We start from the raw sequence: 56,013 nt of genomic DNA on the forward strand, positions 1-56,013 counted from the left end.
CAGTTCAAGGTCGCGGGCCAGTCGGTAATGCTGCAGGCCGTCATCGGAGAGGATCAGGTCAAGTGGCTCGCTGGCCAGCAGCGCTTTTACCGCGCGGCTACGGTCTGGATCAATCATCAGTGGCACGCCGCTGCGCTGCACGATCAACAAGGGTTCATCGCCAGCCACTTCAGGGCTGTGGCTGGCCTCGACCCGCCATGGCAACTGCGGCGGCTTGGCCCCATAGCCACGACTGACAACCCCGACGCGCAAGCCACTGCGCCGACAGTGATCGATCAGCCACAGGATCAACGGCGTCTTGCCCGTCCCGCCCACCGTGATATTGCCGACCACCACCACCGGCACCGGTGACTGGTAGATCTCGCCCTCGCCTGCCAGGAAGCGCGCGCGCTTGCGTTGCACCACCCGACGATACAACGACTCCAGCGGCCGCAGCAGCGTCAGTGCCGGATGCCCTTCGTACCACGCCTTGAGCAAACGATCAGACAGGGCCATCAGGGTTGCGCCGCCGCCTCAACGGTGGTCATGCGCAGATGGGTGAAGCCGAGCTTGCCGGCGGCATCCATCGCGGTGATCACCGCTTGATGTTGGGTTTTGCCATCAGCACTGATGGAAAGAGGCATTTTGGTATCACCGCCGGATTCTTTCTGCAGGGCGTCCATCAGGCTGGTGAGGTCGTTCTTCTCCAGCAATTGGTTATTCACCGAAAACACCCCGTCGGCGCTGATGGCGATGTCCAGTTGCTTGACTTCCTGGTCCTCGGCCGGCGAGCCGCTCACCGCTTCCGGCAAGTCGACACGCAGCTGGGTTTCCCGGGTAAAGGTGGTGGTGACGACAAAGAACAGCAGCAGGATAAACACCACGTCGATCAGCGACGCGAGGTTGATATCAACATTTTCCCGTTGCTTACGGCGAAATTTCACACTCGGCCCTCGACGAAATCGACATCGCGATCGCCCTGCACCACTTCCACCAGCTTGATGGCTTCCTGCTCCATGCCGACCACCAGTTCATCGATGCGGCGCTGCAGGAACCGGTGGAAAAATACCGAGGGAATGCCGACCATCAAGCCCGCAGCCGTGGTGATCAAGGCCTTGGAGATACCGCCGGCCAACACGGCGGCGTTAGTGATCATGCCCGAGCCCATGAACGAGCTGAAAATATCGATCATGCCCAGCACCGTACCCAACAGGCCAAGCAACGGCGCCATGGCGGCGATGGTGCCGAGCGCATTGATGTAGCGCTCCATTTCATGGATGACCCGTGCGGCCGCCTCTTCAATGCACTCTTTCATGATCTCGCGACCATGCTTGGAGTTGGCGAGGCCCGCGGCGAGGATTTCACCCAGGGGCGAATTGGCGCGCAGTTCCTTGAGCTTGTCTTTGTCCAGTTGCTTGTTCTTGATCCAGCCCCAGACCTGGCCCAGCAGATGCTCAGGCGTGATGCGACTGGCGCGCAGGGTCCACAGGCGTTCGGCGATGATGCCGAGTGCGGCGATGGAGCTCATGATGATCGGCAACATCATCCAGCCGCCGGATTTGACCAATTCCCACACAGTGAATGTCCCCTCGAAAAAGTGCGCCACTTTACCATATAGGTTCGCCGGCGGGGCTCGTCAGCCATAGACCCGCCCGGCGCGGGCCTCGGCCACTGGTAACGCCGAGTCACGGTAACGCTTCACGCCAGAAACGGCGTTGACCGCGCGCAACAACAGGTGATTGAAATGCGCCCAGTTGCAGACGTACGGCACCTTGCTCGGCGCTGTCGTACACCCGGCTGCTGAGTGCCTGATAACGCTGCATCACCTGCGGATGGGGATGACCGAATGCGTTGCCACGGCCACGGGAAATCAGCACCGACTTAGGCGCAAGCCGCGCCAGGAAGGGCTCGGACGAAGAGCTGCGACTGCCATGGTGCGGCGCTTGCAGCCAATCGGTCGGTACGGCCAAGGGAGATGCGAGAAAAGCCTGTTCGGCGGCGCGGTCAATATCGCCGGTCAGCAGCAGTCGTTCACCGTTAGCCTGTACCCGCAACACACAGGATTTCGGGTTGCTACTAGTGGCGCCAGGCCACTGCCACAGCTCAAATGACACGCCATCCCACTCCCACTGCTCACCGCTGATACAGCGCTGTGTGGCAAGCAATGCCGGCAACCCTTCGGTTTCGCCACCGACGACGCGCTTTACCGAAAGCGCAAGGGCAACCGCGGCCGCGCCGCCGGCATGATCAGCGTGAGCATGGCTGATCACCATCATGTCCAACGCCCCTACTCCGAGCGTTCTGAGCGCAGGCAGTACCACGCGCTCACCCAGGTCAAATGCCCCCGAGCGCGGCCCTACGTCGTAAAGCAGCGTGTGGTGGCGTGTGCGCAGGATCAGCGCTTGCCCCTGGCCAACATCCAACTGCGTCACTTCTACTTGCCCATGAGGCACCAGTTGCCTGGGCGGGAAGACCGCCAGCAATAGCATCGGCCAGCCCAGCAGCCGAAACGGCACGCCTTTGGGCAACAGCAGCAGTACCGCGCCCGCCAGGCTCACTAACCAATAACCCAAGGGCACCTCGGCCGGTATCCAGGCCGGGCGCTGCCCTGCCAGCAGTGCCAAGCCCCTGAACAGCCCATCCAACGCCCCGCCGGCCAGCCACAACAAGCCCTCGCTCACAAACGGTACCGCCAGCAGCACAGCCCCGACCAGCGCCAAGGGCAACACCACGAGGCTGATCCACGGCACGGCAAACACGTTAGCCACGGGCGCACTGAGGCTGATGGGCAAGCCGAGCACCAGCAACACTGGAAACAAGCCGATGGCGATCATCCACTGCGCACGCGTCCATGCTTGCCACCAGTTCCATGGCCCCAGGCGCCCGCTGAAGGCCAGCACCAGCACCCCAACGGCGGCAAACGACAGCCAGAATCCTGGCTGCAAACTGGCCAATGGTTCCAATATCAGCACGCCATTGAGCGCCAGCAACAACGGCCACCAGACGCCCAAATGCCGAAAGCGCAAACGCCAGAGCAGGACCAACCCGACCATCACACATGCCCGCTGCACCGGCACGCCAAACCCCGCCAGCAAGCCGTACCCCAGCGCGGCGGCAAACGCTAGGCCGCACGCCCACGGCAGCCACGGCATGGCTCGGGGCCAGCAACCGTAGCGCGCCAGCCCGGCCACCAAGCCGTAGATCAGCCCCGCCAACAAACCGATGTGTTGGCCGGAAATCACCAGCAGGTGTACGGTTCCGGTGTCCTGCAGCACCCGCCAATCTTCAGCGGCCAGCCCTGAGCCGTCGCCCAGCACCAGTGCCGCCAGGCCAGCCTCGCGGCCCTGGGCATCCACGGCTTTCAGGCGCTGGCGGAGGCTGTCGCGCCAGGCGTTGCGAGCCGGCGCCAAGCGCTGGCCGTCTTTTACCGAGGCGGTTGCGCCGATGCGCTGGGCCAGCAGCCAGGCCTCGTAGTCAAAGCCATGAAAATTGAGCAACCCCGATGGCCGCTTCAACGTCACCGCCAAGCGCCAATACTCGCCGCTGTTGACCCGCGGGCCACCGTGCCAGGACACCCGGATGCGCTTGGGCACTCGCGCAGTGCGCGACCGGCTGTCGGCCAGTTCGAAGCGCACGCCGGTGCTGGTCTGCTGCGGCAACCCGATCACACGCCCCTGCACCCAGCGCGTTTGCCCATCCAGCGCTGGCTTGAGGCGATCATCCAGCGCCCACTGCGCGCTGATACAGGCCCAGCACAAGCCCACGAGGAAGAACGCCAGCGGGTGGGTGCGAAAAGGCAACAGCATCAAGGCCACCGCCAACATCGCCAGTAGCCATCCGGCCGGCGGTAGAGACGGGAAAAATCGCAGTGAAAGCAGTCCAAGTCCGAGCGCAAACATCCCTGTTCTCATGAATCATCCTTTTCCTGTGGTCCACTCAGTCTTAGTCGGGTACCCAGCACCGACTATGATGTTTTGTCACAAAGTCTGAATTTTCTGTTTATAGAATGCGGGCATACTTGCCCCTCGAACTGACCTGGACCCCTTATGCCCCGGCGCTTATTCAAACGGTACATGCCCGATCCCACGAGTATCAGGGAACACAAGTCCTTACGATTTCTCGGCACGCTGCTGCATGACCCCAACCTCTGGCACCTGAACCGGCACTCGGTGGCGCGCGCCATGGCGGTGGGTTTGTTCGCGGCATTTATCCCGATTCCCTTGCAGATGTTGTTGGCGGCGTTCCTGGCGATTGCGGTGCGCGGCAATATGCCCATCGCCGTCAGCCTGGTATGGCTGACCAACCCGATCACCATGCCGGTAGTGTTTATTTGCACCTACATGACCGGCGCCTGGCTGATGAATGTGCCGCCGCGCAGCCTGCCCGACCACCTGACCTGGGAATGGATCAGCAGCCAGTTGAGCACGCTGTGGCAGCCGTTTCTGCTGGGCTCGGTGGTGCTGGGGGTGGTGCTGGGCGCACTGGCTTATTGCCTGACCATGGGCTATTGGCGTTGGTGGGTTGCGCACCAGTGGAAGAAACGCAAACAGCGCCGTGCTTGAAGATTATCGGGCCAGCAGGCGCAGATGCACCCGCAAACCTTGCCCGGTATTTTCCGCCCACAAGCGGCCACCCTGGCGCTGCACGGCGTTGCGCGCGATGCTCAGGCCCAGCCCAAAACCGCCATCACCGGGCCGTGAGCCGTCCAAACGGGTAAAGGGCGCGAAGATACGTTCCAGGTCTTGCTCATCAATGCCGCCGCCCTGATCCTCCAGCCAGATGTGCCAATAATCACCTTCTCGGCACCCGTCCAGCGTGACCAGCCCGTGCGCGGGAGAATGCCGAATGGCGTTGCGCAGGATATTTTCCACGGCCTGGGCCAGTGCATTCAGGTTGCCGCGCACCCAGCAGTCGCCCGCCAACAGGCAAGGCAAGCGCGAGGCTGGCCAGCCACTTTCAAAACAGGCGTTTTCCCGGAGCATGTCCCACAACGCCTGGAGCTGAATCTCTTCATTGGGCAGCGGGGTTCTTTCGCTGTCCAGCCAGGCCAGTTGCAGGCTGTCTTCCACCAGCCGTTGCATGGCGTCGACTTCGCGCCCCAGCCGCTCGCGCAACTGCGCCAGATCCTGCTCGCTGTCACAGGCCACGCGCAAACGGCTCAGCGGCGTACGCAGTTCATGGGACATGTCCCGCAACAGCTGTTGCTGCAACACCACCGTGCCCTGCAACCGCTCGGACATGTGATCAAAGGCGCGGCCCAGCTCGCCCAACTCATCCTGGCGACTGGTGGCCTCGCGAGACATGCGCGTGTGCAATTGATCAGCGCGCCAGGCATTGGCCTGCTCGCGCAGTTGGTTAAGGGGCATGATCAGCAGGCGATAGAGGCCCACGCACAGCAACAAGGTAAACAGGCCGGGGATCACGCCATTGGTTACCACCCGCCAGAACAGTTGATAGCGCCCAGGCTTGAAGCGTTGCGGCAATTCAATCACCAGCGAGCCGACGCCCGGGTCCACTGGAAACGGGATTTTCAACCACGGCAGGCCTTTGACATGCCGGCTGACCGGCCACTCCAGCCCGCGCAAGAAGGTCAAACGCTGGCTTTCCTTGTTACTCAACGGTGTGCTGCTTAACGATTGCAAGTCATTGCCGATCACACCGATCCACGTGGTTTCGCGCGTGGCCATCAGTTGCAGCCAGGCATCGACGCCCGCACTGCCCTGGGTGCTCCACGCCAGCTCGGCACCGGCCGCATAGCTGCGCAGAATCTCGCGCGACTCGTCGGCCAGGTAGGCATTTTGCTGTTCCATGTACCGGCCCCAGGACCAACTGAGCCAGATCATCAGCAAACAGAAGGCAATCAACAGGCAGGCGAGCTTCCAGAATAACGAATGCTTACCGGGCAACTGTTTGAGCAGCCGCTCAAAGCGCTTCATCATGACCGCTCAGCACATAGCCCTTGCCCCACACCGTGCGCACTTCTTGCTCGACGTAGCCGATGGCCTTGAGCTTGCGACGAATCTGGCTGATATGCATGTCGAGGCTACGGTCGTGGGCTGCGTAACCACGCTGCAATACGTGCTGATAGAGGAAGGCTTTGCTGAGGACTTCGTCGGCATTACGGTGCAGGGTTTCCAGCAGGCGATATTCGCTGCGAGTCAGCCCGGCAAAGTGGCCCTGATAAAAGACGTCGCACAATTGATCGTCAAAGCGCAGCGTGCGGGTGTCGTCGCGTGGCGGCGAGAGGCTCGGCAACGAACGGCGGTCGAGGGCCACGCGGCGCAGGATGGCTTCGATGCGCACCCGCAGTTCGATCATGCTGAACGGCTTGGGCAGGTAGTCGTCGGCGCCGAGGCGAAAACCGCTGACGCGATCGGCTTCCGCGCCTAGGGCCGACATCAGGATCACCGGGGTCGCATGGCTCTGGCGCAGGTGCGTGAGGATCGACAACCCGTCCAACCCAGGCAGCAGGATATCCATCAACACTACGTCAAACGCCTGATCGCGGGCCATTTGCAGGCCCTGCTGGCCGTCCTGGCACCAGGTAACCTGGAAGCCACAGCGACCCAGGTGCTCATGGACGTAGGCGCCAAGCACAGGGTCATCTTCGATTGTCAGGATACTGGGTAAGCCAACTGCGGGATTCATTAGCGTCTGCAAGTCATTCTCAATGGCCGATTATTCAAGATTAAACGGCCACAGGCAATCGCCACCCGGCCCCCAATGGCCCGAAGATTGCGCTCTGTGATTAATTTGCGAGATTCCAGACTGCGCAAATGGCTACACTGCGCAGGTGGCGTGGGCCGGATGCCCGCGTGGATAATTGAAAACCATGTGGTAGCAGGAGAGTGGCGTGCTTAGAAGAATGGGGATAAAAGGCCGCGTACTGTTGCTGACCTTGTTACCGACCAGCCTGATGGCCCTGTTGTTGGGGGGCTATTTCACCTGGATGCAGCTCTCGGAGTTGCAAACCCAGTTGCTGCAACGCGGCGAAATGATCGCCGAACAACTGGCGCCGCTGGTGGCCCCGGCCCTGAGCAGTAAAAACACGGACTTGCTGGAACGCATCGCCACCCAATCCCTGGAACAACCGGACGTGCGCGCCGTGTCGTTCCTGGCGCCGGACCGCTCGCCCCTGGCCCACGCCGGCCCGACCATGCTCAACCAGCCGCCCATCGGCAACAGTTCCCACCTGCTGCAGCGCACCGGCAATGACGCTACGCGCTACCTGCTACCGGTGTTTGGCCGCCATCGCAACCTCGCGGGCGAGTTGATTCCCGATGAAGCCGACCGCCTGCTGGGTTGGGTCGAGGTGGAACTGTCGCACAATGGCATGCTGCTGCGTGGCTATCGCAGCCTGTTCGCCAGCCTGCTATTGATCGCCATCGGCCTGATCTGCACCGCGGCGCTGGCAATGCGCATCAGCCGCACGATCAACTCACCGATCGGCCAGATCAAACAGGCCGTGGCTCAACTCAAGGACGGCAACCTGGAAACCCGCTTGCCGCCGTTGGGCAGCCAGGAATTGGACCAGCTCGCTTCGGGTATCAACCGCATGGCCGAGACCCTGCAAAATGCCCAGGAAGAACTGCAACACAGCATCGACCAGGCCACTGAAGACGTGCGCCAGAACCTGGAAACCATCGAAATCCAGAACATCGAACTGGACCTGGCACGCAAGGAAGCCCTGGAAGCCAGCCGTATCAAGTCGGAGTTCCTGGCCAACATGAGCCATGAAATCCGCACGCCGCTCAACGGCATCCTCGGTTTTACTCACTTGTTGCAAAAAAGCGAACTGTCGCCGCGCCAATTGGATTACCTGGGCACCATCGAAAAGTCCGCCGACAACCTGCTGGGCATCATCAACGAAATCCTTGATTTCTCAAAAATCGAAGCCGGCAAGCTGGTCCTCGACAGCGTGCCGTTCAACCTGCGCGACTTGCTGCAAGACACCCTGACCATCCTCGCACCCGCGGCACATGCCAAGCAGCTCGAACTGGTCAGCCTGGTGTACCGCGACACCCCGCTGGCGCTGGTCGGCGACCCGTTGCGCCTCAAGCAGATCCTCACCAACCTGATCAGCAATGCGATCAAGTTCACCCGCGAAGGCACCATCGTGGCCCGGGCGATGATCGAGGACGAACAGGAAGACAGCGTGCAACTGCGCATCAGCGTGCAGGACACCGGCATTGGCCTGTCGAACCAAGATGTACGCGCGTTGTTCCAAGCCTTCAGCCAGGCCGACAATTCGCTGTCGCGCCAACCGGGCGGCACCGGCCTGGGCCTGGTGATTTCCAAGCGGTTGATTGAGCAGATGGGCGGCGAAATCGGCGTCGACAGCACACCGGGCGAAGGCTCGGAATTCTGGATCAGCCTTAACCTGCCCAAGACCCGCGACGACGTCGACGATCTGCCCTCCCCGCCGCTGCTCGGCCGCCGCGTGGCCGTGCTGGAAAACCACGAACTGGCACGCCAGGCGCTGCAACATCAGCTGGAAGACTGCGGCCTGGAAGTCACGCCATTCAACACCCTGGAAAGCCTGACCAACGGCATCACCAGCGCGCATCAAACTGAACAGGCGATTGACCTGGCGGTACTCGGCGTGACCGCCAATGACATTCCGCCCGAGCGCCTCAACCAGCACCTGTGGGACCTTGAGCACCTGGGCTGCAAAGTGCTGGTGCTGTGCCCGACCACCGAACAGATGTTGTTCAACGAATCGGTGCCCAACCCCAACAGCCAATTGCAGGCCAAGCCTGCGTGCACACGCAAGCTGCGTCGCGCCCTCGCCGACCTGATCAGCCCACGCCCTACGCGCAACGAACCCGGCGAGCCACTGTCCAGCCGTGCGCCACGCGTACTTTGCGTGGACGACAACCCTGCCAACCTGCTGCTGGTGCAAACCCTGCTCGAAGATATGGGCGCCAAGGTCCAGGCGGTGGAAAGCGGTTATGCCGCTGTCGACGCCGTGAAGCAGGAAACGTTCGACTTGGTATTGATGGACGTACAAATGCCCGGCATGGACGGCCGCCAAAGCACCGAGGCAATCCGCCAGTGGGAAAGCGAGCGCCACGGCACGCCGTTGCCGGTAGTCGCCCTCACCGCCCACGCCATGGCCAACGAAAAACGCGCCCTGTTGCAAAGCGGCATGGACGATTACCTGACCAAACCCATCAGCGAACGCCAACTAGCCCAAGTGGTGTTGAAATGGACCGGCCTGGCCCTACGCAACCAAGGCCCGGATCGCGCGGCCGACGGCCTGGGCGCCAGCACAAAACTGCTGGTGCTGGACCATGAGGAAGGCCTGCGCCTGGCTGCCAACAAGGCCGACCTGGCCGCCGATATGCTCGCCATGTTGCTGGCGTCTCTGGAAGCCGACCGCCTGGCGATTACCGTTGCGCGCGAAGCCAATGACAACAACGCTCTGATTGAACGTGTCCACCGCCTGCACGGCGCCACGCGCTACTGCGGCGTGCCGCAATTGCGCGCCGCCTGCCAACGCGCAGAAACCTTGCTCAAGCAAGACGATGCCAAGGCCATGGCCGCCTTGGATGAGCTGGACATGGCGATTGCCCGGTTGGCCAGTGAGGCGCGCGTCAGCGTCTAAAGCTTCTCTGTGGGAGCGGGCTTGCCCGTAATAGCGGTGCGTCAGTCAACTCCCCATGCGACTGAGGCGCCGCCATCGCGGGCAAGCCCGCTCCCACAAAGGTTATGTATTTATTCAGTGAGAGCAGGAAGCTTTTTTCATGCGCGTCATTCTTTTCAGCAGCCAGACCTACGACCGCGACAGTTTTCTCGGCGAGCCGCTGCCGGCAGGCATTGAGCTGCAATTTCAGCCCGCCCGGCTCAACCTCGACACCGTGGCCCTGGCCGAACACCACGAAGTGGTCTGCGCCTTTATCAACGATGACCTCAGCGCCCCGGTGCTGGAGCACTTGGCCAAAGGCGGCACCCGCCTGATTGCCCTGCGCTCGGCCGGTTACAACCATGTCGACCTGCCCGCCGCCCAGCGCCTAGGCCTGACCATCGTGCGCGTGCCGGCCTACTCGCCCCACGCGGTGGCCGAACATGCCGTGGCCCTGATCCTCGCTCTCAACCGCCGCCTGCACCGCGCCTACAACCGCACCCGCGATGGCGATTTCAGCCTGCACGGGCTGACCGGTTTCGACTTGGTGGGTAAAACGGTCGGCGTGGTCGGCACCGGGCAGATCGGCGCCACCTTCGCCAAGATCATGGCCGGGTTCGGCTGCCAATTGCTGGCCTACGACCCCTTCCCCAACCCGCAGGTCCAGGCCCTCGGCGCCCACTACGTAAGCCTGCCCGAGCTGCTGGCGCAAGCACAGATCATCAGCCTGCACTGCCCGCTGACCGCCGACAGCAAACACCTGATCAACGCCGGTTCCCTGGCACAGATGCAACGTGGTGCGATGCTGATCAACACCGGTCGCGGCGGCCTGGTGGACACCCCGGCCTTGATCGAAGCGCTCAAGGACGGCCAGCTCGGCTACCTGGGGTTAGATGTATACGAGGAGGAAGCCCAGCTGTTTTTCGAGGACCGTTCCGACCTGCCGCTGCAGGACGACGTACTCGCGCGCCTGCTGACCTTCCCCAACGTAATCATCACCGCGCACCAGGCGTTCCTTACCCGCGAGGCCCTGGCGGCGATTGCCGGCACCACGTTGAGCAACATTGCCGCATGGGCCTTGGGCCAGCCGCAAAATCGAGTCGAAGGTTGATCAGCGGTCACATACCAGGCTCATGATGGGCCGGCACCCGTGATAGGATGCCGCGCCTATTTGGAGGATCCATGGCCGAACACGATTTCCGCTTCAGCTTGCTGAGCCCGCAACACACCCTGATCGAATGCCGCGCCCTGGTGCCGGGCCGTTATCAAGTCACTGGCAACGGTGGCTCGATCAAGCACGGCGACGTGCTGATCGTCACCCTACGCGGCAGTAAAACCCTGTCGATGCGCCTGACCGTCGAAGGTGACGCGCGCTACTCCATCCGCCCGGCGGGCCAATGGGTCGCCATGGCCCACGGGCCGAAGTTCGGCGAGCTGGAGATTCACACCTGGAAGGTCAATTGCGACAGCTGCGAGAGCGTGCTGGAGTTTGAATTCGCGGTGGAAACCAAGCTGACCAAAGAGCCGCTGCAGCCGGCTGCCAACGCGCGCATCAAGGAACTGGGCTGGGCCAGCGAAGGCGACAAGCACCGCTGCCCGAAATGCCAGCAGGCCGCGCAATGAAAGGCCTGCTTCTACTCGCGGCCGTCGGGGTTGGCCTAACCGGCTGCGCCGGCGATGCGGTGAAGCTCAAGCAGGACCACAGCTACGTGGTGGAATGGATTGGCGAACGGCCGCTGATGGATTACGCGCACCTGACCGTCACCCTCGGCGCCGATGGTCGCGCCTACGGCAATGGCGGCTGCAACCACTGGTTTGCACCGTACACCGTCGAGGGTAAAAAGCTGAACTTCGGCAAGATCGGCAGCACCCGCAAACTCTGCGCCGAGGCCTTGATGGAGCAGGAGCACCGCTTCTTCCAGGCCCTGCAAGGCGTGCAGCGTTGGGATATCTCGCCGATTGAACAGACGCGCTTCTGGCCGGCTGAAGGCAAGCCTATTCGGTTGTGGCTTGAAGAAGGCTGATCGCCTTAATTGCAAACTGGCTTTCTGTGGGAGCTGGCTTGCCTGCGATAGCATCGACTCGGTATCACAGACGTACCGGGTCGCCCGCATCGCAGGCAAGCCCACTCCAACACTTTTAACCGCGTAAGGCTTTAAGTTTGGCGAGCACCCCTTCCGCCGTCTGCTCACCCATCAACTGTTCCCGCACCTTGCCCTTGTCATCAATGATGTAGGTCACCGGCAATGCCTCGCTGCGCGGAATATCAAAAATCGCTTCAGGGTTCTGGGCCAGCACGGTGAACTTGATTCCCAGCTTCTCGCTGGCGGCCTTGAGCTCTTCACCCTGCACATTGTCGAAGTTAACCCCGAACACGCCGACGTTTTGCCCTTTCAACTGCTCGGCCAGGGCATTGAGTTCCGGAATTTCCGTGCGGCACGGGCCACACCATTCGGCCCAGTAGTTGACCACCGCCCATTGCTTGTCCAAGCGTTCGGACGCGACTTTCTTGCCGTACTGGTCAACGCCGTAGTCGTTACCGCAGCCGCTTAGCAGCAGGGTTGTGATGATCGCCAATGCACCGATCAGTCGCCTTGTCATGGGGTAATCCTTCGCAAAAAATGAACGTTGGCTGCGACCTATCGCCTCTTACGGTTTAAGGACGGGACGCTGCGCAGGTAGAATACCCGCCACCTTACGCAAGATGCGACCCGCACATGACCGATCTGACGCTTTATCACAACCCGCGCTGTTCGAAATCCCGCGGTGCGCTCGAACTGCTGGAAGCCCGCGGCCTGAATCCCACCGTCGTACGCTACCTGGAAACGCCGCTGAATGCCGCGCAAATAAAGGCCCTGCTGACCAAACTGGGCATCAGCGCGCGCCAACTGCTGCGCACCGGCGAAGACGAATACAAAACCCTCAACCTGGCCGACGCCAGCCTCAGTGAAACGCAACTGATTGTTGCCATCGCCGAACATCCCAAGCTGATGGAACGCCCGATCCTGGAAACCGCCGATAAAGCCGTCATTGGCCGCCCGCCGGAAAACGTGCTGGAGCTGCTGCCGTGACCGCGCCGTATGTGCTGGTGTTGTATTACAGCCGCAATGGCTCGGTGAGCGAAATGGCCCGGCAGATTGCCCGGGGCATCGAGCAGGGCGGGATGGAAGCGCGACTGCGTACCGTGCCGGCGATTTCTACCGAGTGCGAAGCCGTGGCGCCAAGCATTCCGGACGAAGGCGCGCTGTATGCAAGCCTCGATGATCTGAAAAACTGCTCGGCCCTGGCCCTTGGCAGCCCGACGCGTTTTGGCAACATGGCCGCGCCGCTCAAGTATTTCCTCGACGGCACCAGCAACCTGTGGCTGACCGGCGCCCTCGTCGGCAAGCCGGCCGGCGTGTTCACCTCCACCGCCAGCTTGCACGGCGGCCAGGAAACCACGCTGATGTCGATGCTGTTGCCGTTGCTGCACCACGGCATGCTGATCACTGGCCTGCCTTACAGCGAACAAGCGCTGCTCGACACCCAGGGCGGCGGCACGCCGTATGGCGCCAGCCACCACGCCGGGCCCGACGGCAAGCGCCTGCTCGACCCGCACGAAATCACCCTGTGCCGCGCCCTCGGCCTGCGCCTGGCCAACACCGCCACACTGCTGGAGAACGGCCGTGGCCAGAAAGCCTAAGGTCCTACCGCCCCAGGCGTGGCTGGAACCCCGGGTCAAGGTCGCACGCGCGCTGAGCCTGCTGGCGTTTCTTGGGCTGGTGGGGTTGCTGTGCGGGTATTACCTGTTCATCGCCGACCTGCACGGCGCGCGCCCGTGGGTGATCCTGCTGATCGAACTGGTGCCGCTGCTGGTGCTGGCGCCGGGGATGCTGCTGGGCAGCGCACGCGGGCATTCGTGGATGTGCTTTGCGGTGAATTTGTATTTCATCAAGGGCGCGCTGGCCGCGTATGACCCGAACCGACAGTGGTTCGGGGTGCTGGAAATGCTCGCGAGCCTGGCGGTGTTTTGCACCGCGTTGTTGTATGTGCGGTGGCGGCATCAGTTGAATCGGCGGTTGGCTGAGGCCTGATAGAGATTCGGCGCCTGATAGTCAGTCTTCGCGAGCAAGCCCGCTCCCACATTTGTCCGCGTACATCCTTTGGAATGCGGTCGAATGTGGGAGCGGGCTTGCTCGCGAAGGCATCACCTCGGTCTCAATGGTTGACGGTGTAAGCCAACATCATCGACAACTGGCACATCGGCCGCCCACTCTCGGCATGCCACTGGTTAAACGCGCCCTGCACCGCGGCCAAATCCCGCAGGCTGGTTGGCGCCTTGTCGACAATCTTCTGCGCATTCAACGCCGCCACCACGTCATAGCTCGGCACAAACGTGTCTTTGCCCACCATGCGCAAGAAACGCGGCGCCGACAGCCCGCCCAACTGGTGGCCGTGCTTGCTCAGGTATTTCCATAACCCGACGATATCGGTCACCGGCCACTCGGCGATAAACGCGCCGAAGCTGCCCTTTTCCTGCTCGATGTCGAGGATCATCTGCGCATTGCGCGGTACGCTCTTGAGCTTGCCCAGGTGACGGATGATGCGCGTGTCCTGCATCAGCCGCTCCAGGTGCTCGGCGCCCATCAGCACGACCTTTTCCGGGTCGAAGCCGAAGAAAACCTGCTCGAACGCCGGCCACTTGCCGTCCACCACGCTGTGCTTCAAGCCTGCACGGAATACGCGCAGCGCCAGGGTCGAGAGGTAGCGATCATCACTGATCTTGCGCAATTGCGCCGGGGTCTTGGGTACAGGCAGGTGGGCTTCCAGCTCGGCCGCTGAACCGAAGCGGTTCAGACAATATTCGTGCAGCCACTTGTAATCGCGCATGCCCTCTCCTGGCAATTGAATTGAAAACGGCGCCCGTGAGCGCCGTCTTTCAGAGCGTTGAAACGTCTTAGAGGTTCACAACATTGACGAAACGCGAGGCGGCAGTCTCGTCGATTTTAAGGCGGGTGAAGTCGAACAGGTTGCGGTCAGCCAACTGCGACGGCTGCACATTCTGTAGGCTGCGGAAGATGCTTTCGGTACGGCCCGGGGTCTTGCGCTCCCAGTCCACCAGCATGTCCTTGACCACCTGGCGCTGCAGGTTCTCCTGGGAGCCGCACAGGTTGCACGGGATGATCGGGAATTGCTTGAGGTCGGAGTAGGCCTGGATGTCCTTCTCGTTGCAATACGCCAGCGGGCGGATCACCACGTTGCGCCCGTCATCGGCGCGCAGCTTGGGCGGCATAGCCTTGAGCGAGCCGTTGAAGAACATATTGAGAAAGAAGGTTTCGACGATGTCATCGCGGTGGTGACCGAGCGCCATCTTGGTCGCGCCGATCTCATCGGCAAAGGTGTACAGCGTGCCACGGCGCAGGCGCGAGCACAGCGAGCAGGTGGTCTTGCCTTCCGGGATCAGCTCCTTGACCACCGAGTAGGTGTCTTTTTCGACGATGTGGTACTCGATGCCCAATGCTTTCAGATAGGCCGGTAGCACGTGCTCGGGAAAGCCTGGTTGTTTCTGGTCCATGTTGACGGCGACGATCTCGAACTTGATCGGTGCGACCTTTTGCAGGTGCAGCAGTACGTCAAGCAGGGTGTAGCTGTCTTTGCCGCCGGAGAGGCAGACCATGATCTTGTCGCCCTCCTCGATCATGTTGAAATCGGCGACCGCTTCACCGGCCAGGCGACGCAGGCGTTTTTGCAGTTTGTTCTGGTTGACCGTAAGAGTGCCCATGGCGCTTGGATCCGCTAAAGGTGTGTGACGAAAAGCCGGTTATTTTACCTTCATGACTGACCGAGTTCCAATGTGGGGGCAGGCAAGCCAGCGCCCACAGTCGACCGAGTCATTACTGACAGACCTCAGCGCGATTAGCGCCACTGTTTACAGCGCAATTTGCTCTAAAGCCCTACAGTTTTTCCGGTCATCACTTCCTATACTGCGACTTAAGGTCGCATATAACTATCCAGGACCTTTGAGGCCATTTGGCCCGTGGGCGCTCCGATGGGGGGCGATGGTAATAACGACAGGAGTGACTGGCATGATCCATCACGTCGTGGGGCTGTTTACCCATCCCGACCAGGAATGGCGGGAAATTCGTGGCGATAAAGAAGAAAGTATCGGCCACATGTACCTCACTCACACCCTGATTCTGGCGGCGATCCCCGCCGTTTCCGCGTTTATCGGCACCACACAGGTCGGCTGGGTCATCGGCAACCGTGCCCCGGTCATGTTGACCCAGGAAAGTGCGTTGTGGATGACGATCATGTCGTACGCAGCCATGCTCGGCGGCGTGGCGGTGATGGGCGCGTTCATTCACTGGATGGCCCGTACCTACGACGCCAGCCCCAGCATGGCGCGCTGTGTGGCGTTTGCCACCTACACCGCGACACCGCTGTTTATCGGCGGGCTGTCAGCGCTCTATCCGCATATGTGGCTGGGGATGGTCGTGGGCACAGCGGCTATCTGTTACACGGTGTACCTGCTCTATGTCGGGCTGCCAACGTTCATGAGCATCGACCCCGACGAGGGCTTCCTGTTTTCCAGTTCAGTGCTCGCTGTAGGTTTGGTGGTGCTGGTGGCAATCATGGCGTTTACCGTGATTGTCTGGGGCTTGGGCGTTGGTCCGATTTACACCAACTAGGCGGATAAAACCGTAGGCAAAGCCACCGCAAGGTGGCTTTGTGCGTTATGCATGACCATTCGGCGCCTGACAGATTCGGAAACACCGGCTTTTGCGGCATACTGGACGCCTCTGGAGAGATGGTCAGCATGCCCGAGCAACTCAATACCCGCGTCGAAGATTGTTTCCTGCAAGCCGAATCCTTTTTTAAACGAAGCTTCAAACGCCCCCAGGTCAGCCTCAAGCTGCGGGGCCAGAAGGCCGGTGTCGCGCATTTGCACGAGAACCTGCTGCGCTTCAACCCACAGTTGTACCGCGAAAACAGTCAACATTTCCTTAAACAGACCGTGGCCCACGAAGTGGCGCACCTGATCGCCCACCAATTGTTTGGCGAGCGCATTCAGCCCCATGGTGAGGAATGGCAATTGATCATGCGTGGGGTTTACGAACTGCCGCCGGATCGCTGCCACACCTATGAAATCAAACGTCGGCAAGTGACCCGGTATATCTACCGCTGCCCGTGTGCCGACAGTGATTTCCCGTTTTCGGCCCAGCGCCATGGGTTGGTAAACCAGGGGCGACGGTATTTGTGTCGGCGCTGCCGGCATACCTTGGCGTACACCGGGGAAACTCGGGTGGAGTGATTGCTGGTGTCTGTGATGGCCCCATCGCAGCATCGGTATCCTTTTTGTGTCGTGCTAGGCCGATGACGAGTTTTTAGGTAGATATGAGTACATATCCGTTGCTGCGGTAACGGCGACTTAGGTTCCGCCCTTACGGCGGGTCACTTTTGGAAAAGAGCCCCAAAAGTAACCAAAGGGCTCTTGCCCACCACTCGGTGCCTCGCCTGGGCTCGGCATGCCCTCACTCCGGTTTGAATCCGTGGGCCGCCGCCATGGGCCATCCTTGGCCCATCGCGGCTAACCCGGCGTCCTGCCGGGTTACCCACGGATTCAAACCTGCGTTCGGCCATCGTGGTTTAACGGGGCGCCTCAGATCAAGATCAAAAGCAGATCAAAAGCAAGAGCACGGCGGCCTGGTAGCCGACCTGAGTGGTAGAAGCAAAAGCAGGGCAAAAGCACAGCAAAAGCACGGCAGTACACTCTCTGTCTGATGTACTGAGATCCCAATGTGGGAGCGGGCTTGCTCGCGAATGCGGTGGGTCAGCCAGCTCATGTGTAACTGCCCCACCGCATTCGCGAGCAAGCCCGCTCCCACAATTTTGACCGAGTTCGGCTGCCAGACCGCGGTGCTCTACTTTTCTGTGGGAGCTGGCTTGTCGGATCGCCGCACCGCTGCGATGCAGGCACCTCGGTTCATCAAGTACACCGAGTTGATGCCATCGCAGGCAAACCAGCTCCCACATTAGATTGAGTTCAGTTTCACATATCAGGTCGGCTGTCAGGCCGCCTCGGCAGTGCTTTTGATCTAACCACTCAGGTCGGCTACTAGGCCGCCGTGCTCTTGCTTTTGATCTTGATCTTAGGCGCCCCGTTAAACCACGCTGGCCGAACGCAGGCTTTGAGCGGGGGTAAACCGGCAGGACGCCGGTTTAGCCGCGATGGGCCAAGGATGGCCCATGGCGGCGGCCCACGGTCCAAAGCCGGAGTGAGGGCACACCGAGCCTAGGCGAGGTGCCGAGTGGTGGGGCAAGAGCCCTTTGGTTACTTTTGGGGCTTTTTCCAAAGTGACCCGCCGTAAGGGCGGAACCCATAGCAGCCGTTACCCAAATAACGGATATGTACCCCGCGCCCCCGCGACAACCCAAGAATTCACCCCATAAAAAGTTGCGTAGATACCCATGCCCATCGCACACACGTTAGCTCCCACATTTTGACCGCGCCGCCTATCAATGTGGGAGCTAGCTTGCCTGCGATAGCGCTCGCCCAGGCCCTACCCAACCACCCTGGCACGACGCAACTCGGCTATCCGCTGAGCATCTATCCCCAGCTCAGCCAACACTTCATCCGTATGCGCCCCCACCGCCGCACCAATATGCCGAGGCTCTGGCAACCCCTCTGAAAATTTCAACGGGCAGGCGATTTGCGCCTGGGCCGAGCCATCGCCGCGTGGCACCTGGCTGACCAACTCCCGCGCTTTCAACTGCGGATGCTCCACCGCTTCACTCAAACGGAGCACCGGCTCCACACACGCATCCACCCCGGCAAACAGCTCGCACAATTCATCAAAGCTGCGCTTTTCAAACTCAACCTGCAGCGCCCGCTTGAGGGCTTTTTGCTGTTCCGGCTGGGGAGACAGGCCTTGCGCTGCCAACTCCGGCCGCCCCAAGGCCGCGCACATTTGCTGCATAAAAGCGGGTTCCAGGCTACCGACCGACATCCAGCGCCCATCCCGGGAGCGGTAGTAATCATAGAAACTGCCACCGTTAAGCACATGGGTTTCCCAACCCGGCTCGACCCCACAGGCCAGGTAACCGGCGCCGGCCATGGCGTTCAGGCTGAACGAACAATCGGTCATGCTCACGTCCAGGTATTGGCCGACCCCGCTGTGCTGCCGCGCAATCACCGCCGCCAGCAAACCCACCACCGCGTGCAGCGAGCCACCGCCGACATCCGCCAATTGCACGCCCAGCGGCAGTGGCCCGCTGTCCTGGCGCCCGGTGTGACTGGCGATGCCCGCCAGCGCGAGGTAGTTGATATCGTGCCCAGCGCGGTCCTTATAAGGCCCCGTCTGACCGTAGCCGGTGATCGACACATAAATCAGCCTGGGATTGATCGCCTTCAACGCCGCATAACCCAACCCAAGACGCTCCATCACCCCAGGGCGGAACTGCTCCAGGACGATGTCGTAGTCCTTGACCAGCGCCCGCACAATCTCCAGCGCCTCGGCCCGCTTGAGGTCCAGCGCCAAGCTGCGTTTGTTGCGATTGAGGTAGGCATGGCTCGCCGACGTGCCCTGATCATGGGGCGGCAGGACCCGCAACAAGTCCATGCGCGTGGGCGATTCGATGCGCAACACTTCTGCGCCCATGTCCGCCAGCATCAAGGACGCGAAGGGGCCAGGCAGCAAGGTGGAAAAATCCAGCACTTTGAGGGACGCCAAGGGACCTGACATGAGCACTCCAATTCGGTTTTGAATGCCCACAGCGTAGGCAGGCTTGGCGCTACCGGCAATCGTCAGAACGATCAGCGACAGTGACCGTTTTGATCACGGCGGGCTTTTTCGCGGCGGCGGCTTTATCATTGGCCCACGTTTATTTGCAGAGTGCTCCATGAAGTTTGCGATTGCGCTGTTTTCCGCCGCCCACGCGCCCTCCTCGCGCCGCGCCTTGCTGTTCGCCCAGGCGGCGATTGCCGGTGGGCATGAGATTGTGCGGCTGTTTTTTTATCAGGACGGCGTGTACAGCGCCGCCAATAACATCGTTGCGCCCCAGGATGAGCAAGACATCGCCCGGCAATGGCGCGAGTTCGTCAGCCAGCATCAGCTCGACGCCGTGGTGTGCATCGCCGCGGCCTTGCGCCGTGGCGTGCTGAACAACGAAGAAGCCACGCGTTATCAACGCAGCGCGGTGAACCTGGCTGCGCCGTGGGCGCTGTCGGGCCTTGGGCAGTTGCATGACGCCGCCCAGGCCGCCGACCGCCTGATCTGTTTTGGAGGGCCGTGACATGTCCAAATCCTTATTGGTGATCAGCCGCCAGGCACCGTGGTCCGGGCCGAGTGCGCGTGAAGCACTGGATATCGTGCTGGCCGGTGGCGCGTTCGATCTGCCGATTGGCCTGCTGTTTATGGACGACGGCGTGTTTCAACTGGCGCCGCACCAAAACGCCAAGGCCGTGCAGCAAAAAGACCTCAGCGCCAACCTGCAGGCACTGGGCCTGTTCGGCATTGATGAAGTGTTCGCCTGCAGCCACAGCCTGGCCGAGCGCGGGCTCACACCTCCCGCCAGCGCTCAAGCCATGAGCAGCAACGATATTTCCAAGCTGATTGACCGTTACGACCAGGTGATTACCCTCTGATGTCGACTTTACATGTGGTGTCTCACTCCCCGTTTACCGACAGCCGCCTCGCCAGTTGCCTGCGCGTGTGCGGCGCCGCCGACGCGATCCTGCTGTGCGGCGACGGCGCCTATGGCCTGCACAACCCGGCCCTGCAAACCAAGGGCCTGAAGGTCTTTGTGCTGGCCGAAGACATGCAGGCGCGCAACTTGCCGCTGCCGGACTGGGCCGACAGCGTGGACTACCCAGGCTTTGTGCAGCTGTCGATCGATTACGACAAGGTCAACACCTGGCTATGAACACCTTGACCGTAGGTTCACGCACCCTCGAACTGGACAAGGACGGCTACCTCGTCGACCTGAATGACTGGTCCGCCGAGGTCGCCACAGCCTTGGCCGCAGCCGAACCCTTGGAATTGACCGCCGCGCACTGGGAAATCCTCGAACTGCTGCGCGGTTTCTATGCACAATTCCAGCTGTCCCCCGCCACGCGCCCGCTGATCAAGTACACCGCCTTGAAGCTGGGCCCGGAAAAGGGCAACAGCCTGCACTTAAACAAACTGTTTAACGGCACTCCCGCCAAACTCGCCGCCAAGCTGGCGGGCCTGCCCAGGCCGACGAATTGCTTATGACCGACTTTGCCCCGCTGACCCTTGAAACCCCTGCCGAGCACCCGTTTGCGCCGTTCGTGCGCATCCTGGGCAAAGGCAAACGCGGCGCGCGCAACCTGACCCGTGAGGAAGCCCGCGAAGCCATGGGCATGCTGCTCGACGAAAAAGTCGAAGACACCCAGCTCGGCGCCTTCCTGATGTTGCTGCGCCACAAGGAAGAAAGCCCGGAAGAACTCGCCGGTTTCACCGAGGCCGTGCGCGAGCGTTTGAATGCGCCGGCACTGAACGTGGATGTCGACTGGCCAACCTACGCCGGTAAAAAGCGCCACCTGCCGTGGTATTTGCTGGCAGCCAAGTGCCTGGCGCAAAACGGTGTACGCATCCTTATGCATGGCGGTGGCGCCCATACCGCTGGCCGGTTGTACACCGAGCAATTGCTGGAAGGTTTGCAAATCCCGCTGTGCCGTAACTGGCAGCAGGTCGAGACGGCTTTTGAGCAAGGCAACCTGGCGTTTATCCCGCTGGGTGACTGGGCGCCGCCATTGCAGCGCATGATCGACCTGCGCAACACCCTGGGCCTGCGCTCGCCGATCCACTCGCTGGCGCGCTTGCTCAACCCGCTGAGCGCCCGTTGCGGCCTGCAAAGTATTTTCCACCCTGGCTACCAGGGCGTGCACCGCGATGCCAGCGGCCTGCTTGGCGACAACGTGATTGTGGTCAAAGGCGATGGCGGCGAGGTCGAGATCAACCCGGACACGATCAGCCACCTGTATGGCACCACCGGCGGCGCAAGCTGGGACGAAGAGTGGCCTGCGCTCTCCGCTCAACGCCATGTCAAACCCGCGACCCTTGAGCCTGAACAGTTGAAGGCGCTCTGGCGTGGCGATATCGAAGACAGCTACCCGCAACTGGCCCTGATCGCCACCATGGCCCTGGCCTTGCGCGGCCTCGGCCACCCACGCGTGCAGGCCTTCGAATTGGCCCAGCAATACTGGGACGCACGGGACAAATCGATTTAATCGATTATTCACGCCCGGTCTTTGCGCTTTTAGTTCGAACTCATCCCTTTAGACTGGGCTCCAACGCTTATTAGCCAAGGAGCCAGTCATGGGTTTGCTGATCGAAGGACACTGGAAAGACCAGTGGTACGAAAGTAGCGCAGACGGCGCGTTCCAGCGCGAACAAGCGCAGCGCCGCCACTGGGTCACCGACGACGGCCAGCCTGGGCCGAGTGGCGAAGGTGGCTTTCAGGCCGAAGCCGGTCGCTACCATCTGTACGTTTCCCTCGCCTGCCCCTGGGCGCATCGCACTCTGATTTTGCGCAAGCTCAAGGGCCTGGAAAGCCTGATTGGCGTGTCCGTGGTCAGCTGGTTAATGCTGGAAAACGGCTGGACCTTCGACAAGGCCCACGGCTCTACCGGCGACAAGCTGGATGGTTTCGACTTTATGCACCAACGCTATACCGCCGACACCGCCGACTACACCGGGCGCGTGACCGTGCCGGTGCTGTGGGACAAAAAGCTCAAGCGCATCGTGAGTAATGAATCGGCGGAGATCATCCGCATGTTCAACAGTGCGTTTAACCAACTGACCGGCAATACCCTGGACTTCTACCCCGAGGTGTTACGCCCGAGCATCGATGCGCTGAACGATCGCATCTACCCGGCCGTGAACAATGGCGTGTACCGCGCAGGCTTTGCCACCTCGCAAAAGGCCTACGAAAGCGCGTTTGATGAGGTATTTGCCGAGCTGGATCACCTGGAGCAGCACCTGGGCGAGCATCGCTACCTGGCCGATGAGTACCTGACCGAAGCCGATGTGCGGCTGTTTACCACGCTGATTCGCTTTGACGCGGTGTATTACAGCCACTTCAAATGCAATTTGCGGCGGATTGCCGATTACTCGAACTTGTCGAACTGGCTGAGGGAGATGTATCAGTGGCCGGGAGTGGCCGAGACGGTGGATTTTGCCCATATCAAAGGGCATTACTATGCGAGCCATCGCACGATTAACCCGACGGGGGTTGTGCCGAAGGGGCCGTTGCAGCGTTTTGATGTTGGGCATGATCGTGAGAGATTAAGTGGCAAAGGCGTCTGGAACTGATGATGATCGTTCCCACGCTCTGCGTGGGAATGCCGCCCTGGACGCTCTGCGTCCGCTCTTAAAAGCATGACGCGGAGCGTCATAGGGTGCATTACCACGCAGAGCGTGGGAACGAGCGATGTCAGACCTGGGACTGAGCGCCTTCAAACCACTTCAGCTTCTCGCGCAACATAACCACCTCACCGACGATCACCAATGTCGGCGCATGCACTTCATGCTCCGCCACCATGCGCGGCAAGTCCGCCAGGGTGCCGGTGAACACGCGCTGGTTGGACGTAGTGCCCTGCTGGATCAACGCCGCCGGCGTATCCGCCGCACGCCCATGCTTGATCAGCTGTTCGCAGATGATCGGCAAACCGATCAGCCCCATGTAGAACACCAAGGTCTGCGACGGGCCAACGAGATCATGCCAAGGCAGGTCCGAGGTACCGTTTTTCAAATGCCCGGTGATAAACCGTACCGACTGCGCATAGTCGCGATGGGTCAGCGGGATCCCGGCATACGCCGCGCAACCACTGGCCGCAGTGATCCCCGGCACCACCTGAAACGGGATGCCATGGGCCGCCAGTTCTTCGATTTCTTCGCCGCCCCGGCCAAAGATGAACGGATCGCCCCCCTTGAGGCGCAGCACGCGCTTGCCTTGCTTGGCCAAGTCCACCAATTGCTGGTTGATCTGGTCCTGCGGCACAGCATGGTCGGCGCGACGCTTGCCGACATAGATACGCTCGGCATCACGACGGCACAGTTCGAGAATCGCCGGCGCCACCAAGCGGTCATACAGCACCACGTCGGCTTGCTGCATCAGGCGCAAGGCACGGAAGGTCACCAGGTCAGGATCGCCTGGGCCGGCACCCACCAAGTAGACTTCGCCCGGCGCATGCGGCGGCGCGCCGTTGACCTTGTCAATCAGCAGACGCTCGGCTTCATCGCCCTGCCCGGCCAACTGGCGGTCAGCAATCGGACCTTGGAAAACCTCTTCCCAGAACGCACGGCGCTGCTGCACATTCGGGTACAAACCTTTGACCTGGGCACGAAAACGCGCCGCCAACCCGGCCAACTGACCATAGGTGGACGGAATCCAGGTTTCCAGCTTGGCGCGGATCAAGCGCGCCAGCACCGGCGCATCGCCGCCGCTGGAGACTGCAATCACCAATGGCGAACGGTCGACAATCGCCGGGAAGATCACGCTGCACAAGGCCGGCGCATCCACCACGTTGACCGGTACGCAGCGACGCTTGGCATCACTGGACACTTGCGCGTTCAGTGGCTCGTCGTCGGTCGCGGCGATGATCAGGGTGCAACCGTCGAGGTCGGGCTCCTGATAACCGCGCAAAATCAGTTCCCCGCCACTGCCCAGCACCAGTTCACGCAACTGGTCTTCGATCTGGGGAGCAACCACCCGCAGCAACGCACCGGCGTCGGCCAGCAGCCGGGATTTGCGCAAGGCAATCTCCCCACCACCGACGACCAACACACGACTGCCGCGCAGGTTATGAAACAGCGGCAGAAATTCCATTTAGCCGATGACCTCAACGCCCGCCATGTACGGCTTAAGCACCTCAGGCACACGGATCGAACCGTCGGCCTGCTGGTAGTTTTCCAGCACCGCCACCAGGGTACGACCTACGGCCAGGCCCGAACCGTTGAGGGTGTGTACCAGCTCCGGTTTGCCGGTTTCCGGGTTACGGAAACGCGCCTGCATGCGACGGGCCTGGAAATCACCGCAGTTGGAGCACGACGAAATCTCGCGGTATTTGTCCTGGCTCGGCACCCACACTTCGAGGTCGTAGGTCTTCACGGCGCTGAAACCCATGTCGCCTGTGCACAGCGCCAGAACGCGGTACGGCAGCTCCAGCAGTTGCAGGACGCGTTCGGCATTGGCGGTCAGGCCTTCCAAGGCCTCCATGGAGGTCGATGGCTCAACCACTTGCACCATCTCGACCTTGTCGAACTGGTGCTGGCGGATCATGCCGCGAGTATCACGACCCGAAGCACCGGCTTCACTGCGAAAGCACGGCGAATGGGCGACAAACTTCATCGGCAGTTGCTTGGCGTCGAGGATCTCGCCAGCCACGATGTTGGTCAGCGACACTTCGGCGGTCGGGATCAGGTACAGATCGGCTTCGCCATCGCGGCTGATCTTGAACAGGTCTTCTTCGAATTTCGGCAACTGGCTGGTGCCCATCAACGCCGGCGCCTGCACCAGGTACGGGGTGTAGGCTTCTTCGTAGCCGTGCTCGCCGGTGTGCAGGTTGATCATGAACTGTGCCAGGGCACGGTGCATGCGCGCGATGGGGCCTCGCAGCAAAGCGAAGCGCGCACCGGACATTTTGGCGGCGGTTTCGAAATCCAGGCCACCGGTCAGCTCGCCCAACGCAACGTGATCCTTGATCTCGAAATCAAAAGCTTTCGGGGTGCCCCAGCGGCGCACTTCGACGTTGCCGTCTTCGTCTTCGCCAATCGGTACGGATTCGTGCGGCAGGTTGGGAATGCCCAGCAGGATCGAGTCCAGCTCGCTCTGAATGCCTTCCAGCTCGACTTTACCGTCAGACAGCTCAGTGCCCATGCGCTCGACGTCCGCCATCAGCGGCGCGATGTCTTCACCGCGCTGCTTGGCCTGACCAATGGATTTGGAACGCGCATTACGCTCAGCCTGCAGCGCTTCGGTGCGGGTCTGGACGGTCTTGCGCTGTTCTTCCAGCGCTTCGATGCGCGCAACATCCAAGGCAAAGCCACGGGATGCCAGGCGGTCCGCTACGTCCTGAAGGTTGCTACGTAACAGTTTGGAATCGAGCATGTCGGTCTCTCGTTTATCAAAGTTTGGTCAAGGACAGGCCGGCCCAGGTGGCGAGCAGCCCGCCGAACACGCTGATGCCCAGGTACCCGAAGGCCACCAGAGCTTGCCCGCTTTCCAGCAGGCGCAACGTATCCAGTGAAAAGGATGAAAAGGTCGTCAGACCGCCTACAAAGCCGACAATCAAGCCGGCGCGAATCTCAATCGGCACTTCCGGGCGCAACAGGAACCAGCCGTACAACAGCCCGATAATCAAGCAACCCACCAAGTTGACCGCCAAGGTCGCCGCATAAAAATGCTTTGGCCAGTTGGCGCTCACCCACGTACTGGTGGCGAAACGCAATAATGTACCAGCGATGCCAGCTACGGACACGGCAAGAATCGTCTTGAGCACTACTTTCTCCGCTGTTTGGGGCTGAGGCGATCGAGTTGAGCCAGGTGATTGAGCTTTTCGCCGATCTTCAGTTCCAGGCCACGGGGCACCGGCTGGTAGAACGGCTGTGGTTCCAGCTCATCGGGAAAATAGTCTTCGCCGGCGGCATAGGCGTCCGGCTCGTCATGGGCATAACGGTATTCGTCGCCGTAGCCCAGCTGCTTCATCAGCTTGGTCGGGGCGTTGCGAAGGTGCAGCGGCACTTCCAGCGAGCCGTGTTCGGCGGCGGCGCGCAGAGCCGACTTGAAGCCCATGTACACCGCGTTGCTTTTCGGCGCGCAAGCCAAGTAGGTGATGGCCTGGGCCACCGCCAACTCGCCTTCCGGGCTGCCCAGGCGTTCCTGCACTTCCCAGGCAGCGAGGCACAGGCTCAGCGCGCGCGGGTCGGCGTTGCCGATGTCTTCGCTGGCCATGCGCACCACGCGGCGCGCCAAGTACAGCGGGTCGCAGCCGCCGTCGATCATCCGCGCAAACCAGTACAACGCACCGTCGGGGTTGGAGCCGCGTACGGATTTGTGCAGCGCCGATATCTGGTCGTAGAAGGCTTCGCCGCCCTTGTCGAAGCGCCGGCGAGTGTCGCCGAGCAGGCTTTGCAACAGGTCGACGCCAATCTCGCTGTTGTCTTCGGCCAGGTCGGAAGCGTTCTCCAACAGGTTGAGAAAGCGCCGACCGTCGCCATCGGCGGCGCTCAGCAAAATCTTGAAGCCTTCGTCGCTCAGGCTCAACTGGCGCTTGCCCAGGCCCTTGTCTTCGCTCAACGCACGCTGCAACAGCTTGCGCATCGCCGCTTCGTCCAGGCTCTTGAGCACATAGACACGGGCACGCGACAGCAAAGCGTTGTTGAGTTCAAACGAGGGGTTTTCGGTGGTAGCGCCGATAAAGATCAGCGTGCCGTCTTCGACATAGGGCAAAAACGCATCCTGCTGCGACTTGTTGAAGCGATGCACTTCGTCGACGAACAAGATGGTGCGCTTGCCGTATTGCCCGGCCTGCTGCTTGGCGACTTCCACTGCCTGGCGGATCTCCTTGACCCCGGCCAGCACGGCCGACACCGTTTCGAAGTGCGCATCCGAGACTTTCGCCAGCAGCCGCGCCAGGGTGGTTTTACCCACGCCCGGCGGCCCCCAGAAAATCATCGAGTGCAGCGCACCCTGCTCCAGGGCTTCGCGCAGAGGCTTGCCGCGAGCGAGCAGGTGTTCTTGCCCGACGTACTCATCCAGGTTGGTCGAACGCAAACGCGCGGCCAAGGGTTGAGCAATCGGGTCACTTCGAAACAAATCCATGGGCAGCGCTTGAAACCTCTCGGCAGGTTATTCCTGGATCACGTCGGCACCCTTGGGGATGACGAACTTGAACTTGGATGCATCCACAACGCCGTTGGCCTTGACCGCGGAGAACAGGATATCGGTGCGCTGACCGACGCTGTCGATCAGGCGCATGTTGTTGATCACACCGTTGCCAAACGACAGTTGCAGGCTGTCAAACAGCGTGTCCTTGGATTTGGGCTTGAGGGTGAACTCAATCACGTTGCTGGTTTGCTTGGAGGTGATCTCGAAGCTGTCGCTGATCTTCGACACATCGCCCGACAGCAACAGCGCCGGGGTCTGGTTCAGGCGTGGGTCGAGTTTCTTGATGGTCGCCTGTTCCAGGTCAGGGTCCCACAGGGTGACTTTCTGGCCGTCGGACACGATGGTCTGCTCGTTCGGCGCGTCGGTTTTCCAGTAGAAAAGGCCTGGGCGCTGCACGGCCATTTCACCGGCGGTTTCCTGCAACTGAGTGCCGCCGCCATCCAGGGTCAACTGGGAGAAGCGCGCGGTCAGGGTCTTGGATTTGTCCAACAGGTTGGTCAGGCTGGCCACGGAAGCGGGGTCGGCGTGAGCCGAAACAGCGGTCAGGGCCAGGGCTGGCAACAACAGCATGCGGATAAGACGCATGGGAATCCTCATTGAGTCGTTAGGGCGTGCCGCGTGCTGCCACGCGGCACGTGATCAGTCGCGCATCTGCCCGGGGGCGATGACTTCGCGCGAGCCGTTAGTGTTCATTGCAGTCACGACGCCGGCGTTTTCCATGGATTCGATCATGCGGGCGGCGCGGTTGTAGCCGATTTTGAGTTTGCGCTGCACCGCAGAGATCGAGGCGCGACGGCTTTCGAGTACGAAGGCCACGGCCTCGTCGTACAGCGCATCGGTTTCAGCGTCATCATCACCGCCGCTGCCACCGTCGGAGCCGCTGCCGGCCTCTTCGACACCGGCGAGGATGTCGTCGTTGTATTCCGGTGCGCCGCGCAGTTTCCAGGCCTCCACCACACGGTGTACTTCGTCATCGGAAACGAACGCGCCGTGAACCCGGATCGGCAGGCTGGTGCCCGGCGGCATGTAGAGCATGTCACCGTGGCCCAGCAGTTGCTCGGCGCCGCCCTGATCGATGATGGTGCGCGAGTCGATCTTGCTGGAAACTTGGAACGCCATGCGCGTAGGAATGTTGGCCTTGATCAGACCGGTGATCACGTCCACCGACGGCCGCTGAGTCGCGAGAATCAAGTGAATACCGGCAGCACGTGCCTTCTGGGCGATACGTGCGATCAGTTCTTCAACCTTCTTGCCGACGATCATCATCATGTCGGCGAATTCGTCGACCACCACCACGATGGTCGGCAGCTTGACCAGCAGCGGCGCTTCGTCGTGAATATTTTCGCGTTTGTACAACGGGTCGGTCAGTGGCGTACCGGCGTCCTGGGCTTCCTTGACCTTGGCGTTGAAGCCCGACAGGTTACGTACGCCCATCTTCGCCATCAGCTTGTAGCGGCGTTCCATCTCGGCCACGCTCCAACGCAGGGCGTTGGCGGCGTCCTTCATGTCGGTGACCACCGGGCAGAGCAGGTGCGGAATGCCTTCGTAGATCGACAATTCCAACATCTTCGGGTCGATCATGATCAGCTTGGCGTCATCCGGGCCAGACTTGAACAGGATCGACAGGATCATCGCGTTCACGCCCACCGACTTACCCGAACCAGTGGTACCGGCAACCAGCAAGTGCGGCATTTTCGCCAAGTCGGTGATTACTGGCTTACCACCGATATCGTGGCCCAGGGCCAAGGTGACCGGGGATTTAAAGTTGTCGTATTCCGGCGTCGACAGCACTTCGGAGAAGCGCACGATCTGACGGTCTTCGTTGGGAATCTCGATGCCCACGGTGGTCTTGCCGGGGATCACTTCCACCACGCGTACACTGGTCACGGCCAGGGAACGGGCCAAGTCTTTCGCCAGGTTGGAGATGCGGCTGACCTTGACGCCAGCTGCCGGCTGGATTTCGTAACGGGTGATGACCGGGCCTGGGTGGATCGAGTCCACCGAAACTTCGACGCCGAATTCCTTGAGCTTGATTTCCAGCAGGTGGCCGACAGCCGCCAGGGATTCCGGGGAATAGTTGAGCTGTTTCTTTTCGGCCGGGTCGAGGATCGAGATCGGCGGCAAGGTGCCTTCCACGGCGCTGTCGACAAACAACGGCGCCTGTTTCTCTTTCTGTACGCGATGGCTCGGCTCGGGGGCTTTGGGCGGCGCCGGGGCGATCACGGGCGGCACCTGCTTCTCGCGGTCCGACATGTGTTTGCTCAGGGCCTGCTCGCGCTCGATCAAGCGCTCCTTGACCTTGGCTTGCTCGCGCCGGTCCGGTGTGCTCGGGGCCACCACCTCGTTGACGCGGGTGTCCACCTCACGCAGTTGCGCAACCATGCGTTTGCGATCAACGCGGGCCGACCACCAACGGTTGGCCGCGCTTTGGAACAATTCGAGCAGGTCGAGGGTGATCTTGCCGGTCACGTCCATCACCTTGAACCACGACAGGTCGGTGAACACCGTGAGGCCGAACAGAAACAGCGCGATAAACATCAAGGTGCTGCCCTGGATGTTCAGGGTCTTGCGCGCCAGGTCGCCCAGGCTTTCGCCCAGCGCACCGCCTGCGCCCGCCGGCAAACCGGTAGGTGCGTGGAAATGAATATGCGCCAGCGCTGCGCCAGACAGCACCAGGAACACCAGGCCGATCAGGCGCCAGGAGAACAGCCAGCCGCTCCACTGCCACGGCTCGTGACGCTGACGGAAGATCTGCCAGGTCTTGATCGCCAGCAGCAGCGGGAAGATGTAGGCGAAGTAACCCAGCACCATGAACAGGATATCGGCGCTGTAGGAGCCGGCAGGCCCGCCGAAGTTCTGCACGTCTTCGATCTTGCTGTTGTGGCTCCAGCCCGGATCGTCCTTGCCATAGGTGAGCAAGGCCATCATCAGGAACAGGCACAGGGCGCCGATGGCGATCAGCGCCCCTTCCTTGAGTCGGTAGTGCAGGTGCTGGCGCCAGGCCGGCACGACTGCTGCTTTAGGTGTTGCGGCGGATTTCTTCAAAACGGGTCTTTTCCTGCGCCTTTAGCGCGTCCATCGTTGAATGACTGCACACTACTGCTCAATCCGAGCAGCTGAAAAATGAACGAACGTCGTTGAATCTACTTTTAACACTGGGTGATGACTGGGTGAAATGGCGATAACGCCACAATGGCCGCATTGTACGGGTTTGCGCCCGCGATGCCACGCCCTTGCCTATCAGCCAGCCGCCTGGACAATTGAAGTGTCACAGCATGTTCAATTTGAGCATGCATTGTCTTTGCTGACAAAGGCTTATGAGCTGTTTTTAGCAATCCAGGCAAGCTTGGCAAATGGCCTGCATGCGCCAGACCCGATTACGACCGCGTGTACGGGGCAGAGTTGCAGCAACACGCGCTCACGCTAATCCTGATGAATACCCGATTCGGGCTGGCCCCACAGCGCTGTGTCGACAATAATCACCCCACGCGCGGCAGGTGACATACCCGCCACTCCCCTCCCCTTCCGTAAGCCTGGATGCCATGCTGACCTGGTTGCAACGCGACTCACTGACTTTTCCACCGCTGGCCAAGGCCATGCGTGAACCCAATGGCCTGCTGGCCGCCGGTGGCGATTTGTCAGCCGAACGGCTGGTTCAGGCCTACCGCCACGGCTGCTTTCCGTGGTTCTCTGAAGGCCAGCCGATCCTCTGGTGGTCGCCGGACCCACGCACGGTGATATTTCCCGACGAACTGCATGTCTCGCGCAGCCTTGGCAAACTGTTGCGCCAGCAGCGTTACACCGTCACCTTCGACCAGGACTTCGCTGCCGTCATCCAGGCGTGCGCTGCGCCACGCAGCTATGCCGATGGCACCTGGATCACCGAAGGCATCCAAAGCGCCTACCTGGCGCTGCACCAGCGTGGCTACGCGCATTCCGTGGAGGTGTGGGACCAGGGCGAGCTGGTCGGCGGCCTGTATGGCCTGGCGATGGGCCAACTGTTCTTTGGCGAATCCATGTTCAGCCGTGCCGACAACGCGTCGAAATTCGGCTTCGCCACACTGACCCGGCAGTTGCAGGCCTGGGGTTTCGTGCTGATCGACTGCCAGATGCCCAATGACCACCTGCACAGCCTGGGCGCCCGCGCCATACCGCGCAGTGAGTTCGCGGCTTTCTTGCACAACCATTTGGACCAACCCAGCTCTGGACCGTGGGTTTCCTAGGCGACATCCGCGCACGTGGCTTACACTTATTTCAAAGCTTACCCCGAGGGTTGATCATGACCGAGCTGGCGCGCTTGAAGTTTTATGCCACTCAAGCCCACTCTTGCAGCTATCTGCCCGACGAGCAGGCCACCACGCTGTTCCTCGACCCCAGCCAGCCAATGGATGTGCATGTGTATGCCGACCTGTCCGAGATGGGTTTTCGGCGTAGCGGCGACCACCTGTACCGCCCCCATTGCCAGAATTGCAATGCCTGCGTGCCGGCACGTATCCCGGTTGCGCAATTTTTGCCGGACCGCAATCAGAAACGCATCCTCAAGCGCAATGCCGACCTGACAATCACCGCCACCAAGCCGCATTTCAGCGAAGAATATTTCGACCTTTACCAGCGCTACATCGAGCAACGTCATGCCGACGGCGACATGTTCCCGCCCAGCCGCGATCAGTTTTCGACGTTTCTGGTGCGTGACCTGCCCTTCTCGCGCTTCTACGAGTTCCGCCTGGACGGGCGCCTGCTGGCGGTAGCCGTAACCGACCTGCTGCCCAATGGCCTGTCGGCGGTCTACACCTTCTATGAGCCGGCCGAAGAACGCCGCAGCCTGGGACGCTTTGCGATCTTGTGGCAAATCGGCGAAGCCCTGCGCCAGGAATTGGAAGCGGTGTACCTCGGATACTGGATCAAAAACTGCAAAAAGATGAACTACAAGACCCAATATCGGCCCATCGAGCTACTAATTAATCAAAGATGGGTAACGCTTAACTAGAACCCCTTGGCTTAAACACCCTTTTTCGGGCACAATGCACGCCGCTTTTGCCTGGCGCAGTTGCACCGGGCCATTCACTGGATACCGAGGGCTTTACTGCATGTCGAAAGAAGACAGCTTCGAAATGGAAGGCACTGTCGTCGACACCCTGCCCAACACCATGTTTCGTGTGGAGTTGGAAAATGGGCACGTCGTAACCGCGCATATCTCCGGCAAGATGCGCAAGAACTACATTCGTATTCTTACCGGCGACAAAGTGCGCGTCGAGCTGACGCCCTATGACTTGAGCAAAGGGCGCATCACTTACCGCGCTCGTTAATCAAGTCAATACAAAACGCCCGGTTCTGCCGGGCGTTTTTGTGTGCGCGCTATTTCCCAAACACCTCAGGTGTCAATGTGGGAGCTGACTTGTCTGCCCCCACATTTGACCCCCATCGTTTTCAAGACAGCAAAAAGGCGCCTTTCGGCGCCTTTTGCTTTGTTGCAGCCCGCTGTCAGGCCATTTCAGCCGTGGTTTCGAACTCGAAGGTCAGCTCGCCGTCCTTCAGGTCGATGTGCACCACGCCGCCATGGTCGGCAAGCTCGCCAAACAGGATCTCTTCGGCCAATGGCCGCTTGATCTTGTCCTGGATCAGTCGCGCCATTGGGCGAGCGCCCATTGCCGCGTCGTAGCCACCTTCGGCCAGCCAATTGCGCGCCGCGTCCGTGACGTCCAGCTGCACGCGCTTGTCTTCCAACTGCGCTTGAAGCTCGGTAAGGAACTTGTCCACCACGCTTTTGATGACCTCATGACTGAGGCGACCAAACTGGATAATGGTATCCAGGCGGTTGCGGAACTCCGGCGTGAAGCTCTTCTTGATCACTTCCATCGCATCGGATGAGTGATCCTGATGCGTAAAGCCAATCGAAGCACGCGCGGCCGTTTCGGCACCGGCGTTGGTGGTCATGATCACGATCACGTTGCGGAAGTCTGCCTTGCGCCCGTTGTTATCGGTCAGGGTCCCGTGGTCCATGACCTGCAGCAGCAGGTTGAAGACTTCCGGGTGGGCCTTCTCGATTTCATCGAGCAGCAATACGCAGTGCGGCTGCTTGGTGATTGCCTCGGTCAACAGACCGCCCTGGTCGAAACCGACATAGCCCGGAGGCGCACCGATCAGGCGCGACACAGTGTGACGCTCCATGTATTCGGACATGTCGAAGCGTACCAGCTCGATGCCCATGGCCTTGGCCAACTGCCGCGCCGCTTCGGTCTTGCCGACGCCGGTCGGGCCTGCGAACAGGAACGAACCGACTGGCTTGTCCGGCGACTTGAGGCCCGCACGCGACAACTTGATCGCGGTGGACAGCGCGTCAATGGCAGCATCCTGGCCGAACACGGTGAGCTTGAGGTCGCGCTCCAGGTTACGCAGCAGCTCCTTGTCGGAACTGTTGACGTGTTTTGGCGGAATACGCGCGATCTTCGCCACGATGTCCTCGACTTGAGGCACGTCGATGCGCTTCACGCGCTTCTCGACCGGCTGCAGGCGCTGGTAGGCACCCGCCTCGTCAATCACGTCGATGGCCTTGTCGGGCATGTGCCGGTCATTGATGTAGCGCGATGCCAGCTCAGCAGCGGCACGCAACGCTTCATCGGTGTACTCGATGCCGTGGTGCGCTTCGAAACGCCCTTTGAGCCCGCGCAGAATGCCGATGGTGTCTTCTACCGAAGGCTCGGACACGTCGACTTTCTGGAAGCGGCGCGCCAAGGCACGGTCTTTCTCGAAAATGCCGCGGAATTCCTGGAACGTAGTCGAACCGATGCAGCGGATATCACCCGACGACAGCAACGGCTTGAGCAGGTTGGAGGCGTCCATCACCCCACCGGAGGCCGCACCGGCACCGATGATGGTGTGGATCTCATCGATAAACAGGATCGCCTGCGGGCGTTTTTTCAGCTCGCCGAGCAGCGCCTTGAAGCGCTTCTCGAAATCGCCACGGTACTTGGTCCCGGCGAGCAACGCGCCCAGGTCCAGGGAGTAGACGACGCTGTTAGCCAGCAGGTCAGGCACCTGATTATCGACAATGCGCTTGGCCAGGCCTTCGGCAATCGCGGTCTTACCCACGCCCGCCTCACCCACCAGCAACGGATTGTTCTTGCGACGACGCGCGAGGATCTGCGCTACACGCTCAACCTCAAGCTCGCGCCCCACCAGCGGATCGATCCGCCCCTGGCGCGCCAGTTCATTGAGGTTGCTGGCATAGGCATCCAGTGGATTGCCCGAAGAAGAAGACTCACCACCCTCGTCGTCCTGCATCTCTTGCTCACCCTCGGAATGATCGCCGTGCCCAGGCACTTTGGAGATACCGTGGGCGATGTAGTTGACGACATCAATACGGGCAACGCTCTGCTGTTTGAGCAGGAACACCGCTTGGCTTTCCTGTTCGCTGAAGATCGCCACAAGCACATTGGCGCCTGTGACTTCACGCTTACCGGAGCTCTGTACGTGGAACACAGCGCGCTGCAATACCCGCTGGAAGCCCAGGGTTGGCTGGGTTTCGCGGTCCTCGTCGTGCACGGGGATCAGTGGCGTAGTGGAGTCGATAAACTCCTGCAGGTCATGCTTGAGTTTGTCGAGGTTGGCGCCGCACGCACGCAGAACGGTGGCGGCAGCTTCGTTATCCAAAAGTGCCAGCAGCAGGTGTTCGACGGTCATGAATTCATGACGCTTCGAACGAGCCTCCTTGAAGGCAAGATTGAGGGTGACTTCGAGCTCGCGGTTTAACATAGCTTCACCTCATACCCAAGTGGTCGGCGTTAACCGTCCTTCTCGATTTCACAGAGTAGCGGATGCTGGCTTTCCCTGGCGTACTGGTTGACCTGCATTGCCTTTGTCTCGGCGATGTCACGGGTAAACACTCCACATACTGCCCGTCCTTCTGTGTGAACGGCCAGCATTACCTTGGTCGCCAACTCGCGGTTCAGGTTAAAAAACACCTCGAGCACTTCGACCACGAAATCCATCGGTGTGTAGTCATCATTGAACAAAACCACCTTGTACATCGGCGGCGCCTGTAGAGCGGGCTTCGCCTCCTGAACAGCAATGCCTGCAGAGCCGTCCTCGTCATGTTCCTGATCCGGGCGATCCTGATTGAATGTTAGTCGAATCTGGCTGTTTGCATGCATGGAAAGAAAGGTTCGTCAGTGGTTCAAATACAGTGGTGGGGGCGACCTGCCGGAATTTCAACTCTGACTATACGGTCGCCTTGACTATCGGCAAATCGGTGTTACAACCAATAGAGCCCACAGTGGGTAAAAAAGGTCCGCGCAGTCAACCTTATTTATTCGGGTTAGGACGGATAAACTGGATGATACTCCAGTGATGGAGTCTGGTGCAGAGGGATATGGTTATGTCTGGCGTCAAGATCAACGGCAAGGTCAAGTGGTTCAACAATGCCAAGGGGTATGGCTTTATAAACGAAGAGGGCAAAACAGAGGACCTTTTTGCGCACTTTTCAGCGATCCAAATGGAAGGATATAAAACGCTGAAAGCCGGCCAAGCCGTGAGCTTCGAGATCATTCAAGGCCCCAAAGGACTGCACGCCGTGAACATAGGTGCGGTGAGCATCGCGCTCAAACCCGAAAAACCTGAAGAAGCTCTCAAACCGGCAACCCTGCACACTCTTAACGAAAAGAAACAAACGGCCTGATCCGCCGACGAGCATGCAGTTTGCAATGAAAAAAAGGCCCTTCCACTCAAGTGGAAGGGCCTTTTTTCATGCGCCTGCTTTATTTACATATGCGAGATCAACGCATCACCGAAACCTGACGACGACACCAGTTTGGCACCCTCCATCAAGCGCTCGAAGTCATAGGTCACGGTCTTAGCCGAAATGGCACCGTTGGTGCCCTTGATGATCAAGTCAGCCGCTTCGGCCCAGCCCATGTGCCGCAGCATCATTTCTGCCGACAGAATCAATGAACCCGGGTTTACCTGGTCCTTGCCTGCGTATTTGGGCGCGGTGCCATGGGTGGCCTCGAACATGGCCACGGTATCCGACAGGTTGGCACCCGGCGCAATACCGATACCGCCCACTTCCGCCGCCAGGGCATCGGAGAGGTAGTCACCATTCAAGTTAAGGGTGGCGATCACGTCATATTCGGCCGGACGCAGCAGAATCTGCTGGAGCATGGCATCAGCAATAGCGTCCTTTACCACCACATTCTTGCCGGTCTTCGGGTTCTTGAACTGCATCCAAGGGCCACCATCGAGCAAGGTCGCACCAAATTCTTTCTCGGCGATACCGTAGGCCCACTCTTTGAAGGCACCTTCGGTGAACTTCATAATGTTGCCTTTGTGCACGATGGTCAGCGAATCACGGTCGTTATCCACTACATATTGCAGGGCTTTACGCACCAGGCGCTCGGTGCCTTCTTTGGAGACCGGCTTGATGCCAATCCCGCAATCCTGGTCGAAACGGATCTTGGTGACGCCCATTTCCTCCTTGAGGAATTTGATCACCTTGATCGCTTCCGGCGAGCCGGCCTTCCATTCGATACCGGCGTAAATATCCTCGGAGTTCTCACGGAAGATAGTCATATCGACGTCGCCAGGTTTCTTGACCGGGCTGGGCACGCCTTCAAACCAACGCACCGGGCGCAGGCAAACATACAGGTCGAGTTGTTGGCGCAGGGCCACGTTCAGCGAACGAATGCCACCACCGACCGGTGTGGTCAGCGGCCCCTTGATGGAAACCACGTAATCTTTGACCGCATCCAGGGTTTCCTGGGGCAGCCAGGTATCCTGATCGTAGATTTGAGTCGCTTTCTCGCCGGCGTAAACCTCCATCCAGGAGATTTTGCGCTTGCCGCCGTAGGCCTTTTCAACAGCTGCGTCGACCACCTTGATCATCACCGGGCTGATGTCGACGCCAATACCGTCGCCTTCTATATAAGGGATGATCGGTTGGTCAGGAACATTGAGAGAATGGTCTGCATTGACGGTGATTTTGTCGCCGACTGCCGGAACCTGAATCTTCTTGTATCCCATGCTGAACTCCATCTATGGATTGAACATCTGGCTGCGTTCGAGCCTACTCCAGATAAATGGCGACTGAAACCTCGCGCCATGCTCATTTGCATCGAAAACAGCATATTTAGTCGCCTACAAGCCTGAAAGCAAAGGCAAAATCGCCAATCTTGAGCACATCGTGCGACTTTGGTCGCACTTGGGCCCCTGCGACCTTTAGACCAATGGACGACACACCTTTTGTATGAAGGCTCGGCGTAAGCATAGCGACCTATGTATAATGCCGCCGCTGACCCAAGAGTCACGACCGCTGACCGCTCTAGACAGTAGCCTTCAGCCAGAAAGCAGGGCTATTACAATAGCCCACCCGCTTGACGCTCGACTGATGCAACCCAACATCACCGCGAAGAAACCTCGACATTTCGCTCATGGATGACTTTGAACGAACGCGCTCCACCCGGCGCATCTCGAGTTTCTGCGCACGCTTTCAGCAAAGAAGAGAGTTAATCCGAATATGCCCACCCGCTCGAAGATCATCTACACCTTCACCGACGAAGCCCCAGCCCTCGCCACCTATTCACTGCTGCCTATCGTAGAGGCCTTCACCGCTTCCGCTGATATTGCTGTGGAAACCCGCGACATCTCCCTCGCCGCGCGCATCCTCGCAAGCTTCCCCGAGCAACTGGGTACCCAGGCTATCCCGGACCACCTCGCCGAACTGGGCGACCTGGCCGTTACGCCTGAAGCCAACATCATCAAGCTGCCTAACATCAGCGCCTCGACCCCGCAGCTGCAAGCCGCGATCAAGGAACTGCAGGCCCAGGGCTACGCCCTGCCGGACTACCCGGAAACCGTAACCACCGACGCGGAAAAAGAAACCCGCGCACGTTACGACAAGGTCAAGGGCAGCGCCGTGAACCCGGTACTGCGCGAAGGCAACTCCGACCGCCGCGCACCGCTGTCGGTCAAGAACTATGCGCGCAAGCACCCGCACAAAATGGGCGCCTGGGCTGCCGACTCCAAGTCGCACGTCGCGCACATGAACAACGGCGACTTCTACGGCAGCGAAAAAGCCGTACAGATCGAAGCCGCTGACGCCGTGAAGATCGAGCTGATCGCCAAAGACGGCACTGCGACCGTCTTGAAAGAAAAGACCTCGGTAAAGGCCGGCGAGATTATCGACACCGCCGTGCTGAGCAAAAAAGCCCTGCGCAGCTTCATCGCCGCTGAAATCGAAGACGCCAAGAAACAAGGCGTGCTGCTGTCGGTTCACCTGAAAGCCACCATGATGAAGGTCTCCGACCCGATCATGTTCGGCCAGATCGTTGCCGAGTTCTACAAAGACGCCCTGGCCAAGCACGCCCCGTTGCTTGCACAGATCGGCTTCAACCTGAACAACGGCATCGGCGACCTGTACGCTCGCATCAAGGCTTTGCCTAGCGATCAACAAGCGCAGATCGAAGCTGACATTCAAGCGGTCTACGCCGCTCGCCCATCGCTGGCGATGGTCAACTCCGACAAAGGCATCACCAACCTGCACGTGCCGAGCGACGTCATCGTCGACGCCTCGATGCCGGCCATGATCCGTGACTCCGGCAAAATGTGGGGCACCGACGGCCAACTGCACGACACCAAGGCTGTGATCCCTGATCGCTGCTACGCCACCATCTACCAGGCGGTGATCGAAGAGTGCAAAGCCAACGGCGCCTTCGACCCAACCACCATGGGCAGCGTGCCAAACGTTGGCCTGATGGCGAAAAAAGCCGAAGAGTACGGTTCCCACGACAAGACCTTCCAGGTCAAGGCTGACGGCGTTGTCCGCGTCACCGACAGCAAGGGCAACCTGCTGATGGAACAGAAAGTCGAAGCCGGCGATATCTTTCGCATGTGCCAGACCCAGGACGCGCCGATCCAGGACTGGGTCAAGCTGGCCGTCAACCGTGCCCGTGCCAGCAACACCCCGGCCATCTTCTGGCTGGACCCACAGCGCGCGCACGACGGCGTCGTGGTCGAGAAGGTTCAGACCTACCTCAAAGACCACAACACCGACGGCCTGGACATCCGCATCATGTCGCCGGTCGACGCGATGAAGTTCACGCTGGAGCGTACCCGCAAGGGCCTGGACACCATCTCGGTGACCGGTAACGTATTGCGCGACTACCTGACCGACCTGTTCCCGATCATGGAACTGGGCACCAGCGCCAAGATGCTGTCGATCGTGCCGCTGATGAACGGCGGTGGCCTGTTCGAAACCGGCGCCGGCGGTTCGGCACCGAAACACGTGCAGCAACTGGTTGAAGAAAACTTCCTGCGCTGGGATTCCTTGGGCGAGTTCCTGGCCCTGGCAGCTTCCCTTGAGCATTTGGGTGTTACTTACAACAACCCGAAAGCCCTGGTGCTGTCCAAGACCCTGGACCAGGCCACCGGCCAGTTCCTCGACAACAACAAGTCGCCATCGCGCAAAGTCGGCAACATCGACAACCGCGGCAGCCACTTCTACCTGGCGCTGTACTGGGCTCAAGCCCTGGCCGCCCAGACCGAAGACACTGCACTGCAAGCGCAGTTCGGCGAACTGGCCAAAACCCTGAGCGACAACGAGGCGACCATCGTTGCCGAACTGAACGCCGTACAGGGCAAGCCAGTGGATATCGGCGGCTACTACGCGCCGAGCCCAGAGCTGACCAGCAAAGCCATGCGCCCAAGCAACACCCTCAACGCGGCGATTGCCAAGTTGAAGTAAGGTTGTAAGGATGCAAAGAAGCCCCGGCCCCGTGCCGGGGTTTCTGTTTGTGCCCAGCACCGATTTGATTGGGTTTCTCCAGCCACCCCCAACTTGAGGCCGCTTTATGACCTGGCAACCCCACATTACCGTCGCCACCATTGTCGAAGACAACGGCCGCTTCCTGATGGTCGAAGAGCTCAAGGGCGGGCGCGCCGTGCTCAATCAGCCGGCCGGCCACCTGGACCCGCATGAAACCCTGACCGAGGCCGCCGTGCGTGAAACCCTCGAAGAAACCGGTTGGGACGTGGAAGCCACCGGCATCGTCGGGATCTACCTGTACACCGCACCCAGCAATGGCGTGACCTATCAGCGCGTGTGCTTCATCGCCAAGGCCCTGAAACACCACCCGCACTACCAACTCGACGAAGGCATCGTGCGCGCCCGCTGGCTGACCCGTGATGAGCTGATGGCCCTGCGCGACGACTGGCGCAGCGAGCTGATCATCCGCTGCATCGATGATTATCTGGCAGGTGTGCGCCACAGTCTGGAATTGATCCGCCCTTCTCTTTAGCCTTGCGGGCGCGAGCCTGCTAGAATCGCGTCCTTTTTCAAGACACCCGTTGAAACCCTATGCGTGATCCAGCCCCTTCTGACACACAAAAGAAGCGCGTCATCGTCGGTATGTCCGGCGGCGTGGATTCTTCCGTTTCCGCCGTTCTGCTCATGGAGCAGGGTTATGAGGTGGAAGGCCTGTTCATGAAGAACTGGGAAGAAGACGATGGAACGGAATATTGCACCGCCATGGACGACCTGGCCGACGCCCAGGCCGTTTGCGACAAGATTGGCATCAAGCTGCACACCGCCAACTTCGCCGCCGAGTACTGGGACAACGTGTTCGAGCACTTCCTGGCCGAATACAAGGCCGGCCGCACGCCGAACCCGGACATCTTGTGTAACCGCGAAATCAAGTTCAAGGCGTTCCTCGACTACGCCATGATCCTCGGCGCCGACCTGATCGCCACTGGCCACTACGTGCGCCGTCGCGACATCGACGGTCGCACCGAACTGCTCAAGGGCCTGGACCCGAACAAGGACCAGAGCTACTTCCTGCACGCCGTCGGCGGCGAACAGATCGCCAAGACCCTGTTCCCGGTGGGCGAGCTGGAAAAACCCGAAGTGCGCAAGATCGCCGAGAAACACGGCCTGGCCACTGCCAAGAAAAAGGATTCCACCGGGATCTGCTTTATCGGCGAGCGCCGCTTCAGCGACTTCCTCAAGCAGTACCTGCCGGCACAGCCGGGCGAAATCAAGACCACTGAAGGCGACGTCATCGGCCGCCACCATGGCCTGATGTACCACACCATCGGCCAACGCCAGGGCCTGGGCATCGGCGGCTTGAAAGACGCCGGTGAAGAGCCGTGGTACGTGCTGGTTAAGGATCTTGAGAACAACGTGCTGATCGTTGGCCAAGGTAATGAACACCCGCTGCTGTTTTCCGGCGCCCTGCTCGCTTCCGAGATCTATTGGGTCAACCCGATCGACCTGAGCACCCCACGCCGCCTGACCGCCAAAGTGCGTTATCGCCAGAGCGACCAGCCCTGCACCCTGGAAAAAACTGCCAACGGCTATCGCGCCACCTTTGATGACCCGCAACGCGCGGTCACGCCTGGCCAGTCCGTGGTGTTCTACGACGGCGAAATTTGCCTGGGCGGCGGCGTGATTGAATTCGCCGAAGCCTGGAGCAACCCAGCATGAGCCCGACCCAGGAGCAATTAACCGCACTGGGCGGGGTTTTCCTAGCCGCGGTGCTGGTCGACAAGATCGCCAAGACCGGCCAGGTCACCGAGGCGGGCCTGACCTGCATGCTCGGCAGCCTGCTGATCCGCGACCCCAAGGACACCCTGGAAGTCTACGGCGGCGACGATCTGACGCTGCGTGAAGGCTATCGCGCGCTGATTGGCGCGCTGGAGCGCGACCCCAGCACCCTGCAGCGCGAGCCCTTGCGCTACGCCCTGTCGATGCTCGGCCTGGAGCGCCAATTGGCCAAGCGCGAGGACATGCTGGAAACCATCGGCAAACGCCTGCCGCAGATCCAATCCCAAGTGGAACACTTCGGCCCGGCTCACGAAAACGTGATTGCCGCCTGTGGCGCGCTGTACCAGGACACCTTGAGCACCTTGCGCCAACGGATCCAGGTGCACGGCGACATGCGCAACCTGCAGCAACCTAACAACGCCTCGAAAATCCGCGCCCTGCTCCTGGCCGGTATTCGTTCGGCACGGTTGTGGCGGCAGTTGGGCGGTCATCGCTGGCAGCTGGTGATCAGCCGGCGCAAATTGCTTAAAGAGCTTTACCCGTTGATGCGCAACGAATAAGTCGCAGCAACCCGATTTTTATAGCCTCACGCGTAATACGCCGGTCAGTTGGCAACGGACCGGCGGATTTTTTCATGTATGATACGCGCCCCATTTCGTTGCCCGACTGTCCGAGAACACCCCATGCAGCTCTCTTCGCTCACTGCGGTTTCCCCTGTAGACGGCCGCTACGCCGGCAAAACCCAGGCCCTGCGCCCTATTTTCAGCGAATACGGCTTGATCCGTGCTCGTGTTCTGGTTGAAGTGCGCTGGCTCCAGCGCCTGGCCGCTCACCCTGCCATCAGCGAAGTGCCGGCGTTTTCCGCCGAAGCCAACGCCGTGCTGAACACCCTGGCGGAAAACTTCTCCCTGGAGCACGCCGAGCGTGTGAAAGAGATCGAGCGCACCACCAACCACGACGTTAAAGCCATCGAATACCTGCTCAAAGAGCAAGCGGCCAAGCTGCCGGAACTGGCCAAGGTCAGCGAGTTCATCCACTTTGCCTGCACCAGCGAGGACATCAACAACCTGTCCCACGCCCTGATGCTGCGCGAAGGCCGTGATGAGGTGATGCTGCCGTTGATGCGCCAGACCGCCAACGCCATCCGCGAACTGGCGATCCGTTTCGCCGACGTGCCGATGCTGTCGCGCACCCACGGTCAGCCGGCCTCGCCGACCACCCTGGGCAAAGAATTGGCCAACGTGGTGTACCGCCTGGAGCGCCAGATCGCTCAAGTGGCCGCTGTACCGCTGCTGGGCAAGATCAACGGCGCCGTGGGCAACTACAACGCCCACATCTCGGCCTACCCGGAAATCGACTGGGAAGAAAATGCCCGCGCCTTCATCGAAGACGAGCTGGGCCTGGGCTTCAACCCGTACACCACGCAGATCGAACCGCACGACTACATCGCCGAGCTGTTCGACGCCATTGCGCGCTTCAACACCATCCTGATCGACTTCGATCGCGATATCTGGGGCTACATCTCCCTGGGCTACTTCAAGCAGCGCACCATTGCCGGTGAAATCGGTTCCTCGACCATGCCGCACAAGGTCAACCCGATCGACTTCGAAAACTCTGAAGGCAACCTCGGCATCGCCAACGCCCTGTTCCAGCACCTGGCCAGCAAGCTGCCGATCTCCCGCTGGCAGCGCGACCTGACCGACTCCACCGTACTGCGCAACCTCGGTGTGGGCTTTGCTCACAGCGTGATCGCGTACGAAGCCAGCCTCAAAGGCATCAGCAAGCTGGAACTCAACGAGCAGAAAATCGCCGCTGACCTGGATGCGTGCTGGGAAGTATTGGCTGAGCCGATCCAGACCGTGATGCGCCGCTACAACATCGAAAACCCCTACGAGAAGCTGAAAGAATTGACGCGCGGCAAGGGCATCAGCCCTGAAGCACTGCAAACTTTCATCGACGGCTTGGATATGCCAGCCGCCGCCAAGGCCGAGCTGAAACTGCTCACCCCGGCCAACTACATCGGCAACGCGGTGGCCCAAGCCAAACGCATCTGATGTAGCGCAAGCCCTCTTGAGACGCCCGGCCGCGCCGGGCGTTTTTATTCCTGTCTTAAAAGTGCTTTCTTTCAATAGGTTACACATGAATCCTGATATTCCTCTTCAACTTCTGGGCGGCATCACGGCACGCGAGTTCCTGCGCGACTATTGGCAGAAAAAACCGCTGCTGATCCGCCAGGCCATCCCTGATTTCGAAAGCCCGATAGACGCCGACGAACTGGCAGGCTTAGCCCTGGAAGAGGAAGTCGAATCGCGCCTGGTGATCGAACACGGCGAGCGCCCGTGGGAGCTGCGCCGCGGCCCGTTCGCCGAGGACGCCTTCAGCACCCTGCCGGAGCGTGAGTGGACCCTGCTGGTGCAGGCCGTCGACCAGTTCGTGCCGGAAGTGGCCGAGCTGCTGGAGCACTTCCGCTTCCTGCCAAGCTGGCGCATCGACGATGTGATGATCAGCTTCGCCGCACCCGGCGGCAGCGTTGGCCCGCACTTCGATAACTACGACGTGTTCCTGTTGCAAGCCCAAGGCAAGCGCAACTGGAAGATCGGCCAGATGTGCAACTCCGAAAGCCCGTTGCTGCAACACGCCGACCTGCGCATCCTCGCCGAATTCGAACAAAGTGAAGAATGGGTGCTGGAACCGGGCGACATGCTCTACCTGCCGCCGCGCCTGGCGCACTTCGGCATTGCCGAAGATGACTGCATGACCTACTCGGTCGGCTTTCGCGCGCCGAGCGCCGCTGAAGTGCTGACCCACTTCACCGACTTCCTCAGCCAATACCTGACGGACGAAGAGCGTTACACCGACGCCGACGCCCAGCCGGTCAGCGACCCGCACCAGATCCAGGGCGACGCGCTCGACCGCCTGAAAAGCCTGCTGGCCGAGCACATGAGCGATGAGCGCATGCTGCTGACATGGTTCGGCCAGTTCATGACCGAGCCGCGCTACCCGGAACTGGTGGCGGGCGAAGAATTGGGCGAAGAAGACTTCCTCAGCAGCCTGGAAGGCGGCGCGATTCTGGTGCGCAACCCAAGCGCGCGCATGGCGTGGTCGGAAGTCGACGACGACGTACTGCTGTTTGCCAGCGGCCAGAGCCGTTACCTGCCAGGCAAGCTGCGCGAGTTGCTGAAGCTGGTGTGCTCGGCGGATGCATTGCACAGCGAAAACCTTGGCGCATGGCTCGCAGACGAAGATGGCCGCGACCTGCTGTGCGAACTGGTCAAGCAAGGAAGCCTGGGATTTGCCGATGAATAAGATTCACGTAAGTGTCGCGGACTGGCAAAAGGATATCGCTGAGATTCGGCGCATTCGTGAAGCGGTATTTATCGCCGAACAATCGGTTCCACCTGAGCTGGAGTGGGATTCGGACGACGCCGACGCGGTGCATTTTCTCGCGTTCGAAGGCGACTTTCCGATTGGCACTGCGCGCCTGCTGCCCAGCGGCGAAATCGGCCGCGTGTCGGTACTCAAGGACTGGCGCGGGCTGAAGGTCGGCGACAAGCTGATGGAAGCCGTGATTGGGCTGGCCGAGCAACGCGGCCAGACCAAGCAGTTCCTGAGTGCGCAGGTGTATGCGGCGCCGTTTTATGAGCGGCTGGGCTTCAAGATCGTCAGTGATGAGTTTCTTGAAGTTGGGATTCCGCATGTGGATATGGTGCGCGAGGGCTGATCCGAGACCTGCGATAGCGCCATCAGCAACACCCAAAATGCCCTGCCTGCCAGGGCATTTTGCCGTCTAAGATTCAACTTGCGACCTGCAAGGCCGACAAACTGGCACTATCACGCTAAATGACTCGCAGAGATAACGGACATGTCCCTACGCAACCTGCTCACCGCCCTCCTCCTGACTGCCAGCACCTGGGCAATCGCCGACACCGCAGTCGTCAACCTGAGCAATCGCACCAGCGCCGACCTGCTGCCGGTGGCGCAGAACTTCATCGGCAAGGACGGCAGCGTCAGCGCCTACGGCAACCAGCTGATTGTGAAAGCTGACCCCGATAAGATCGAGGGGTTGCGCGCACTGCTCGCGCAGCTGGACACGCCCGCCAAACGCCTGCTGATCACCGTCGACACCAACGAAAACAATCAGCAGAACAGCGGCGACAGCCAGACCCGCATCATCAGTTACGGCACCGCCAGCCGCGATGGCGGCATCCAGCAGATCCAAGCCAGCGAAGGCGTGCCCGCACTGATCCAGGTGGGCCAGAGCGTACCTCTAACCACGACGCAGCAGGACAGCTATGGCCGCCTGCAAAACCAGACCCAGTATCGCAACGTCACCCAGGGCTTTTATGTGACCGCCAGCGTTACCGGCGAGACCGTACACTTGGCGATCAGTACCAACCGTGACCGTATGAGCCAAGAACGTCCTGATGTAGTGAACGTGCAAAGCACCGACACAACGGTCAGCGGCCGCCTGGGGGAGTGGATCCCGCTGGCCGGCATCAACCGTGAGACCCAAGCCGACAAATCCTCTACAACCCGCAACTACTCTACTCAGGGCCGCGACGACCTGACTTTACGGGTCAAGGTCGACACCCTGAACTGAAGCACCAAAAACTGACTGATGAGTCGTCTTAGACTAAAGATGTAGTGCTTTAAAATAAGCACTACAAAACATTTGACGATCCCAAAAAGCCTGGGCATGATGGCCTCGCTCCCGCTAATCAGGGGCCCTGGCAAGGGCCTTCGGATCGCCGCTCTAAACGTTACCCACCTGAGCCGATTCGTGTCTGTACCGCCCACAAGGTGTGTTTGACGAGGTTGCGACTGGAACGAAGTTGTCCCGAGGGACGGAAGCTAACCAGGTAACCCGGCTACACACTGATGAACTGTACAAAGGCCCACGATGCCCGAAGACCGTTCGCAGTTCGCCCTTACCTGCTCAACTCCTCCTCTCGCAACGCGTTCATCCCGTCGCCTTCCCCGCCAAACCTGACTTGACCGCCTAAGCTTCTGGTCAGCGAGCAGCCATAACCACGCACTGATTACGTGGTAGGCAAACGGAATTTTCAACCTAGTAGATTTTCCATAAAAGACGCGACGAGGTTTTTCCCCATGGCACTGACACGCGAACAGCAAATTGCAGCCCTTGAAAAAGATTGGGCTGAAAACCCACGCTGGAAAGGCGTAACCCGCGCTTATTCCGCTGCTGACGTCGTCCGCCTGCGTGGCTCGGTTCAACCTGAGCACACCTTTGCAAAACTCGGCGCCGAGAAACTGTGGAAGCTGGTCACCCAGGGTGCCAAGCCGTCCTTCCGTCCCGAGAAAGATTTCGTCAACTGCATGGGCGCCCTCACTGGCGGCCAGGCAGTCCAACAGGTGAAAGCCGGTATCCAGGCGATCTACCTGTCCGGCTGGCAAGTGGCAGCGGACAACAACTCCGCTGAATCCATGTACCCCGACCAATCGCTGTACCCGGTGGACTCGGTGCCAACCGTGGTCAAGCGCATCAACAACTCGTTCCGCCGTGCCGACCAGATCCAGTGGAAAGCCGGCAAAGGCCCGGGCGACGAAGGCTACATCGACTACTTCGCACCGATCGTGGCTGATGCCGAAGCCGGTTTCGGCGGCGTACTGAACGCCTACGAACTGATGAAGAGCATGATCGAGGCTGGTGCTGCCGGCGTGCACTTCGAAGACCAACTGGCATCGGTGAAGAAATGCGGCCACATGGGCGGCAAAGTACTGGTACCGACCCAAGAAGCCGTACAGAAGCTGACTGCTGCGCGCCTGGCTGCCGACGTGGCCGGTACACCGACCATCATCCTGGCCCGTACCGACGCTAACGCGGCTGACTTGCTGACGTCCGATTGCGACCCGTACGACCAGCCATTCGTGACCGGCGAGCGCACCCAGGAAGGCTTCTATAAAGTTCGCGCCGGTCTTGACCAGGCCATCGCTCGCGGCCTGGCCTACGCGCCGTACGCTGACTTGATCTGGTGCGAAACCGCCAAGCCGGACCTGGACGAAGCCCGTCGCTTCGCCGAAGCGATCAAGAAGGAATACCCGGACCAACTGCTGTCCTATAACTGCTCGCCGTCTTTCAACTGGAAGAAGAACCTGGACGACGCAACCATCGCCAAGTTCCAGCGCGAACTGTCGGCCATGGGCTACAAGCACCAGTTCATCACCCTGGCTGGCATTCACAACATGTGGCACAGCATGTTCAACTTGGCGCACGACTACGCCCGCAACGACATGACCGCCTACGTGAAGCTGCAGGAGCAGGAATTTGCCGACGCCTCCAAAGGCTACACCTTTGTGGCGCACCAGCAGGAAGTGGGCACCGGCTACTTCGACGACATGACCACCGTGATCCAGGGCGGCACCTCGTCCGTGACTGCGCTGACCGGTTCGACCGAAGAAGAGCAGTTCCACTAAGCACCGAGTACACGGCCACTGCGGCCGCATGGAAGACCTAACCGCAGTGCCGCACAACAATCACGCCCCGACTGGTTCGGGGCGTTTTTTTTTGCAACAGTTTTATCCAGCACGGTACTACCGGCGTCAAACGGCACTGGATAGTGCAGATGCGCCACTCTGCGCGCCCTGCAACGCTGAGTGGCTACCAACTAAACATGCCCTCTAGCGAAGAAAACGGGCAAAATTACCACCTTATAAAATGGAGTGAAGGTATGAAGTTGCTCAAAGGCGTAATTCTGGGTGCAGTGCTGCTTATCGTCAGCGCTGGCGCACTGGGGCTTTTCTACGTCCTCCCTCAACACGAGGTGGTGCTGATCACCGGAGGCGAGGTCAAGCGGGTCGACCACGATGGCGTGATCAATGCCGAGAACCCGGCTGATGGCCCGACCCGAGACGTTTACTTCATCAACACCGAGCACCCTGACTCTAAAGACGTCATGGTCTACCGCAATGAAGACACCGGCTGGTCGTTCCCCTGGTATTTCAAGTTCGACTCTGCGGACATTCAGGCCAAGGCCCAGGGTTACTCTCGTAACGCTGAACAACTGGCGCTCATTCGGTACTACGGGTGGCGCATCAAAATATTTTCGGTGTTCCCGAACGTCACAGATATCGAAGCCACCAACAGCCGTGAAGAACCCTTCCCGCTGTTCAATACGGTGTTCCTCAGCATCATCGCGCTGGTACTTATTATCGTAGCGGTGTTCATCAAGCGGCGTCTGAAGCGGCGTCATCAGACTGTCGTAAGTTGACCCAAGCCCTGATTGCTTAAAAGGCAGACAAGAAAAAGCCCCGCTCGAAAGACGGGGCTTTTTGTTAACCCGATGGGTTAGCCAATGCTAACGCCATGGGCTTCAGCCAGAGGCTTCAAGCCACCAGCAAAACCCTGACCGATCGCTTTGAACTTGAACTCTTCGCCGCTGCGATAAAGCTCGCCGAAGATCATCGCAGTTTCAGTCGAAGCGTCTTCGCTCAGGTCGAAACGCGCCAGCTCTTTACCGTCAGCCTTGTTCACCACACGAATGAAGCTGTTGGCAACCTGACCGAAGGTCTGTTTGCGGGTTTCGGCGTCGTGAATGGTGACGGCAAATACCAGCTTCTTCACCAGCGGAGCCAGGGAAGTCAGTTTTACTGTCACTTGTTCATCATCGCCCTCGCCAGCACCGGAGCGGTTATCGCCCATGTGCTCGACGGAACCGTCAGCCGACTTCTTGTTGTTGTAGAAAATGAAGCTGTTGTCGTCGAGCACCTTGCCGTTTTCACCCACGATGAAAACCGATGCATCGAGGTCGAACTCGGTGCCGTCCGTGACACGAGGGTCCCAGCCCAGACCTACAACTACTTCGGTCAACCCAGGCGCTTCTTTGGACAACGATACGTTGCCGCCTTTGGAAAGACTTACAGCCATGATTAATTTCCTTGTTCCAGACGTGGGGGTTAGAAGCTCATACCGTACGAGTTGGCCACCGCTTTCAGGCCGCCCGCGAAGCCCGAACCAACGGCGCGGAATTTCCACTCGCCGTTGTTACGATAAAGCTCGGCGAAGATCATCGCGGTTTCGGTAGAAGCGTCTTCAGCGAGGTCATAACGAACAATTTCAGCGCCGCTGATCTCGTTGACTACGCGAATGAACGAGCCACCGACCTGGCCGAAGTTCTGCTTGCGAGCGTCTGCATCGTGAATCGTAACGGTGAACGCGACCTTGTCGATATCCGCAGGAACGCGGCTCAGATCAACTTTCAGCACTTCATCATCGCCATCGCCAGCACCGGTGCGGTTGTCGCCAGTGTGCTCGATGGAACCGTCAGCGCTTTTGAGCTGATTGTAGAAAATAAAGTCGGCATCGCTACGCACTTTACCATTGGCACCCAGCAGGAACGCGCTGGCGTCCAAGTCAAACTCAGTGCCGTCAGTCGCGCGAGGATCCCAACCCAGACCGATCAGGATCTTGGTCAGTGTCGGGTCGGTCTTCGAGAGGGACAGGTTGCCGCCTTTTTGAAGGGTCAGTGCCATGAGTACAACTCCTTGTGGATAATGTGTTTGACGTTAAGGTTTTTCAGCTTCTGTTTCTTCCTTTTGCGGGAAGAGCGCGCTGGCAAAAATACCGATGGCCAGAACTACGACAACGATGATCAAGCTGGTGTTCGGATCAATGGTGTAGCCGTGCTGGAAAATATGGTTCGTTGCGTTCAAGCCAAGTTTTACGGCAATGAAGAACAGCAGTGCGATGACAGCTTTTTCCAGGTGTACCAGATAGCGTTTCAAAGCTTCGAGCACGAAGTACATGGTCCGCAGGCCGAGAATAGCGAAGAGCATTGCCGAGAACACAATCAATGGTTCGCGGCTGACAGCGATGATTGCCGGGACAGAGTCGAACGCAAACAGCACATCGGACACCTCCATCACCACCAGGCACAGAAACAGCGGCGTAGCGAACAAGCCGCCTTTGGCGGCCAGAGACATGCCTGCGTTTTCCGGTTTGGTCAGCTCGGCTTCCAGGGTCTTGCGACGCACGAAGAAGTCATGGCCATGTAGTTTCGGCCATACAGGAAACAGTTTCTTGGCGAAACGGTAAGCCATGTGCGTGGAGTAATCCTCTTCTTCTTCGTCGTCTCCCCCGCTTCTGAGCATCATCACAGCGGTCCAGGCGACAATCAGGGCAAAGACCACCTCGACCCACGGCCCCAGGGCCAAGAGGCCAGTACCAATGGCAACGAAGATCAGGCGGAATACGATCGCGCCGAGAATCCCCCAGTACAGTACGCGGTGACGCAGACCATTCGGCACCTTGAACCAGGCGAAGATCGCCATGAACACGAATAGGTTGTCCACGCTCAGCACTTTTTCAAGGGCATAGCCGGTGATGAACAGCGTAGCGACTTCAGAACCGTGCTCGACGTACAGGAATCCTGCAAAGGCGAACGAGATGAGAATCCAGAATATCGACCAGGCCGAGGCACGAGCCAGGCTGATGGGCTGGTCGCCACGGTGGGTAAACATGTCGAGCACCATCGCCCCAATCGCCAATGCCACAAACACGGCAATGGTCAGCGGGGGGAAACCCAGTTGGCTAACTTCCACAGTCATGTTCCTTTAGAGTTCAAAGTCAGCTGGGGGAAGACCCAGCTCGAGACAAATCAGACGGCAAACGGCTTTTTCTTTGTCATCGAAATCACCGTCCGACGCGCCAATGGCGCAGGCGACACGAACGAGCAAACGTCCAGCTCCCTCCTTGCCTTTAATCTTGCTGATGTTTTTCAGGGCTTCGGCCTGACCGATCTGGAAGTCAAACTCGAACTTGGCACACGCGTCGTTAAAGACCTTGATGACATCGGTCAGGTTGAACACTTTCAGTTCGGGCGAGTTGCTGATGAATCCCGCCATCTTAGTTTTTTCTGCAGAGGTCACTTCACCATCGGCCGCCGCGACCATGGCGCAGCTGTTGGCGACCGCTTCCATGAACTCTCTGTTTTTGAACTTGCTCACCTCAGTGGTCAGCTTCTCGCGGGCAAGCGCCGCGTTCGTTTTCAACCATGACAACATGTCGTTCACCTCAAGGACGAGCCGGTCTGGCCCGCCGTATCAATTGCAGTTTGATAACAGGATTACTTGGAACCTGCCGCCCAGCGCATACCCCAGCCGTAAGCCTTGTCCATCGGCGAATGGCCCTTGTGAAAGTCGACACGTCGGCTCACCTTGACGCTGCCACCGACGTTTTCCAGCAGGGCAATTGCACACATACCCAGGCGACCGCCCTCTTCATTCAGGCGAACTTCAATAGGGGGCTGACCCGGGACATGGATAGTCACAACGCCATCGGTTTCCCGCCAGTTCGGTGCACCTTCATAAATGAACGCGAACACCAGGACCCGTCGAATTTCACCCCAGTGCTTACCGTTGATATGGAGCCACTCACCATCGCTGACGGCGCCGGTACGGTCATCGCCTTTGAGTTGAATGTAAGGGTCGTAATCCAACTCGCCGAAGCAATTGCCCAGCGCCTGAACGACGCCCTTGGACCCGTCCTGCAATTCGTAAAGGCACCCGACATCCAGGTCGATGGAGGTATTGCGCGAGAAGAAGCCGCCACCGCCCTTGCCTTTGTTCCAGTTCAGGTTGACCTTGATTTCGCCAAAGCCTTCGGAAGTTTTTTCCAGGCTGATCGAGGAGCGAGTCTTGTCGAGGGTGATTTTGCTGAGGCTGACCGAAGGCTTCGGCGCCTCTGGCGCAGTAGGTGCAGGCGTTGCGACCGGAGCTGGCGCCGCGACTTCAACACCAAAGTGCTGAGCCAACGGCTCCAGGCCGCCAGCGAAACCCTGGGCCACACAGCGGAATTTCCACTCACCCTGACGACGATAAAACTCGCCCAGGATCAGTGCGGTTTCTTTCATGCCGCCAGTGGGTATCTGCGCCTCAATGCCGCCGGTTACGGTCAGCGCAAGGTGAGATACGCGATCGAAGCTGGCCTTGTTCTCATAAATCGTTGCGGTCAACGCCACTTTCTCGACCACCGCCTCAAGGCGCGACAGATCAAGTGTGAACACCGCGCGACCGGCCGAGGACTCGGTCATCTGCACCGCACCGCCCAGTACATTGGTCTGCCCGTAGAAACACATATCGGCGTCGCCACGGACCTTTCCGGTAGCCCCAAGAACAAACGCAGACACGTCGATATCAGCACCCGCAATTGCCGAGTAGCTGATATCGACCCGCACCTGGCCGGTGGCGACCGGCGCGTTTGCGCCCGGCCCCAAGGTCGTCATGAGCGCACTGCCTGAATAGCCAGGTTGACCAGGTCGTCAGCGGTGCGGCCGTTAGTCACTTGACCGATAGCCTTGAATTCCCAGCCGCCGGCTTCGCGCACCAGGCTTGCCATGACCACGCCGGTGTGACGGCCCTTCTCGGACAGATTGAAGCGCGCCAGTTCAGTCTTGTTGTTCGCGTTAACGATACGGCAGTAGGCATTGGCAATTTTTTCGAAGTTTTGCCCCGTGAAACTGTTCACGGTGAACACCAGCGATTTGACCGTGGCCGGCAGGCGCTGCAGGTCAACATTTATGGTTTCGTCGTCACCATCGCCTTCGCCGGTACGATTGTCGCCGGAGTGCTTTATGGAGCCGTCGCGCGATTGCAATTGGCGGAACCACACCAGATCCACTGGCTGCAGGTCTGCATCAAAAAGGATGCAGGAGGCGTCCAGGTCGATCTCACCGCTGTTACCCATCAACCGTCCCAGGAACCCGGTTTTCTCCGGATCCCAGCCCAGTCCGAGACTGATTGCTGTAAGGCCACCACCGCCTGCTGTTTTTTCCAGAGAGATTGTTTGGTTTTTAGTCAGAGTCAGGGCCATCGGTACGCTCCTTGTTAGTCGTCATTTTCTGGTGTTTATCGTGCTGCCTTCAGCCATGTAGGCGGTCAGTGCTTTCAGGCTAAAAAGCAGGCATGTCTTGAGTCATCGGCCGGCCTCAGCGAGACGGATCGGTTGATCGGTGTGGCTGGTCTCGGTATGCCTTACGCCATGCCATTTGGCACGTTCGAGGATATTGGTTGCCCATTTAAAATGAGTCGCTGGTTCGCACATCGCATCATTGTGTTTGAAAACAGCAGGCGCGATATCATTCAGCATTAATTTGGCACAATTTAAATCTTCAAGGCTAACACCCAGACTGTCCTGAATAGTGTCGATCTGGCTTGGGTGAATAGCGGTTTTACCTACCAGACCATGAGCAATATCAAGGCCCAGTTCTTCCAGCAGCAGATGCGGTGTCGCCAGTTGCTCGAACACCGGCGCAGTCAAGGCAAACCCTTGCGAGCCCATAACCCCGGCCAACATCGGAATCACATAGCCCATGGGTGTGTCGTACAGCGTCATACCCGGGTTACGCCTCAACCCCAGGCAACCCAGCAAGTCATTGCCGCCGATGCGCAGCGCGATGATGCGCTGAAATAGCGTTTCGTTGAGCGCCGTACCCAGCTCGACCATTGCCTGTGGATTAAAGACTTCGCGGGTTTCAAGGGTCGGCATCAGCAAGATCTGCGGATTGGTTACCGCCGACTCCCACGCACGCAAGTTGGACAGGCTCAACTTGGGCACGACAAAACCATCGACATGAGCCATCAGCGGCCAATCGTTCAGCACCGCAGCCATCTGCCAATCCCGCGGGCGCACAAACAGCATCGGCCCGTCTTCCGACCGACCGCCCTGCTGGTCAATGGCACTCAACAACCGATGGAGATTACGCAAAGCGGTGTCGACATCGATTTCGGCAACCGCGTCCTCAAGGCACACCACCATAGACCGCAGTTGAGGCAACTTCTTGCGAAATACCACCTCCAGAATGTCCTCCCGGGTGGCCGGCATGTAGAGCGTGGCACCGAGTGCGTAAGGCGATATTTTTTTCATCAACTCAAACTCCGGATGACGGTCACTGCACGGTAGGGGCCAAGGGCTGCACCCACCTCTTCCACCGTCACACCGGCCCGCTCAGTCAGGTGCATCAGCAACTGGACGTCCGGGTCGCTGCGATCACGCACCAGCACCTGGTCCGGCACACGGCGTAATACTGCACGGGTAGCCTCGGCGATACCGGGCTTTACGCGGTTCAAATTGGTAATGCCAAAACGCTCGGCAATCACCTCAATCACCTCCTGCGCCGCAGACTGCAACTCGGTGCGCTGCGCTAGCGTCCATGGTGAGGCTGGCGCGACTACAGGCAATGCCCGGCGCACGGCGTCGATCTGGTCAACAAAGTCGCAGGTCACATCGTGCTCGTGCAGGTGCTCGTAAACCACGCACCCATGCAGCCCACCCTCGGCGGGCCAGATGGAGCGCGAGACCAGCCCGGAAACCGTGGCGCCCAAGATGCCCGATGGAATCACCCAATCTTCGGCGGAAGCAGCCAGCCAGGCGCAGCCACACGGATCGGCCAGCACCACAAGGCGTGGCTGCTCAGGGAAACGCGCATCGCCCTTGAGGCTGCGCTGGATCTCGCCGGAGATTGCGCCCTTTCCGGTCCAGCCATCCACAAACACAATGTTTTCGGCGCCGTGCGCAGCAATCACAGCATCCAAGGCAACCATGTCGATGCCACGGTCACGTACGATACTGATGCCGTAATGATGGGCATCACGCCCGACGTCGAGGAGCGCGCGACGCAGCAGTACACCCAGCGGAAGGCCCGCCCGAACGAAAGATACGAGTGCAATCGATGGACCGTTACAGGTGTGGTCCAGGGCAAGGGCCAAGGACTGAACGTCGCGGGCCATCCTGGCCGCGTTCTGCTGCATGGCCCGCTGGTACAGCTGCTTGTGAACCTCGGTGGGTGCCGACTCCTGGCTGATCATCTCCGAGTAATGCTTTTGTTTTGTCTGAATCAGGCGCTCTTTCTCAAGAACATCCGTCACTTCGATTTCGACGGGCTGCAATAGGAAAAGCACATCATCGGTCTGGTAGCTGCCACTACCGACGGTTACCAAATGGGCGAAGGCATCACGCATGAATCATTGCCTC

The 56,013-nt window shown here is 59.9% G+C and carries 58 protein-coding genes (2 of these 58 cut by a window edge); 30 read left to right on the forward strand and 28 right to left on the reverse strand.

What is annotated here, in order from left to right:
- The 4 genes from lpxK to KZH41_RS18335 form a co-directional block, all read right to left on the reverse strand.
- Positions 1–495, reverse strand: partial view of a tetraacyldisaccharide 4'-kinase gene (gene lpxK / locus KZH41_RS18320; RefSeq protein WP_263273421.1) — the beginning only. The gene continues 516 nt to the left of window position 1, outside the view; 495 of the gene's 1,011 nt are visible here — the first part of the coding sequence; the start codon lies at positions 493–495; its stop codon lies beyond the left edge, outside the window.
- Complete coding sequence (locus KZH41_RS18325; protein WP_094952291.1) at positions 495–923, reverse strand: ExbD/TolR family protein; 429 nt, start codon at positions 921–923, stop codon at positions 495–497. Before KZH41_RS18325 ends, lpxK begins: the two co-directional genes overlap by 1 nt.
- Entirely contained in the window at positions 920–1,555 is a 636-nt protein-coding gene (locus KZH41_RS18330) for a MotA/TolQ/ExbB proton channel family protein (protein ID WP_263273422.1), read from the reverse strand. Before KZH41_RS18330 ends, KZH41_RS18325 begins: the two co-directional genes overlap by 4 nt.
- A gap of 109 nt (positions 1,556–1,664) precedes the next feature.
- Positions 1,665–3,890, reverse strand: coding sequence for a DNA internalization-related competence protein ComEC/Rec2 (locus tag KZH41_RS18335; RefSeq protein WP_263273424.1), 2,226 nt, complete (start codon positions 3,888–3,890; stop codon positions 1,665–1,667).
- Positions 3,891–4,025: 135 nt separating this feature from the next.
- On the opposite strand from KZH41_RS18335, the gene KZH41_RS18340 reads away from it, so the two are divergent.
- Positions 4,026–4,541: a DUF2062 domain-containing protein gene (locus KZH41_RS18340; RefSeq protein WP_094952294.1), complete on the forward strand. Its 516-nt coding sequence runs from the start codon at positions 4,026–4,028 to the stop codon at positions 4,539–4,541.
- Between the two features lie 3 nt (positions 4,542–4,544).
- Here the strand turns inward: KZH41_RS18340 and KZH41_RS18345 are convergent, their stop codons facing one another.
- Together KZH41_RS18345 and KZH41_RS18350 are read right to left on the reverse strand one after the other, a co-directional pair.
- Positions 4,545–5,915, reverse strand: a complete 1,371-nt coding sequence (locus tag KZH41_RS18345) for a sensor histidine kinase (RefSeq protein ID WP_094952295.1) — start codon at positions 5,913–5,915, stop codon at positions 4,545–4,547.
- Positions 5,902–6,627 (reverse strand): response regulator transcription factor, encoded by a 726-nt coding sequence (locus tag KZH41_RS18350; protein WP_263273427.1) that lies wholly within the window; start codon positions 6,625–6,627, stop codon positions 5,902–5,904. The genes KZH41_RS18345 and KZH41_RS18350 overlap by 14 nt, the downstream gene beginning before the upstream one ends.
- 205 nt (positions 6,628–6,832) lie before the next feature.
- Here KZH41_RS18350 and KZH41_RS18355 point away from each other — a divergent pair, with 205 nt between their 5' ends.
- The 4 genes from KZH41_RS18355 (at position 6,833) to KZH41_RS18370 (ending at position 11,628) form a co-directional block, all read left to right on the forward strand.
- Positions 6,833–9,586, forward strand: a complete 2,754-nt coding sequence (locus KZH41_RS18355; protein ID WP_242150557.1) for a response regulator — start codon at positions 6,833–6,835, stop codon at positions 9,584–9,586.
- A 139-nt stretch (positions 9,587–9,725) separates the two neighbouring features.
- Positions 9,726–10,715: a 2-hydroxyacid dehydrogenase gene (locus KZH41_RS18360; protein ID WP_263273429.1), complete on the forward strand. Its 990-nt coding sequence runs from the start codon at positions 9,726–9,728 to the stop codon at positions 10,713–10,715.
- Positions 10,716–10,786: 71 nt separating this feature from the next.
- Positions 10,787–11,227, forward strand: a complete 441-nt coding sequence (locus KZH41_RS18365) for a hypothetical protein (protein ID WP_094953768.1) — start codon at positions 10,787–10,789, stop codon at positions 11,225–11,227.
- Entirely contained in the window at positions 11,224–11,628 is a 405-nt protein-coding gene (locus tag KZH41_RS18370; protein WP_094953769.1) for an META domain-containing protein, read from the forward strand. Before KZH41_RS18365 ends, KZH41_RS18370 begins: the two co-directional genes overlap by 4 nt.
- A gap of 115 nt (positions 11,629–11,743) precedes the next feature.
- On the opposite strand, the gene KZH41_RS18375 is transcribed toward KZH41_RS18370, so the two are convergent.
- Positions 11,744–12,205, reverse strand: a complete 462-nt coding sequence (locus tag KZH41_RS18375) for a TlpA disulfide reductase family protein (protein ID WP_094953770.1) — start codon at positions 12,203–12,205, stop codon at positions 11,744–11,746.
- Between the two features lie 116 nt (positions 12,206–12,321).
- Between KZH41_RS18375 and arsC the strand changes: the two genes are divergently transcribed.
- Genes arsC through KZH41_RS18390 form a run of 3 tightly spaced genes read left to right on the forward strand, consistent with a single transcriptional unit; the run spans position 12,322 to position 13,677 of the window.
- The gene (gene arsC / locus KZH41_RS18380) at positions 12,322–12,675 is read left to right on the forward strand and encodes an arsenate reductase (glutaredoxin) (protein WP_094953771.1); all 354 of its coding nucleotides are present in this window, start codon (positions 12,322–12,324) and stop codon (positions 12,673–12,675) included.
- A complete protein-coding gene (gene wrbA, locus KZH41_RS18385) occupies positions 12,672–13,286 on the forward strand; it encodes an NAD(P)H:quinone oxidoreductase (RefSeq protein ID WP_263273432.1) in 615 nt (204 codons plus the stop codon). The genes arsC and wrbA overlap by 4 nt, the downstream gene beginning before the upstream one ends.
- A complete protein-coding gene (locus tag KZH41_RS18390; RefSeq protein WP_094953773.1) occupies positions 13,270–13,677 on the forward strand; it encodes a DUF2069 domain-containing protein in 408 nt (135 codons plus the stop codon). Before wrbA ends, KZH41_RS18390 begins: the two co-directional genes overlap by 17 nt.
- Before the next feature lie 124 nt (positions 13,678–13,801).
- On the opposite strand, the gene KZH41_RS18395 is transcribed toward KZH41_RS18390, so the two are convergent.
- Both KZH41_RS18395 and ttcA read right to left on the reverse strand, forming a co-directional pair.
- Complete coding sequence (locus tag KZH41_RS18395) at positions 13,802–14,473, reverse strand: DNA-3-methyladenine glycosylase I (protein ID WP_263273434.1); 672 nt, start codon at positions 14,471–14,473, stop codon at positions 13,802–13,804.
- A gap of 67 nt (positions 14,474–14,540) precedes the next feature.
- Positions 14,541–15,365 (reverse strand): tRNA 2-thiocytidine(32) synthetase TtcA, encoded by an 825-nt coding sequence (gene ttcA / locus KZH41_RS18400; RefSeq protein ID WP_094953775.1) that lies wholly within the window; start codon positions 15,363–15,365, stop codon positions 14,541–14,543.
- 304 nt (positions 15,366–15,669) lie between these two features.
- Here ttcA and KZH41_RS18405 point away from each other — a divergent pair, with 304 nt between their 5' ends.
- Together KZH41_RS18405 and KZH41_RS18410 are read left to right on the forward strand one after the other, a co-directional pair.
- Positions 15,670–16,272 (forward strand): Yip1 family protein, encoded by a 603-nt coding sequence (locus KZH41_RS18405; protein WP_094953776.1) that lies wholly within the window; start codon positions 15,670–15,672, stop codon positions 16,270–16,272.
- Between the two features lie 128 nt (positions 16,273–16,400).
- A complete protein-coding gene (locus KZH41_RS18410; protein WP_263273436.1) occupies positions 16,401–16,895 on the forward strand; it encodes a SprT family zinc-dependent metalloprotease in 495 nt (164 codons plus the stop codon).
- A gap of 1,249 nt (positions 16,896–18,144) precedes the next feature.
- Here KZH41_RS18410 and KZH41_RS18415 read toward each other — a convergent pair.
- The gene (locus tag KZH41_RS18415; protein WP_263273438.1) at positions 18,145–19,326 is read right to left on the reverse strand and encodes a CaiB/BaiF CoA transferase family protein; all 1,182 of its coding nucleotides are present in this window, start codon (positions 19,324–19,326) and stop codon (positions 18,145–18,147) included.
- A 157-nt stretch (positions 19,327–19,483) separates the two neighbouring features.
- Here KZH41_RS18415 and tusD point away from each other — a divergent pair, with 157 nt between their 5' ends.
- The 6 genes from tusD to KZH41_RS18445 all read left to right on the forward strand — a co-directional run bounded on the left by tusD (position 19,484) and on the right by KZH41_RS18445 (position 22,920).
- Positions 19,484–19,876 (forward strand): sulfurtransferase complex subunit TusD, encoded by a 393-nt coding sequence (gene tusD / locus KZH41_RS18420; protein ID WP_263273439.1) that lies wholly within the window; start codon positions 19,484–19,486, stop codon positions 19,874–19,876.
- A gap of 1 nt (position 19,877) precedes the next feature.
- Entirely contained in the window at positions 19,878–20,228 is a 351-nt protein-coding gene (gene tusC, locus KZH41_RS18425; RefSeq protein ID WP_094950643.1) for a sulfurtransferase complex subunit TusC, read from the forward strand.
- Complete coding sequence (gene tusB, locus KZH41_RS18430; protein WP_094950642.1) at positions 20,228–20,506, forward strand: sulfurtransferase complex subunit TusB; 279 nt, start codon at positions 20,228–20,230, stop codon at positions 20,504–20,506. Before tusC ends, tusB begins: the two co-directional genes overlap by 1 nt.
- On the forward strand, positions 20,503–20,838 hold the full coding sequence (locus KZH41_RS18435) for a TusE/DsrC/DsvC family sulfur relay protein (protein WP_094950641.1): 336 nt from the start codon (positions 20,503–20,505) through the stop codon (positions 20,836–20,838). Before tusB ends, KZH41_RS18435 begins: the two co-directional genes overlap by 4 nt.
- Positions 20,835–21,836: a glycosyl transferase family protein gene (locus KZH41_RS18440; protein WP_094950640.1), complete on the forward strand. Its 1,002-nt coding sequence runs from the start codon at positions 20,835–20,837 to the stop codon at positions 21,834–21,836. The genes KZH41_RS18435 and KZH41_RS18440 overlap by 4 nt, the downstream gene beginning before the upstream one ends.
- 88 nt (positions 21,837–21,924) lie before the next feature.
- Complete coding sequence (locus tag KZH41_RS18445) at positions 21,925–22,920, forward strand: glutathione S-transferase family protein (RefSeq protein ID WP_263273443.1); 996 nt, start codon at positions 21,925–21,927, stop codon at positions 22,918–22,920.
- A 121-nt stretch (positions 22,921–23,041) separates the two neighbouring features.
- On the opposite strand, the gene cysG is transcribed toward KZH41_RS18445, so the two are convergent.
- The 6 genes from cysG to KZH41_RS18475 are packed head-to-tail and all read right to left on the reverse strand — an operon-like array spanning position 23,042 to position 30,541.
- Positions 23,042–24,436: a siroheme synthase CysG gene (gene cysG / locus KZH41_RS18450; protein WP_094950638.1), complete on the reverse strand. Its 1,395-nt coding sequence runs from the start codon at positions 24,434–24,436 to the stop codon at positions 23,042–23,044.
- Positions 24,437–25,717, reverse strand: a complete 1,281-nt coding sequence (gene serS / locus KZH41_RS18455; RefSeq protein WP_094950637.1) for a serine--tRNA ligase — start codon at positions 25,715–25,717, stop codon at positions 24,437–24,439.
- A gap of 16 nt (positions 25,718–25,733) precedes the next feature.
- Positions 25,734–26,108 (reverse strand): fluoride efflux transporter CrcB, encoded by a 375-nt coding sequence (gene crcB / locus KZH41_RS18460; protein ID WP_034120232.1) that lies wholly within the window; start codon positions 26,106–26,108, stop codon positions 25,734–25,736.
- Positions 26,108–27,430, reverse strand: a complete 1,323-nt coding sequence (locus KZH41_RS18465; protein ID WP_094950636.1) for a replication-associated recombination protein A — start codon at positions 27,428–27,430, stop codon at positions 26,108–26,110. The genes crcB and KZH41_RS18465 overlap by 1 nt, the downstream gene beginning before the upstream one ends.
- Positions 27,431–27,457: 27 nt before the next feature.
- Positions 27,458–28,081: an outer membrane lipoprotein chaperone LolA gene (gene lolA / locus KZH41_RS18470; protein WP_094950635.1), complete on the reverse strand. Its 624-nt coding sequence runs from the start codon at positions 28,079–28,081 to the stop codon at positions 27,458–27,460.
- A 54-nt stretch (positions 28,082–28,135) separates the two neighbouring features.
- The gene (locus KZH41_RS18475; protein ID WP_263273444.1) at positions 28,136–30,541 is read right to left on the reverse strand and encodes a DNA translocase FtsK; all 2,406 of its coding nucleotides are present in this window, start codon (positions 30,539–30,541) and stop codon (positions 28,136–28,138) included.
- Between the two features lie 497 nt (positions 30,542–31,038).
- On the opposite strand from KZH41_RS18475, the gene aat reads away from it, so the two are divergent.
- The 3 genes from aat (at position 31,039) to infA (ending at position 32,802) form a co-directional block, all read left to right on the forward strand.
- Positions 31,039–31,719, forward strand: coding sequence for a leucyl/phenylalanyl-tRNA--protein transferase (gene aat, locus KZH41_RS18480; RefSeq protein ID WP_094950633.1), 681 nt, complete (start codon positions 31,039–31,041; stop codon positions 31,717–31,719).
- A 56-nt stretch (positions 31,720–31,775) separates the two neighbouring features.
- On the forward strand, positions 31,776–32,483 hold the full coding sequence (locus KZH41_RS18485) for an arginyltransferase (protein WP_242150595.1): 708 nt from the start codon (positions 31,776–31,778) through the stop codon (positions 32,481–32,483).
- A 100-nt stretch (positions 32,484–32,583) separates the two neighbouring features.
- Complete coding sequence (infA, locus tag KZH41_RS18490) at positions 32,584–32,802, forward strand: translation initiation factor IF-1 (RefSeq protein ID WP_002553999.1); 219 nt, start codon at positions 32,584–32,586, stop codon at positions 32,800–32,802.
- A 175-nt stretch (positions 32,803–32,977) separates the two neighbouring features.
- Here infA and clpA read toward each other — a convergent pair whose 3' ends face one another.
- The gene (clpA, locus tag KZH41_RS18495) at positions 32,978–35,248 is read right to left on the reverse strand and encodes an ATP-dependent Clp protease ATP-binding subunit ClpA (protein ID WP_094950631.1); all 2,271 of its coding nucleotides are present in this window, start codon (positions 35,246–35,248) and stop codon (positions 32,978–32,980) included.
- A 29-nt stretch (positions 35,249–35,277) separates the two neighbouring features.
- Complete coding sequence (clpS, locus tag KZH41_RS18500; protein ID WP_060755656.1) at positions 35,278–35,646, reverse strand: ATP-dependent Clp protease adapter ClpS; 369 nt, start codon at positions 35,644–35,646, stop codon at positions 35,278–35,280.
- 224 nt (positions 35,647–35,870) lie between these two features.
- On the opposite strand from clpS, the gene cspD reads away from it, so the two are divergent.
- A complete protein-coding gene (gene cspD / locus KZH41_RS18505) occupies positions 35,871–36,170 on the forward strand; it encodes a cold shock domain-containing protein CspD (RefSeq protein ID WP_318654890.1) in 300 nt (99 codons plus the stop codon).
- Between the two features lie 83 nt (positions 36,171–36,253).
- On the opposite strand, the gene icd is transcribed toward cspD, so the two are convergent.
- A complete protein-coding gene (gene icd / locus KZH41_RS18510) occupies positions 36,254–37,510 on the reverse strand; it encodes an NADP-dependent isocitrate dehydrogenase (protein WP_263273445.1) in 1,257 nt (418 codons plus the stop codon).
- 493 nt (positions 37,511–38,003) lie between these two features.
- On the opposite strand from icd, the gene KZH41_RS18515 reads away from it, so the two are divergent.
- The 10 genes from KZH41_RS18515 (at position 38,004) to KZH41_RS18560 (ending at position 49,255) form a co-directional block, all read left to right on the forward strand.
- Positions 38,004–40,229 carry an NADP-dependent isocitrate dehydrogenase gene (locus tag KZH41_RS18515; protein WP_242150599.1) on the forward strand — a complete coding sequence of 742 codons (2,226 nt, stop codon included), beginning with the start codon at positions 38,004–38,006 and terminating at the stop codon, positions 40,227–40,229.
- Between the two features lie 106 nt (positions 40,230–40,335).
- The gene (locus KZH41_RS18520) at positions 40,336–40,782 is read left to right on the forward strand and encodes an NUDIX hydrolase (protein ID WP_242150602.1); all 447 of its coding nucleotides are present in this window, start codon (positions 40,336–40,338) and stop codon (positions 40,780–40,782) included.
- Positions 40,783–40,841: 59 nt separating this feature from the next.
- A complete protein-coding gene (gene mnmA, locus KZH41_RS18525) occupies positions 40,842–41,966 on the forward strand; it encodes a tRNA 2-thiouridine(34) synthase MnmA (protein ID WP_242150605.1) in 1,125 nt (374 codons plus the stop codon).
- On the forward strand, positions 41,963–42,586 hold the full coding sequence (gene hflD, locus KZH41_RS18530; RefSeq protein ID WP_094950626.1) for a high frequency lysogenization protein HflD: 624 nt from the start codon (positions 41,963–41,965) through the stop codon (positions 42,584–42,586). The genes mnmA and hflD overlap by 4 nt, the downstream gene beginning before the upstream one ends.
- Positions 42,587–42,709: 123 nt before the next feature.
- Positions 42,710–44,080, forward strand: coding sequence for an adenylosuccinate lyase (purB, locus tag KZH41_RS18535; protein WP_242150608.1), 1,371 nt, complete (start codon positions 42,710–42,712; stop codon positions 44,078–44,080).
- Positions 44,081–44,165: 85 nt separating this feature from the next.
- Positions 44,166–45,332 (forward strand): cupin domain-containing protein, encoded by a 1,167-nt coding sequence (locus tag KZH41_RS18540; RefSeq protein ID WP_242150611.1) that lies wholly within the window; start codon positions 44,166–44,168, stop codon positions 45,330–45,332.
- Positions 45,325–45,747 carry a GNAT family N-acetyltransferase gene (locus KZH41_RS18545; RefSeq protein ID WP_094950623.1) on the forward strand — a complete coding sequence of 141 codons (423 nt, stop codon included), beginning with the start codon at positions 45,325–45,327 and terminating at the stop codon, positions 45,745–45,747. Before KZH41_RS18540 ends, KZH41_RS18545 begins: the two co-directional genes overlap by 8 nt.
- Before the next feature lie 141 nt (positions 45,748–45,888).
- Entirely contained in the window at positions 45,889–46,626 is a 738-nt protein-coding gene (locus KZH41_RS18550; protein ID WP_263273446.1) for a secretin N-terminal domain-containing protein, read from the forward strand.
- Between the two features lie 509 nt (positions 46,627–47,135).
- The gene (aceA, locus tag KZH41_RS18555; protein WP_094950621.1) at positions 47,136–48,461 is read left to right on the forward strand and encodes an isocitrate lyase; all 1,326 of its coding nucleotides are present in this window, start codon (positions 47,136–47,138) and stop codon (positions 48,459–48,461) included.
- A gap of 254 nt (positions 48,462–48,715) precedes the next feature.
- On the forward strand, positions 48,716–49,255 hold the full coding sequence (locus KZH41_RS18560; protein WP_094950620.1) for a DUF1523 family protein: 540 nt from the start codon (positions 48,716–48,718) through the stop codon (positions 49,253–49,255).
- A gap of 77 nt (positions 49,256–49,332) precedes the next feature.
- Here the strand turns inward: KZH41_RS18560 and KZH41_RS18565 are convergent, their stop codons facing one another.
- The 9 genes from KZH41_RS18565 to KZH41_RS18605 form a co-directional block, all read right to left on the reverse strand.
- Positions 49,333–49,911 (reverse strand): TerD family protein, encoded by a 579-nt coding sequence (locus KZH41_RS18565; RefSeq protein ID WP_094950619.1) that lies wholly within the window; start codon positions 49,909–49,911, stop codon positions 49,333–49,335.
- Positions 49,912–49,940: 29 nt separating this feature from the next.
- Entirely contained in the window at positions 49,941–50,516 is a 576-nt protein-coding gene (locus KZH41_RS18570; protein ID WP_094950618.1) for a TerD family protein, read from the reverse strand.
- A 33-nt stretch (positions 50,517–50,549) separates the two neighbouring features.
- Entirely contained in the window at positions 50,550–51,590 is a 1,041-nt protein-coding gene (locus KZH41_RS18575; RefSeq protein ID WP_406980060.1) for a TerC/Alx family metal homeostasis membrane protein, read from the reverse strand.
- Positions 51,591–51,596: 6 nt separating this feature from the next.
- Positions 51,597–52,046: a tellurite resistance TerB family protein gene (locus KZH41_RS18580; RefSeq protein WP_094950617.1), complete on the reverse strand. Its 450-nt coding sequence runs from the start codon at positions 52,044–52,046 to the stop codon at positions 51,597–51,599.
- A gap of 62 nt (positions 52,047–52,108) precedes the next feature.
- Positions 52,109–53,266, reverse strand: coding sequence for a TerD family protein (locus tag KZH41_RS18585; RefSeq protein WP_094950616.1), 1,158 nt, complete (start codon positions 53,264–53,266; stop codon positions 52,109–52,111).
- Positions 53,263–53,853: a TerD family protein gene (locus KZH41_RS18590; RefSeq protein ID WP_094950615.1), complete on the reverse strand. Its 591-nt coding sequence runs from the start codon at positions 53,851–53,853 to the stop codon at positions 53,263–53,265. The genes KZH41_RS18585 and KZH41_RS18590 overlap by 4 nt, the downstream gene beginning before the upstream one ends.
- A 102-nt stretch (positions 53,854–53,955) precedes the next feature.
- Positions 53,956–54,906 (reverse strand): HpcH/HpaI aldolase/citrate lyase family protein, encoded by a 951-nt coding sequence (locus KZH41_RS18595; protein ID WP_094950614.1) that lies wholly within the window; start codon positions 54,904–54,906, stop codon positions 53,956–53,958.
- Positions 54,906–56,000, reverse strand: coding sequence for a cysteine protease StiP family protein (locus KZH41_RS18600; protein ID WP_094950613.1), 1,095 nt, complete (start codon positions 55,998–56,000; stop codon positions 54,906–54,908). Before KZH41_RS18600 ends, KZH41_RS18595 begins: the two co-directional genes overlap by 1 nt.
- Positions 55,993–56,013, reverse strand: the end of a protein-coding gene (locus KZH41_RS18605; protein ID WP_263273447.1) for a trehalose phosphatase. 738 nt of this gene lie beyond the right edge of the window; 21 of the gene's 759 nt are visible here — the last part of the coding sequence; the start codon falls outside the window, past its right edge — the gene reads right to left on this strand; its stop codon occupies positions 55,993–55,995. Before KZH41_RS18605 ends, KZH41_RS18600 begins: the two co-directional genes overlap by 8 nt.

It is taken from the genome of Pseudomonas sp. YeP6b (assembly GCF_025642995.1).
GTDB lineage: Bacteria > Pseudomonadota > Gammaproteobacteria > Pseudomonadales > Pseudomonadaceae > Aquipseudomonas.

What these genes read in the sequence shown, in the direction of transcription:
- KZH41_RS18335 (WP_263273424.1), bottom strand. Translation starts at nt 3,890, where the DNA reads ATGAGAACAGGGATGTTTGCGCTCGGACTTGGACTGCTTTCACTGCGA.
- KZH41_RS18340 (WP_094952294.1), top strand. Translation starts at nt 4,026, where the DNA reads ATGCCCCGGCGCTTATTCAAACGGTACATGCCCGATCCCACGAGTATC.
- KZH41_RS18345 (WP_094952295.1), bottom strand. Translation starts at nt 5,915, where the DNA reads ATGAAGCGCTTTGAGCGGCTGCTCAAACAGTTGCCCGGTAAGCATTCG.
- KZH41_RS18350 (WP_263273427.1), bottom strand. Translation starts at nt 6,627, where the DNA reads ATGAATCCCGCAGTTGGCTTACCCAGTATCCTGACAATCGAAGATGAC.
- KZH41_RS18360 (WP_263273429.1), top strand. Translation starts at nt 9,726, where the DNA reads ATGCGCGTCATTCTTTTCAGCAGCCAGACCTACGACCGCGACAGTTTT.
- KZH41_RS18365 (WP_094953768.1), top strand. Translation starts at nt 10,787, where the DNA reads ATGGCCGAACACGATTTCCGCTTCAGCTTGCTGAGCCCGCAACACACC.
- KZH41_RS18370 (WP_094953769.1), top strand. Translation starts at nt 11,224, where the DNA reads ATGAAAGGCCTGCTTCTACTCGCGGCCGTCGGGGTTGGCCTAACCGGC.
- KZH41_RS18375 (WP_094953770.1), bottom strand. Translation starts at nt 12,205, where the DNA reads ATGACAAGGCGACTGATCGGTGCATTGGCGATCATCACAACCCTGCTG.
- arsC (WP_094953771.1), top strand. Translation starts at nt 12,322, where the DNA reads ATGACCGATCTGACGCTTTATCACAACCCGCGCTGTTCGAAATCCCGC.
- KZH41_RS18395 (WP_263273434.1), bottom strand. Translation starts at nt 14,473, where the DNA reads ATGCGCGATTACAAGTGGCTGCACGAATATTGTCTGAACCGCTTCGGT.
- ttcA (WP_094953775.1), bottom strand. Translation starts at nt 15,365, where the DNA reads ATGGGCACTCTTACGGTCAACCAGAACAAACTGCAAAAACGCCTGCGT.
- KZH41_RS18405 (WP_094953776.1), top strand. Translation starts at nt 15,670, where the DNA reads ATGATCCATCACGTCGTGGGGCTGTTTACCCATCCCGACCAGGAATGG.
- KZH41_RS18410 (WP_263273436.1), top strand. Translation starts at nt 16,401, where the DNA reads ATGCCCGAGCAACTCAATACCCGCGTCGAAGATTGTTTCCTGCAAGCC.
- KZH41_RS18415 (WP_263273438.1), bottom strand. Translation starts at nt 19,326, where the DNA reads ATGTCAGGTCCCTTGGCGTCCCTCAAAGTGCTGGATTTTTCCACCTTG.
- tusD (WP_263273439.1), top strand. Translation starts at nt 19,484, where the DNA reads ATGAAGTTTGCGATTGCGCTGTTTTCCGCCGCCCACGCGCCCTCCTCG.
- tusC (WP_094950643.1), top strand. Translation starts at nt 19,878, where the DNA reads ATGTCCAAATCCTTATTGGTGATCAGCCGCCAGGCACCGTGGTCCGGG.
- tusB (WP_094950642.1), top strand. Translation starts at nt 20,228, where the DNA reads ATGTCGACTTTACATGTGGTGTCTCACTCCCCGTTTACCGACAGCCGC.
- KZH41_RS18435 (WP_094950641.1), top strand. Translation starts at nt 20,503, where the DNA reads ATGAACACCTTGACCGTAGGTTCACGCACCCTCGAACTGGACAAGGAC.
- KZH41_RS18440 (WP_094950640.1), top strand. Translation starts at nt 20,835, where the DNA reads ATGACCGACTTTGCCCCGCTGACCCTTGAAACCCCTGCCGAGCACCCG.
- KZH41_RS18445 (WP_263273443.1), top strand. Translation starts at nt 21,925, where the DNA reads ATGGGTTTGCTGATCGAAGGACACTGGAAAGACCAGTGGTACGAAAGT.
- cysG (WP_094950638.1), bottom strand. Translation starts at nt 24,436, where the DNA reads ATGGAATTTCTGCCGCTGTTTCATAACCTGCGCGGCAGTCGTGTGTTG.
- serS (WP_094950637.1), bottom strand. Translation starts at nt 25,717, where the DNA reads ATGCTCGATTCCAAACTGTTACGTAGCAACCTTCAGGACGTAGCGGAC.
- KZH41_RS18465 (WP_094950636.1), bottom strand. Translation starts at nt 27,430, where the DNA reads ATGGATTTGTTTCGAAGTGACCCGATTGCTCAACCCTTGGCCGCGCGT.
- lolA (WP_094950635.1), bottom strand. Translation starts at nt 28,081, where the DNA reads ATGCGTCTTATCCGCATGCTGTTGTTGCCAGCCCTGGCCCTGACCGCT.
- aat (WP_094950633.1), top strand. Translation starts at nt 31,039, where the DNA reads ATGCTGACCTGGTTGCAACGCGACTCACTGACTTTTCCACCGCTGGCC.
- KZH41_RS18485 (WP_242150595.1), top strand. Translation starts at nt 31,776, where the DNA reads ATGACCGAGCTGGCGCGCTTGAAGTTTTATGCCACTCAAGCCCACTCT.
- infA (WP_002553999.1), top strand. Translation starts at nt 32,584, where the DNA reads ATGTCGAAAGAAGACAGCTTCGAAATGGAAGGCACTGTCGTCGACACC.
- clpA (WP_094950631.1), bottom strand. Translation starts at nt 35,248, where the DNA reads ATGTTAAACCGCGAGCTCGAAGTCACCCTCAATCTTGCCTTCAAGGAG.
- clpS (WP_060755656.1), bottom strand. Translation starts at nt 35,646, where the DNA reads ATGCATGCAAACAGCCAGATTCGACTAACATTCAATCAGGATCGCCCG.
- cspD (WP_318654890.1), top strand. Translation starts at nt 35,871, where the DNA reads ATGTCTGGCGTCAAGATCAACGGCAAGGTCAAGTGGTTCAACAATGCC.
- icd (WP_263273445.1), bottom strand. Translation starts at nt 37,510, where the DNA reads ATGGGATACAAGAAGATTCAGGTTCCGGCAGTCGGCGACAAAATCACC.
- KZH41_RS18515 (WP_242150599.1), top strand. Translation starts at nt 38,004, where the DNA reads ATGCCCACCCGCTCGAAGATCATCTACACCTTCACCGACGAAGCCCCA.
- KZH41_RS18520 (WP_242150602.1), top strand. Translation starts at nt 40,336, where the DNA reads ATGACCTGGCAACCCCACATTACCGTCGCCACCATTGTCGAAGACAAC.
- mnmA (WP_242150605.1), top strand. Translation starts at nt 40,842, where the DNA reads ATGCGTGATCCAGCCCCTTCTGACACACAAAAGAAGCGCGTCATCGTC.
- hflD (WP_094950626.1), top strand. Translation starts at nt 41,963, where the DNA reads ATGAGCCCGACCCAGGAGCAATTAACCGCACTGGGCGGGGTTTTCCTA.
- purB (WP_242150608.1), top strand. Translation starts at nt 42,710, where the DNA reads ATGCAGCTCTCTTCGCTCACTGCGGTTTCCCCTGTAGACGGCCGCTAC.
- KZH41_RS18540 (WP_242150611.1), top strand. Translation starts at nt 44,166, where the DNA reads ATGAATCCTGATATTCCTCTTCAACTTCTGGGCGGCATCACGGCACGC.
- KZH41_RS18545 (WP_094950623.1), top strand. Translation starts at nt 45,325, where the DNA reads ATGAATAAGATTCACGTAAGTGTCGCGGACTGGCAAAAGGATATCGCT.
- KZH41_RS18550 (WP_263273446.1), top strand. Translation starts at nt 45,889, where the DNA reads ATGTCCCTACGCAACCTGCTCACCGCCCTCCTCCTGACTGCCAGCACC.
- aceA (WP_094950621.1), top strand. Translation starts at nt 47,136, where the DNA reads ATGGCACTGACACGCGAACAGCAAATTGCAGCCCTTGAAAAAGATTGG.
- KZH41_RS18560 (WP_094950620.1), top strand. Translation starts at nt 48,716, where the DNA reads ATGAAGTTGCTCAAAGGCGTAATTCTGGGTGCAGTGCTGCTTATCGTC.
- KZH41_RS18565 (WP_094950619.1), bottom strand. Translation starts at nt 49,911, where the DNA reads ATGGCTGTAAGTCTTTCCAAAGGCGGCAACGTATCGTTGTCCAAAGAA.
- KZH41_RS18570 (WP_094950618.1), bottom strand. Translation starts at nt 50,516, where the DNA reads ATGGCACTGACCCTTCAAAAAGGCGGCAACCTGTCCCTCTCGAAGACC.
- KZH41_RS18575 (WP_406980060.1), bottom strand. Translation starts at nt 51,590, where the DNA reads ATGACTGTGGAAGTTAGCCAACTGGGTTTCCCCCCGCTGACCATTGCC.
- KZH41_RS18580 (WP_094950617.1), bottom strand. Translation starts at nt 52,046, where the DNA reads ATGTTGTCATGGTTGAAAACGAACGCGGCGCTTGCCCGCGAGAAGCTG.
- KZH41_RS18585 (WP_094950616.1), bottom strand. Translation starts at nt 53,266, where the DNA reads ATGACGACCTTGGGGCCGGGCGCAAACGCGCCGGTCGCCACCGGCCAG.
- KZH41_RS18590 (WP_094950615.1), bottom strand. Translation starts at nt 53,853, where the DNA reads ATGGCCCTGACTCTGACTAAAAACCAAACAATCTCTCTGGAAAAAACA.
- KZH41_RS18595 (WP_094950614.1), bottom strand. Translation starts at nt 54,906, where the DNA reads ATGAAAAAAATATCGCCTTACGCACTCGGTGCCACGCTCTACATGCCG.
- KZH41_RS18600 (WP_094950613.1), bottom strand. Translation starts at nt 56,000, where the DNA reads ATGCGTGATGCCTTCGCCCATTTGGTAACCGTCGGTAGTGGCAGCTAC.